Source organism: Salipiger sp., assembly GCF_048261495.1.
In the GTDB taxonomy this organism is placed as follows: Bacteria; Pseudomonadota; Alphaproteobacteria; order Rhodobacterales; family Rhodobacteraceae; genus Salipiger.
Genome location: NZ_JBLXFX010000004.1, coordinates 110438 through 165884, shown reverse-complemented (window position 1 = coordinate 165884; position 55447 = coordinate 110438). Strand labels below are relative to the sequence as shown.

Sequence of the window (55447 nt, the reverse complement as noted above, 5' to 3'; positions counted from 1 at the left end):
GAGAGGGGTGCCAGAAGATCCCGCAGCCGTGCAATCTCGCTGCGCGCGGTCAGGGCCGAGCCGAGCTGGTGGCAGGACAGGATCAGCGTTTCGGGCCGGGCAAGCGCCATCTCCTCGAGCAGCTTGCGGGCCACATCCTCGCGCAGGACCGCCTGCTTGTCCGGCGCGATGTAGCCCCGGTTGAAGCGCAGCACATCCACCGCGTCGGGATCGCTCACCGCCATGAACAGGCGGGTGTGGTTCCGGGCGCCGGGCGAACGGGCGAACAGAACCCCCTTGCCGCGCAACTGGTCGCGCCTGGCATCCAGCACCCGCTGCATCCGGTCCGAGGTCGGGCCGTCCGGGCCGATGTGCACGACAATCCTCATGCCGCACCCCGCGCGCGCAGGTGCCTGTTCTCGTTGGCCTTTCCCCACCAGGGCAGGGTCAGTTCCAGGTGTGCGGCGATCTGTCGTGGGGCCTCGGGCGCGGCGGTGTCATAGCGCAGGAACCGCGCATCCCCGGCAAAGATCGTGTCGAGGAAGTCATAGTGCCCGGCGATCCAGCGCGCCCGCTCGAGCCGGGTTTCGCCGTAGCCCGCGGGCAGGCCGGGCACGCCGCCCTGCGGCAGGCGCGCGCTGCCCAGATCGCTCCAGCGCAGCATGGAATGGGCCAGCGCCCCCGGTTCGCGCCAGGAGGCGACGAAGCGCACTTCGGGATGCTGGCGCCGGATCGCCTCTATCAGGCCGAAATCCGTTTGCGGCCAAAGGCATAGCGTCGCGTTCAATACACTGATCTCGCTCAGCGCGTCAAAGCCGGTCAGCCGCTCAAGCGGGTCGCCCGAGCCGAAATACCCGTCGTAGAGCTGGCGCGCGACATAGCTTCCCGCGATCTCCGGCGCGGGACACTCGGCGCCCCGGCGGATCTTGTGATCGGCCACCCGCAAACCGGCGCATTCCAGGGCGCGGGCCAGGGTGGTGGTGCCGGATTTCGGCAGCCCGAGGTTGACGACGCGCAGGCTCATGCCTCGATCCCCAGTTCGGCCATCATCTCCGCCTCGCCGGGCGGCAACGGGGGCAGGGCGCGCAGGTGGTCCCGCATCGCGGCATAGGACGGCTGGCTCAGAAGCGCGTCCAGCCGCGCGCGGTGACGCTCGACGCAGGTCCGGTGCAGATCGCCGAGCGGTCCCGCCTTCATCTCCGCCAGCAGCGCCTCGAGCGCGGGGAGATGGCGGCGGATCGACAGATCCTCCCATCCGCCGTCGTTGCGTTCCTTCCAGTAGGCATCGTCAAAGACCCGCCCCTCGCGGTTCACGTCGCCGCGGTCGTTCTTGACCAGGTAGCTGTCGAGCGAGCGCAGCGCGTAATGGTTCAGCGTCGCATGGTCGCGCGCCCCGGAGGCGGGAAACTTGCGGATGCGGCGCGGGTTGGCGGCGACGAGAAACTTGTGCGGCACCGCGCGCCCGGCTCCGTCCGTCCAGCGCGGCCGTTGTCCGCGCTCGAGCTTGTCACGAAAGAACGGCCGGTGCGCCCCGAAGTAATGCAGAGGAAAGTCCTTTCGGACCAGCGTCTTGACCTCGATCGCGCTTTCCGCGCACCAGAGGTCGGGATTGTGCGTCCGGCCGAATTGTCCGATCACCGGACGATCCTCGAACCGCTCGACACCGCCATTGGCGAAGAACTGGAAGCTGAGCGAAATCGCCTGCGGATCGCCGCAGGCCGCGATCAGCGCCGGGATCGTGTGATCGGCGACGTGGATGTTCAGGAACTCGTCCACATCCGCCACCCAGACCCAGTCGGCCGCGCGCACCACCTCCTGCCGGGCGGCATCCTTCAGCGCCTCCATCTGGTAGTTGCGGCCCTTGGCGGGATTGGGCAGATGCACCACGCCGTATGCCCCGAGCGCATCGAGCAGGGTGTCGGTGCCGTCGTCGCAATCGTTGGAATAGATCAGGAAATCGGTGACCCCGATCAGGCGGTTGAAGGCGATCCATTCCAACAGGAAGGGTCCCTCGTTCTTCACGCAGGTGATGGCGGTCACGCGCATTGCTGCGCCCCCGCGATGCCGTGTCCCATGAGCCTGCCCGCCCGCTGTCTGCCCGAAAGTTGCGCCTTTCGTGGCCTTGCTACCGGGAAAGCATCGCATCTCGGTTAACCTGCGTCAATTGCGCAGGCCGCTTGCAGCACCGGCTGTTGCCGCAGGGTGCCGCCCATGCGACCTATGCGCTATTGACGCCCCGGCGGCCGGCAGGCAGCAACGGGGGCAGGAGGATCCCCATGTCGAACCCCGCATCCATCGACGACGTCCAGAGCCTGCTGTCCGGGACCGGTTATGTCTGCGGCCGCGCCCTGGCCACCGTCGTCTTCCTGTCGCTGAAACTCGGCCGGCCCCTGTTCCTCGAAGGCGAGGCGGGCGTCGGCAAGACCGAGATCGCCAAGGCGCTCTCCAGGGCGCTCGGCCGCCGCCTGATCCGGCTGCAGTGCTACGAGGGGCTGGATGCCTCCAGCGCGGTCTACGAATGGAACTTCCCGGCGCAGATGATCGCGATCCGCACCGCCGAGGCAGGCGGCGGCGCCGACCGCAGCGCGCTGCAGAAGGAACTCTTCGGCCCCGACTACCTGGTCGAACGGCCGCTGCTCCAGGCCATGCGCCCGGACGGCAACGGCGCGCCGATCCTGCTGATCGACGAACTCGACCGCACGGACGAACCCTTCGAGGCCTTCCTGCTCGAAGCCCTGTCGGATTTCCAGGTCACCATCCCGGAACTCGGCACCATCACCGCGCCGGAACCGCCCATCGTCATCCTGACCTCGAACCGCACCCGCGAAGTGCATGACGCGCTCAAGCGCCGCTGCCTCTACCACTGGGTCGACTACCCCGATTTCACCCGCGAGCTGGAGATCCTGCACGCCCGCGCCCCCGAGGTCGCCGAAGCCCTCAGCCGCGAGATCGTGGCCTTCGTCCAGGCGCTGCGCACCGAGGACCTGTTCAAGAAACCCGGCGTCGCCGAAACCATCGACTGGGCGAAATGCCTGCTCGCCCTCGATGTCGTGGACCTCTCGCCCGAGGTCATCTCGGACACCCTCGGCGCGATCCTGAAATACCAGGACGACATCGCCAAGATCCAGGGCAGCGAGGCCGCCCGCCTCCTCAAGGAAGCCAAAGCCGCCGCCGAGGCCGCATGACCCGGCTCCCGGCCGCCCGGTTTCTTCCGGCCCGAAATATCCCGGGGGTCCGGGGGCAGAGCCCCCGGTCGGCCATGTAATGGCCGAATACATCCCCCTCGAGATCCCCGACGAGCCCAAACTCGCGCGCAACATCCTGCACTTCGCCCGTGCCCTGCGCCGGGCCGGGCTGCCGGTGGGGCCGGGACGGGTGATCGACGCGATCCGCGCCGTCGAGGCGGCGGGCTTCACCGACCGGATGGATTTCTACTGGACGCTGCACGCCTGTTTCGTGAACCGCCCCGAACACCGCATCGTCTTTGCGCAGATCTTCCGCCTCTACTGGCGCGACCCGCGCTATCTCGAACACATGATGTCGATGATGCTGCCCGCGGTGCGCGGCGTGCAGGAGGAAAAGCCGGCCCTCAGCGCCGAAAAACGCGCGGCCCAGGCGCTGCTCGGCGACAGCATGCCGGAACTGCCCGAGACGGAGGAGAGCGAGGAGGCGACCCGGATCGAGGTCGACGCCTCCTTCACCCTCTCGCACGAGGAAAAGCTGAAGTCGCTCGATTTCGAACAGATGTCGCTGGCCGAGATCGCCGAGGCCAAGCGCATGATCGCCCGGCTCTCCCTGCCGGTCCGGCCCATCCCGTCGCGGCGCGGGATTGCCGCGCACACCGGACGGCGCATCGACTGGCGGCGCACCCTGCGGGCCTCGATGCGGCAAGGCGGGGAAATCCGCGACATCGCGCTGCTGAAACCGCGCCCGCGCTGGCCCAACCTCGTGGTGCTCTGCGACATCTCCGGTTCGATGAGCCAGTATTCCCGCATGGTGCTGCACTTCCTTCATGCGGTGGCCAATGAAAAGGGCGCGGGCTGGGCAAAGGTGCATGCCTTCACCTTCGGCACGCGGCTCACCAACATCACCCGCCACCTGGCCAACCGCGACGTCGATGCCGCCCTGCGCGCCGCCGGCGCCGAGGCGCAGGACTGGGAAGGCGGCACCCGCATCGGCCAAAGCCTGCACGCCTTCAACCGCGACTGGTCGCGCCGGGTGATGGGGCAGGGTGCGGTGGTGCTGCTGATCACGGACGGGCTCGACCGGGACGACGCCGGCGCGCTCGGCACCGAGATGCAGCGCCTGCACCTCTCCGCCCGCCGGCTGATCTGGCTCAATCCGCTGCTGCGCTGGGACGGTTTCGCACCGAAGGCGCAGGGGATACGGGCGATGCTGCCCCATGTGGACAGCTTCCGGGCCAGCCATTCCATCCGCTCGCTCGAGGATCTGGCCGAGGCGATTTCCCGCCCCGACGACTGCGGCGAAAAGCTGCGCCTCATGCGGATGATGGAACCCTGACACAAATCCGTCCGGCGGTTCCTTGCCGCCCGGGTGAACCCGAACGGGGGGATCGGCGTTGTCCGGTGAACCCCGAACACGGGGCCCGAGGAGGAAAGGATACCCAATGCGTACAGGCATCTTCAAATCGACCACCAGTCTCGTGCTTGCGGCCAGCCTCGTGCTGCCCGGGCTTGCGAGCGCCCAGAATTACGGCTTCAACACCGACGGTCTGAAGCCCGGCGAGATCCGCCAGCAGCTCAACAAGCTGAAGAAACTCTGCGAAGCGCGCGGCGGCAACGCGCCCCTGCCGGGCGTGGATTGTGCCGTGATCGCCACTGCCGAGGTCCCGAACGGCAAGGCCAAGAAGGAAGAGGCAGCCGCCGCCGCCGACAAGGCGGCCGAGGCGCCCGCCGCGCCCGCGAACGACCCCGGCGCGCTGATCAAGCCCAAGAACCAGCAGGCCGCGAAGGACGAGGCGGCCACGCCCAAGCCCAAGCCCGCCCCCGCCGCGGACAAGGCGGCAGAGGCGCCGAAGCCGAAACCCAAGCCCGAGCCCGAGGCCGCAGCCGAGGCGCCCAGGGCCGAACCGGCCCCCGAAGCCGCCGAAGCGCCCAAGGCCGAACCCGCACCCAAGGCCGCCGATGCGACCGACCCCGGTCAGTTGATCAAGCCGAAGCCGCAGCAGCAGGCCGCGCAGGAGCCCGCCCCGAAGGCGGAGGAACCGGCACGGCAGGCGCAACCGACCCCCGAACCCAAGCCCAAGCCCAAGCCGAAGGCGCAGCAGCAGGCCGCCGAGGCCCCCGCGACCACGCCGAAGGCGCGCGACGATTCCGGCTCTCAGGCCGCCGCGCCGCAGGCAGCACCCGAACCCGCGCAGCAGAACGGCGTCGTCACCCCCGGCGACATCGCTCAGCGCCTGCGGGGTCAGGAACAGGGTGACCAGGCCGCAACGCCGCGTCCGGACTCGCAGGCTCAGGCCGATGCCGTGGCCCGCAATCGTGGCGAGCCCAGTGCCGCCGCCGCCGCCGCGAACAGCGACGATCCGGGCGAGGCCGAAGTGCAGGAAGAAGAGGTCACGGCAGACGACGTGCGCCGTTCGGATCAGGATTTCGGCACCCGCATCGGCGCCACCCCGCCCGCCCAGCAGCAGCAGGCGCGGGATGACGACGACGACGACAAGGGTCTGAGCAACTTCGAGAAAGCCGCCATCGTCGGTCTCGGCGCCGTTGCGCTGAGCCAGATCCTCGGCCGCAATGCGAATGTCGTGGAAAACACCGGCGACCGCGTGGTGATCGAGGAGGACGGCCAGTACCGCGTTCTGCGCAATGACGACGTGCTGCTTCGCCGTCCCGGTTCCGACGTCAAGACCTACCGCTACGACGACGGGTCGACCCGCAGCGTCGTGACCTATGACGACGGCAACGTGGTGGAGACGATCAAGGCCGCCGACGGGCGCGTGCTGCGCCGCACCCGGACGCTGCCGAACGGCGAAACCGTGGTCCTGTTCGACGACACCCAGCAGGTCGAGGACGTCGCCGTCAACGAATTGCCGCAGGTGACGAACGACCGTCAGCGCGTCAACTTCCAGCAGGTCGACGAATACGACCTTGCCGCCGCGCTTGCCGCCCAGCAGGTCGAGGGGGTCAACCGGACGTTCTCGCTGAACCAGATCCGCAACATCGACGCGGTGCGCCACCTCGTGCCCGAAGTCTCGGTGAGCGCGATCAACTTCGAAACCGGCTCCGCCGCCATTCGCCCGGAAGAGGCGCAGGCGCTTGCCGCGCTCGGCAATGCGATGACGCAGATCATCACCGAAAGCCCGGGTGAGGTCTTCCTGATCGAAGGTCACACCGACGCGGTCGGCAAGGAAAGCTACAATCTCGCCCTGTCCGACCGGCGTGCGGAATCCGTCGCGCTTGCCCTGACCGAGTATTTCAACGTGCCGCCCGAGAACATGGTGCTTCAGGGCTACGGAGAAGGCGATCTGGCCGTGCCGACGGAAAGCGCCGAACGGGCCAACCGCCGTGCCGCCGTGCGCCGCATCACGCCGCTGCTTCAGGGCAACAGCTGACCGTACCGGCCGGAATTGACACGACAAAAGGGGCGCCTTCGGGCGCCCCTTTCCATGCGTCTCGCGTGCCGGGGCGTCTCAGGCCCTGCGACGACGGCGCAGGCCCGCGATGCCGCCCAGACCGGCCAGCAGAAGCCAGCCCGCCGCCGGCAGCGGCACGGTCGAGGTCTCGCCGATGCCGCCCGAACCGCTGGTCGTGGTCGATTGCAGCCCGGTGATGAACAGCGCGCTGTCATAGCCGGAGTCCGAGGTATCCGCGACCGCGAAGGTGATGTTGTTGATCGCGTTGCCGCCATTGGCCAGCGCCGTGAAGGTGAAGACGTCCGTCAGACCGTCCCACTCGATGCTGAAGGCGTTGGCGGTGTTGTCGTTGAAGAAGTCGTTCGGATTGCCCGACTGGTTCGACACGAGGTCGCCGTTCGGGAAGAAGGCATAGTTCACCCCGTTGACGAAGATCGCCATGATATCGGTGACTGACTGGTCCGGGAATTCATCCGTCGCGAACAGGAACTGGCCCGTCACCGCGTTTGCCAGCGCATTGTCGAGGATGAAGTCGAAGCTGAGAACGTTGGTGTCGTTCTGCACGGTGCTCAGGGCGTTCGCCGCCGCCAGGTCGACCATCGGCTGATAGGCCGCCGTGCCGGTCGTGTTGCTGATGCTGGACGAGGTGTTGTCGGTCCCGAAGGCCGCCGACCCGGTGGTGAGGACGACGCCGTCGGACATGGTCAGCCCGTTCTGGTCGAACCCGGCATAGGTCCCCTGCTGCGTCGCGACGCCGCCCAGGGTCTCGGACCCGGACTGGATGGTGATGCCGCTCGACGCGCCGAGGGTGGCGGCCGCCAGGTTGGCGGCGACGTTGTCGGTCGTCACCGTCGCGGCAAAGGCCGACGACGAGACCAGTGCGGCCGCGATGGCCACACCGAAACTGGATGTCTTCATTGAGAGATGCTCTGTATCGTTGCTCGTGACGGGCATTCACGTTTTTTTGTTTGCCCGCGAGCGAAGTAGCACCGGCCCGACACTCCGTAAATGAATTTCGAATTGTCGAATGTACGTCGGGTAAATTTGACGGCGTCGCGTCCTGTCTCAGCCCGGAAAACGGGCGAAATACACGCAAAGGTTATGCAAGATCAAATGGCTGCATCCGTGTGGTGTGGCACCCGGCACGGCCCACCTCGCATCGCGGTTTTCGGCCATCATCGAAAAACCCGAAATCGCGGCGCCGCGCCCGACCGGGCGCGGCACTTCTCAGACCATCATTTCCTTCGTCGCGCTCAGCGTCACGTCCGGGTAGTCGCGCACGACGCGGTCGATGTCCCATTGCAGGCGCGTCAGGAAGACGATGTCGCCGTCGTTGTCATGGGCGATGTGCTGCTTGTTGGCGTTGACGAACTTGTCCACCGCCACCTTGCCGCCGGACACCCAGCGGGCCGAGGTGAACTGCGAGGGTTCGAACCGCACGGGCAGGGAATATTCCTGCTCGATCCGCGCCCCCAGCACCTCGAATTGCAGCGCGCCGACCACGCCCACGATGTAGCCCGAACCGATGTTCGGCTTGAAGACCTTCGCGGCGCCTTCCTCGGCAAACTGGAACAGCGCCTTTTCCAGGTGCTTCGCCTTCATCGGATCGCCCGCCCGCACGGTCTGGAGCAATTCCGGCGCAAAGGACGGAATGCCGGTCACCTTCAGCGTCTCGCCCTCGGTCAGCGTGTCGCCGATGCGCAGCTGTCCGTGGTTCGGAATGCCGATGATGTCGCCGGCCCAGGCCTCCTCCGCCAGCTCGCGGTCGGCGGCAAGGAACAGCACCGGGTTCGAGATCGCCATCGGCTTCTTCGAGCGGACATGCGTCAGCTTCATCCCCCGTTCGAAATGCCCCGAGGCGAGGCGGACGAATGCCACGCGGTCGCGGTGCTTGGGGTCCATGTTGGCCTGCACCTTGAAGACGAAGCCGGACACCTTCGGTTCCTCCGGCGAGATCTCGCGCGGCTCGGCACGGGTCGGCTGCGGCTCGGGGGCCAGCTTGCTGATGCCGTCCATCAACTCCTTCACCCCGAAGGAATTGATTGCGGAGCCGAACCAGATCGGCGTCATGTGCCCCTCGAGCACCGATTGCGGGTCGAGCGCGGGCAGCAGTTCGCGCGCCATCTCGATCTCGTCCCGCAGGGTCTGCAGCAGCGCGGCGGGAACGTGCTTTTCCAGCAGCGGATCGTCCAGCCCCTCGATGGCGATGCTCTCGGCCACCTTGTTGCGGTCGGCCCGGTCCATCAGCTCCAGCCGGTCGCGGATCAGGTCGTAGCAGCCGATGAAATCGCGCCCCATGCCGATCGGCCAGCTTACCGGCGTGACGTCGATCGCCAGGTTCTCCTGGATCTCGTCGATGATCTCGAACGTGTCGCGCGCCTCGCGGTCCATCTTGTTGCAGAAGGTCAGGATCGGCAGATCCCGCAGCCGGCAGACCTCGAACAGCTTGCGGGTCTGGCTCTCGACCCCCTTCGCGCCGTCGATCACCATCACCGCCGCATCCACCGCCGTCAGCGTGCGATAGGTGTCTTCCGAGAAATCCGAGTGTCCGGGCGTGTCCACCAGGTTGAACCGGAAGTCCCCGTAGTCGAAGGACATCGCCGAGGCCGAGACCGAAATCCCGCGCTCCTGCTCCATCTTCATGAAGTCCGAACGCGTGCGCCTAGCCTCGCCCTTGGCCCGCACCTGGCCGGCCATCTGGATGGCGCCCCCGTACAGAAGGAACTTCTCCGTCAGCGTGGTCTTGCCCGCATCGGGGTGCGAAATGATCGCAAAGGTACGGCGCCGGGCGATTTCCGGCGGAAGGGGCGGGCGGTTTGTGGCGGTGTCCAGCATGGCGCGCATATAGCCGCGCCGCTGCCCCCCTGCAATGGCCTCGCGGAACCCCGGCCGCGCCCGCGTCGTTTCCCCGCGAAAGGAGAGCGCCATGCCGACCCCGAGCCTCAAGGACGAAGACCTCTACGAAACCCTGCGCGACAAGGGCATGTCGAAGGAAAAGGCCGCCCGCATCTCGAATGCCGCCGCCAATCCCGACATGCATCCCTCCGAGAAGGGCGGCAAGGCAACCGCCTACGAGGAGCGCGCGAAACAGGCGCTCTACAAGCGCGCGCAGGAGATCGGCATCGAGGGCCGCTCGACCATGACCAAGGCGCAGCTCATCGACGCCCTGCGCCATCACTAGCGCCCCGGATTTCTTCTGGCCCGAAATATCCCGGGGGGACAGGGGGCAGCGCCCCCGACGCGCGCCGAAGGCGCGCCACGGCGACGCCGTCAGGCGGCGCTATCCCTCAACTGGTCGAGGATCTGCGCAGCACCTCCGCCGCGTCCGGGCGGTGCAACAGGGCCTCCTGCACCTCCAGCGCGCCATGATCGCTGCGCCGGTGCAGGGGCAGAAGATGCGCCAGCGCGCTGTCGACCTCGCCCGGCAGGGCGGCCCGGGTCCGGGTGTCCACCAGCAGCGATTCCGCCGCGATTCCCTCGGCATAGATGATCTGATGTGCGTCGAGAAGCATCTGGTAGTAATCCACGAAGCCGCCGCTCACCCGTACGACCGAGTTCCCGTTGACCAGGTGGCGCGCCCGCACCAGCAACTCCGCGCGCCCCGCGCCCAGGTGATCGCGGCGCTGGTAGATGAACAGCCGGTGATCCGGGCTGACCAGCAGATCGCGGGCGTTGTTGAGGGTCCCCGCCCGGATGAGGATCGGCGCAAAGGCCCCGACCGCGCGCACCGTGTGATGGCCGATCCAGCGCACCTCGCGCGCCCCGTCGTCGCGCGTCAAGACCCGGTCGCCGATGCGCAGCCGCTCCACGGGTTGCTGCGCGCCCGAGGCCATGGTGATCAAGGTGCCACGGGTGAAGGACACGCAGGCCACCCGCGCGAATTTCTGCAGCGCCACCTCGCGGTTGATGCCCACCAGCGCAAGATCCTGCCCGGCCGCCAGCAGGCCGAGCGGCAGGAACATCACCCGCGCGGCGTCGCCCCGTGCATCGGTCTCGACCAGCACGAGCCCCTCGGTCGTGCGCCCGTCGCCGGACATGAAGGTAAGGCAGCAATCCAGATGCAGATCCGCGCCCGGCGTGCCGATCCCGGTGCCGGGGATAATGGTGAAAGGCAGGCGGCTCGACGGGGCAAGGCCCAGCCGCTGCGGGGCGGCCGCGGGGGACAGCCGGTAGATGTCGTCGAGCAGCAGTTCGTCCGCAAATCCCAGCGCATCCCCGAGATTGGCGCCGCCCACCACCCGCAACTGCTCTGCCGGGTAGACGCTGACGCTGTGCGCCGGGCGCGCGCTGTCGAACTCGGTCATGGTCGGCCTGTCCCCGCTTGAGGCCGCAACCGGCCCCGGCCGGGGCCGCGCCCGGCTCGCAATGCAGGCATTGTATGCCAGGTGATTGTGGCATCAAATAGCCTTGCGACCGGCACCATGCCGCAAGAACGGGAAGGAAGACGCAATGGATCTGGGAATATCGGGCAAGAGGGCGCTGGTCTGCGCCTCGTCCAAGGGGTTGGGACGCGGCTGCGCCGAGGCGCTGGCCGAAGCGGGCTGCGCGCTGGTGATGAATGCGCGCGGCTCCGAGGCGCTCGAATCCGCCGCGGCCGACATCCGCGCCGCCCACGGGGTCGAGGTGGTCACGGTCGCCGCCGATATCGTCGATCCCGACGGCCGCGCCCGCGTGCTCGAAGCCGCGGGGCAGGTCGACATCCTCGTCACCAACGCCGGCGGCCCGCCGCCGGGGATCTGGTCAGACTGGGACCGGCAGGATTTCCTCGACGCGCTCGACGGCTCGATGCTGACGCCGATCGCGCTGATGCAGGCGCTGATGCCGGCGATGATCTCGCGCGGGTGGGGGCGGGTGGTCAACATCACCTCGCGCTCGGTCAAGTCGCCGCTGCTCAACCTCGGGTTGTCCAATTCGGCGCGCGCCGGTCTGACCGGCTTTGTCGCGGGCACCTCGCGGCAGGTGGCCGACAAGGGCGTCATCATCAACAACCTGCTGCCGGGCGTGCACGACACCGACCGCATCGGCCAGCTCGACCGCGTCACCTCGGAGCGGGAGGGGATCTCCATGGAAGAGGCGCGCCGCCGGGGCGAGGCGCGCATTCCCGCCGGGCGTTACGGGCGTGCCGACGAGTTCGGCAAGATGTGCGCCTTCCTGTGCTCGGCCCATGCGGGCTATATCGTCGGCCAGAACATCGTGCTCGACGGCGGCGAAACCTTCGCGACGATCTGATGGCGCGGGGTCCGGACGGGCAGGGCGGCGGCGCGGGATTTTCCCTTGCCGACCAGCTCTTCAACCGCGCTTCGCTCAGCGATCTTGCGGCTGACTTCGCCGTGCTGCCCGGCTTCGACGCAGGGCGGTTCGTCGATGAGACCGTACCCCGGCTGGACGGGCTCGGCGTGCATGCCCGGCTCGAGGTTATGGCCGACGGCCTCGCCGCGCAGCTTCCTTCGGCATTTCCCGAAATGGCGAATTCGCTCGAGGCCGCGCTGCCGCCGCCGCTCGACCCGGCGCTGCGGGACGACGATTTCGGGCGTTTCATCCATGCGGTGCACGGCGTTCTCGCCGCGCGCCACGGGCTCGACCATCCCGAGCGGGCGCTGGACCTGATCCACGCCGCCACGCAGCGGTTTTCGATGGAATACGCGATCCGCCCCTTCCTCGACCGCTGGCCCGAGGAGGTGCTGGCGCGCATGGCGCTCTGGGCCGACGATCCCAACTACCACGTCCGGCGGCTGGTCAGCGAAGGCACCCGCCCGCGTCTGCCCTGGGGGGCGGGGATCACGCTTGACCCCTTGCGGGCGCTGCCGCTGCTCGACCGGCTGCACGCCGACCCGACCCGCTTTGTCACGCGCTCGGTGGCCAACCATCTCAACGACCTGTCGCGGCTTCATCCCGAGGCGCTGCTCGACCGTCTCGACCGGTGGCGGGCGGCGGGCGCGCAGACCCCGGCAGAGTTCGACTGGATGGCGCGCCATGCGCTGAGGACGGCGGTGAAACGGGGCGAGCCCGGAGCGCTCGGCTTTCTCGGCTATCGTGCCGACCTTCCGGTGCGCGCCGAGCTCGGCCTTGCCTCGGACCGGCTGCGGGTGGGGGAGGAACTGTCGTTCACCGTCACGCTGGAAGCCGAAAGCGCGGGGGCCGCGCTGGTGGATTACCGGCTCCGCTTTCATCGCCCGCGCGGGAGCGCCGAAAAGGTGTTCAAGCTCGGCGCGGGCGACCTGACCCCGGGAGTGCCCCTGCACCTCGGGAAACGCCACCGGCTCAAGGGCAATGCGACCACCTTCACCCTGCATCCGGGGCCGCATGCCGTCATCGTCCAGGTCAACGGGCGCGACGTCGCCGAGGCGGGGTTCGAGCTGCTTCCGGCCTAGGCGCGGCGGCGCGCCTCAGCCCGGCACCGAGGTCCAGCGCGCCTCGAGCTTTTCCAGCGCCGCGACCCGTTCGTGGGTCATCGGGTGCGACAGCAGCCAGGCAGGGGCGCCCCCCGCGCCGCCGCTGAGCTTTTCAAGCTTGCGGAACAGCGATTTCTGCGGCCCGATTCCGATCCCCGCCTTGTGTAGCAGGGCGGCGGCATAGGCGTCGGCCTCGTATTCGTCCGAACGCGACAGCCGCGCCGCCAGCAGCGAGGCCACGAGGTTGGCGAGCAGGGTCCCGAGGCCCGGCAGCAACCGTCCGAGCACCATGTTGAGCGCGACCCGCACGGCGTTCTGTCCGGAAAAGTCGATCATCCGGCGCCGCGAATGCCCCAGCGCCACGTGCCCCAGTTCATGCGCGATGACCGAGGCCAGCTCCTCGGCCGTGACCTCGCCCGCGCGGTAGCGGTCGTGGAATCCCCGCGTGATGAAGATCCGCCCGTCCGGCGCGGCCAGCCCGTTCACCTGCGGAATCTCGTAGATGTGCACCTGGATGCGCGGCAGATCCAGCGACTCGGCCATGCGCCGGGTCAGGTCGTGCAGGCGCTTGTCGGCCAGCACGGTCGAGCGGGCGTCAAGCTCCCGCGCCATGCGCCAGGCCGAGAACCGGTACATCACCACCGCATAAAGCATGGCCAGAAGGATGGGTGTCAGCTTGAACATTTGCAAAATATGGTCAACGCATGGACATACGCCAAGGGGAATTGGTTTTAATTCCATTTATTGACTAGACTTGACCATCATGATCCGGGCGCCGCGCCATGCATGAACTGCAACTTTCCTGCTATATCTGCCAGCACGTGCGGCGTGCTCTGGTTTCGGCGCGGCTGATCGTCAATCTCGGCAGCGGCCACTGGGCGGCGGCCTGTTCGACGCAATGCCTCGATCAGAGCGATTCCGACGATCTGTTCACCATCCGGCTCGCCTACCTGTCGCATCTGCGCGGATTGCCGCTGCCGCTGCAGAGCCTGCCGGTGGGAAGCGCGCTCCGGCGCAACGAAATCGGCTGGTCGCTGTCCTATTTCGACATGGAATTCCGCCCCAGCGAGGATGAGACCCACGCCGTTCCGCCCGATCACCCGGTGCGGGGCTACGATGCGAGGGAGATCGTGCAGGCCTTCCGGTCCGGACCGCACCGCTTTGCCACGGCGACGCTGCAGGGCGGCGCGCTGTGCATTCCGATCTGGACGCGGGACGGGGCGGAGAGCGCCTTTCGCGACACGCTGACCGGGCCGGAAACCCTGGTCAGCGTCACGCTGGGCGAGGTGATGGACACCGCCGCCGACAACGGGATCGCGCTGGTCGCGGTCGACTACCTTTCGTCTCCCGGCGGCGCGATGACCCTGATGGTCCGGCGAGGTTACTCGCCGGACGGCTCTTCCTCGACCTCGTCGCCCTGATCGGCGATCCACGCGACCGAGACCACGATCTCGCCCTCGCGGGTGTTGAAGACCTTCACCCCGCCGGCGCTGCGCGAGCGGAACGAGATTCCGTCGACCGGCACGCGGATCGACTGGCCCGTCGAGGTGGCAAGCATGATCTGGTCGTCCATCTCGACCGGGAAGGAGGCGACGATCTCGCCACCGCGCATGGATTTCTCCCATGCGGTGACGCCGAGACCGCCCCGGCCCCGCACCGGATAATCGTGCGAGGAGCTGAGCTTGCCCAACCCGCGCGCGGTGATGGTGAGGATCAGGTTCTCGGCCGCCGACATCTCGGCATAACGCTCCGGCGGCAGCGGGCTGTTGGCATTGCCCTCTTCCTCCTCGGGGGCATCCGTCGCCTCGGTATCGTCGGCAAGGCCCGCCATGGCGCGGCGCATCTTGAGATAGGAGGCACGTTCGTCCGCTTCGGCGTCGAAATGCCGGATGATCGACATCGACACGACCTCGTCGCCGTTGGTCAGCTTGACGCCGCGCACGCCGGTGGAGCTGCGCGAGTTGAACACCCGCACCTCCGGCACCGGGAAGCGGATGGCGCGGCCGGAATTGGTGACCAGCATCACGTCGTCATCCTCGGAGCAGATGCGCGCGTTGATGAGCCGGGTCTCGGCATCCTCGCCCTCGAACTTCATCGCGATCTTGCCGTTGCGCATGACGTTGGTGAAATCCGAAAGCCGGTTGCGGCGCACGGAGCCCTTGGAGGTCGCAAAGACGATCTGCAGGTCGTCCCAATCCTCCTCGTCCCGGTCCACCGGCATGATGGCCGCGATCGAGACCCCCGCCGGGATCGGCAGGATGTTGACGATCGCCTTGCCCTTGGAGGTGCGCCCGCCCTGCGGCAGACGCCAGCACTTCAGCTTGTAGACCATGCCGTCGGTGGTGAAGAACAGCAGCTGCGTATGGGTGTTGGCGACGAATAGCTGGGTGACGACATCGTCATCCTTGGTCGCCATGCCCGACAGCCCCTTGCCGCCGCGCCGCTGCGAGCGGAACTCGGTCAGCGGGGTGCGCTTGATCCAGCCGGACTGGGTGACGGTCACCACCATGTCCTCGCGCTCGATCAGGTCCTCGTCCTCGAGATCCCCGGCCCAGTCGACGATCTCGGTACGGCGGGGCACGGCGAACTGGTCGCGCACGGCGATCAGCTCGTTGCTGATGATCTCCATGATCCGCTCGCGCGAGCCGAGAATGTCGAGGTATTCCTTGATCTTCTTCGCCAGTTCCTCGAGCTCGTCGGTGACTTCCTTCACGCCGATCTGGGTCAGGCGCTGAAGCCGCAGGTCGAGGATCGCGCGGGCCTGCAGTTCGGACAGGTTGTAGGTGCCGTCCTCGTTGATCGTGTGGGTCGGATCGTCGATCAGCCGGATGTAGGCCGCGATCTCGTGCGCCGGCCAGCGCCGCGCCATCAGCGCCTCGCGCGCCTCGGAGGCATCGGCCGAGCGGCGGATCGTGGCGACGACCTCGTCCACGTTCGACACCGCCACGGCGAGGCCGCAGAGGATATGGCTGCGCTCGCGCGCCTTGCGCAGAAGGTGGGCGGTGCGCCGCGCGATCACCTCCTCGCGGAAGTCGAGGAAGGCGGTCAGGAAGGTGCGCAGGGTCAGCTGCTCGGGCTTGCCGCCGTTCAGCGCCAGCATGTTGCAGCCGAAGCTGACCTGCATCGGCGTGAAGCGGAAGAGCTGGTTCAGCACCACCTCGGCGGTCGCGTCGCGCTTGAGCTCGACCACGACGCGGACGCCGTTGCGGTCGGATTCGTCCTGGACGTGGGCGATGCCCTCGATCTTCTTGTCGCGCACGCATTCGGCGATGCGCTCGATCATCGTGGCCTTGTTCACCTGGTAGGGGATCTCGTCCACGACGATGGCGTAGCGATCCTTGCGCAGCTCCTCGATCCGCGTCTTGGCGCGGATGATGACGCTGCCGCGCCCCTCGAGGTAGGCCTTGCGCGCCCCGGAGCGCCCGAGGATGATGCCGCCGGTGGGGAAATCCGGGGCCGGGATGTACTCGATCAGCTGTTCCGAGGTGAGATCCGGCTCGGCGATGAGCGCCAGCGTGGCATCGGCCACCTCGCCGAGGTTGTGCGGCGGAATGCGTGTGGCCATGCCGACCGCGATGCCCTCGGCCCCGTTCACCAGGACGTTGGGATAGCGCGCCGGCAGCACCGTGGGTTCGAGCCGTTCGTTGGCGTAGTTGGGGACGAAATCGACGGTTTCCTTGTCGATATCCTCCAGCAGCGCCTCGGCCGTGCGCTCCAGCCGGGATTCGGTGTAGCGGTAGGCGGCGGGCGGATCGCCGTCCATGGAGCCGAAATTGCCCTGACCGTCGATCAGCGGCAGCGACATGGAGAAATCCTGCGCCATGCGGACCAGCGCATCGTAGACGGCCGAGTCGCCATGGGGGTGATAGCGCCCCATGACGTCGCCGACGGCGGTCGCGCACTTGCGATAGGATTTGGACTTGGTCTGACCGTTCTCCCAGAGCGTATAAAGGATGCGTCGGTGCACGGGTTTCAGGCCGTCCCGCAGGTCGGGGATGGCCCGGCTCACGATCACGCTCATCGCGTAATCGAGATAGCTCGACTTCATCTCGTCGATGATCGAAATCGCCGGACCGCTGTGCACCGCACGTTCCGGTCTGGGCGTTTCGTCTTCGTTTTCAGGGGGTTCCGGCGTGTCGTTCACGTGTATCGCCTGTCCGTCTTTGTGCTATATTTTGTTATCGCGGACTATATCAGAGACAGGATGTAGGGCGCAAGGATGCGTGGCACGGAATCCTGTCAGCCAGGGGCATCGGTGGCTAACACGCTGTTTTCATTGAAAATGAACGACTCACCCGGCAGGCTGTTTGACAGGATGACTTACAGGGGTCAACGATGCAGGAAAGTGAAACCGAACTGATGCTCAAGGGCTACGGCCTGACGACCGCGGAAATCTTCTACCGCATGCCGGATTTCCGGTCCGTCCTGAACACCTTCGTGTGGCAGGACTACGACCTGGCCCCGGATCACCCGCGCTTGTTCAAGTTCATCGAATTCTGGCAGGACTCGATCGAGGGTCCGCTGCATTCGATCCGCTTCACCCACCGCAAGATGCTCGGCGCGGGGGAATGGCGCCAGGTGGTGGGGGAATTCCGCTACCACTGAGCCTGCCCGGGGCGCTGCCCCGTCGCGCCTTCGCGCGACTCCCCGGGATATTTTGCGCCAGAAGAAACCGGGACCGATCCCCCGGCATCTTCTGGCCGGAATTATCCCGGGGGAAAGCAAGCCCCGGCTTGCGAGGGGGCGGAGCCCCCGCCGTGTTCAGGGAATGATGCGCGTGTACTTGGTGCCCTCGAGCGTGGCGCCGAGGCGCAGGCCCGACTGGCCGAAGATCACCGCGATCACCGGCGCCATGGAGGTCGTGGTTTCCGCCGCCAGCGTCTCGCCCTTTTCCGGGGTGGCGTATTCGATGTTCGCGGCCGCCGCCCAGCCCGGCGAGCGCCGGAAATCGAGCATCGCCTCTTCGGTCATGAAGAACAGCACATGCGCATATTGCTGTGCGCCGATCTGCAGGCCGCCCGAGCCGCGCACCATGGAGTAGTAATCCACCGTCGCGCCGCCCACGCGGAGCGCGCCGCGCCCGTAGGCGCCGCCGAGCCCGAGCCCGGCCTCGGTCACAAGCGGCATGACCAGCAGGCCCGCCGCCTTCTGCGACAGGCTCACCGTGCCGGGAAATTGCGAATACATCTGGCTGAGCGTCGTGTCGACGCGCGCGTCGATCGTTGCGCTGCCGGTGCTGCCGATGCCGTTGCCGCAAGCAGCCAGAAGGCCCGTGGCCCCCAATCCAAGGGTGAGCCCGCGTCGGGAAATCATCATTGCTCGTGTCCTGTCTCGTGTGCCTGTGAACGTCTCTTGTGCTCCGGCCGTACCGCCGGTTGAGCCGGAGTATACGCGCGGGGACCCGTCCTGTCACCATATCGCGCCCCGATGCGCGGCAACCCGCTAGGAATTGAGCAGCCGCGCGGCCTTCGGCGCGAAATAGCTCAGCACGCCGTCGCATCCGGCGCGTTTGAAGCCGGTGAGGCTTTCGATCATCACGCGGTCGTGGTCGAGCCAGCCGCGTTCCGCCGCGCCGGCGAGCATCGCGTATTCGCCCGAGACCTGGTAGGCGAAGGTCGGCGCGCCGAACATGTCCTTGGCGCGGCGGCAGATGTCGAGATAGGGCATGCCCGGTTTCACCATCACCATGTCGGCGCCCTCCGAGAGATCGCGCTCGATCAGGCGCATCGCCTCGTCGGAATTGCCGGGCTGCATCTGGTAGGTGGTCTTGTCGCCCTTGAGCGCGCCGGAGGCCCCGACCGCATCGCGGAACGGCCCGTAGAAGGCGCTGGCGAATTTCGCGGCGTAGCTCAGCAGCAGGGTGTTGCGGAAGCCTTCGCGCTCCAGTTCGGAGCGGATCGCGCCGATGCGTCCGTCCATCATGTCCGACGGGCCGATGATGTCGGCGCCGGCACGGGCCTGGCTCAGCGCCTGTTTGACCAGTGCCTCGACGGTTTCGTCGTTGACGATCTCGCCGCCGACCACGAAGCCGTCATGCCCGGTGCTGCTGTAGGGATCGAGCGCCACGTCGGTCATCACCGCGATGTCCGGCACCGCGTCCTTGATCGCGCGCGTCGCGCGGTTCGACAGGTTCTCGGGGTTCCAGGCCTCGGCGCAGTCTTCGGTCTTCAAGGCGGGGTCGGTGTAGGGAAAGAGGCAGATCGCGGGAATGCCGAGCGCGCTTGCCTCGTGCGCCGCCTCGACCACCTTGTCGACCGACAGCCGGTTCACGCCGGGCATCGAGGCCACCGGTTCGCAGACGCCGTCACCGTCCCGCACGAAGACGGGCCAGATGAAATCCGACGGCGACAGCGTCGATTGCGCCACGAGCGACCGGATGGCGGGGGATTTCCGCAGCCGGCGGAGGCGTGTGGCGGGAAAAGCGGCAACCACGGGTTTCATCGGGCAACTCCCTTGTAAAGGCCGGTCTTGGGTGGCATGGAAAGGCGGCTGTCACAAGGCCCCATTCCGAGGGCCGATGCCATAGGAAGATACAGGCCCTTGGACTGGTACCGCATCGTTCTAGAGACCATCGACATGCGTTCCTTCTCGAACCTCTGGTTCTGGATCGCCCTGGCCGTCACCTGGTCTTCCACGAGCCACTGGGTGCTCGGCGTTCCCTTCGACATGGTGGCCCGCGCGCGCCGTCTCGGCGGGCAGGCGCACGAGGATCTCGAGGACATGACCCGCATCAACGTGAACCGCATCCTGTTCATCGCCCACGAGGCGGGGCTCTGGCTGGTGGGCATCGGCTGCGCGGTGATGACGGGGCTGGTGCTGCTGGGCTTCCTCTACCGGGTCGAGCTGGCGCAGGCGCTGTTCCTGCTGGGCTTCCCGATGATGATGGTCGGCGTGATGAGCGTTTTCACCGCCTCCAGCATCCAGCGCAACGCGCTGAGCGGGCCGGATCTGTGGAAGAAGCTCACCCGGCACCGCCTCTATACGCAGATGATCGGCATGCTGGCGATCTTCGTCACCGCGCTCTGGGGAATGTACCAGAACATGTCGATCGCCGTCCTCGGCGGTTGACGCGGCCGCCGCGTCACGCCATTTGCGCTGTCATGTCCCGAAACACCATCATCATGGGCGGCGCGCCCGAAGGGTTCGACGCGCGCCTCGTGCTGGCCGAGGTCGAAAAGACCTCCGGCCCCGTCATCCACATCTCGCGCGATGACAAGCGCATGGCCGCGATGCGCGAGGCGCTGGCGTTCTTCGCGCCGGACATGCCCGTGGTGGCCTTTCCCGGCTGGGATTGCCTGCCCTATGACCGGGTGTCGCCGAATCCCGATATTTCCTCCGCGCGCATGGCCACGCTGGCCGGGCTGGTTCATGCCATGCCCGCGCGCTTCGTGCTGCTGACCACGCTTTCCGCCGCGACCCAGCGACTGCCCGCGCGCGAGGTGCTGCGCGAGGCGGCCTTCACCGCGCGGGTCGGCCACCGGGTCGACGAAAGCGCGCTGCGGCATTTCCTGGTGCGCATGGGTTTCAGCCAGGCGCCCACCGTGACCGAGCCCGGCGATTACGCCGTGCGCGGCGGCATCATCGACATCTTTCCGCCGGGCGAGGGGGGGCCGGTGCGGCTCGACCTGTTCGGCGACGTGCTGGACGGGGCGCGCCGCTTCGATCCGGTGACCCAGCGCACCACCGAAAAGCTGGAGGTGGTGGAGCTGGCCCCGGTTTCCGAAGTGATCCTGGACGAGGCCGCGATCACCCGCTTCCGCCAGAACTACCGGGTGGAGTTCGGCGCCGGCGGCTCGGACGATCCGCTCTACGAGGCGGTCAGCGCCGGGCGCAAGCAGCAGGGGATAGAGCATTGGCTGCCCTTCTTCCACGACCGGCTTGAGACGCTCTTCGACTATCTGCCCGACACGCCGGTGCTGATGGACGACCAGTCGACCCCGGCGCGCCTCGCGCGGTGGGACAGCATCAAGGACCAGTACGACACGCGCCGTCATGCCATGGCGCAGAAGAAGCGTGTGGATTCGGTCTACAAGCCGGTGCCGCCGGGCGAGCTCTACCTTGACGACGCCGCCTGGGAAGCCGCGATCGGCGCCCGCCGGGTGGTGCAGTTCCACCCGCTGCCGCAGGCCTCCGGCCCCGGCGTGGTGGATGCGGGCGGCCGCATCGGGCGCAATTTCGCACCCGAACGCCAGCAGGAATCCCTGAGCCTTTTCGGGGCCCTGGCGGATCACGTCACGGCACGGATGCAGGCCGGTCCGGTGCTCATCGCCTCCTGGTCCGAGGGCGCGCGCGAACGTCTCACCGGCCTGATCGAGGACGAGGGACTGGCCGAGGCCATCCCGGTGATGAACGGCACCCGCATCGGCAAGCGCGGGCTGCATCTTGCGGTCTGGGCGCTGGAGCAGGGCTTCGAGGCGCCGCTGCCCGACGGCAGCCGGTTGACGGTGATCTCGGAACAGGACGTGCTGGGCGACCGGCTGATCCGCGCGCCGAAGAAGCGCCGCAAGGCCGAGAACTTCCTGACCGAGGCGCAATCGCTCTCGCCGGGCGACCTCGTCGTGCACGTGGACCACGGCATCGGCCGCTACCAGGGGCTCGAGGTGATCACGGCCGCGGGCGCGGCACACGAATGCCTGCTGCTGGAATATGCCGAAGCGGCAAGGCTCTACCTGCCGGTCGAGAACATCGAACTGCTGTCGCGCTACGGGCACGAGGAGGGTCTGCTCGACAAGCTCGGCGGCGGCGCCTGGCAGGCCAAGAAGGCCCGTCTCAAGGAGCGCATCCGCGAGATTGCCGACAAGCTGATCCGCGTCGCGGCGGAACGCGCGCTGCGCAAGGCGCCGGTGATCGACCCGCCGCCGGGGGCCTGGGAAAGCTTCTGCGCGCGCTTTCCCTACAATGAAACCGACGACCAGCTCGGGGCCATCGAGGATGTGCTGGCCGACATGACCAGCGGCCAGCCGATGGACCGGCTGATCTGCGGCGACGTGGGCTTCGGCAAAACCGAAGTGGCGATGCGCGCGGCTTTCGTCGCGGCGATGTCGGGGGTGCAGGTCGCGGTGATCGCGCCGACCACGCTGCTTGCCCGCCAGCATTACAAGAGCTTTGCCGAACGGTTCCGCGGCTTTCCGATCAATGTCGCGCCGCTGTCGCGCTTCGTCTCGGCGGGGGATGCCGCCCGGACCCGCGAGGGTATCTCGCGCGGGACGGTCGACATTGCCGTCGGCACCCATGCGCTGCTTGCCAAGGGCATCCGGTTCAACAATCTCGGCCTGCTCGTCATCGACGAGGAGCAGCATTTCGGCGTCAACCACAAGGAACGGCTGAAGCAGCTGCGCACCGACATCCATGTGCTGACGCTGACCGCGACGCCGATCCCGCGCACGCTGCAGCTGTCGCTGTCGGGGGTGCGGGACCTGTCGATCATCGGCACGCCGCCGGTCGACCGCCTGGCCATCCGCACCTATGTCAGCGAATTCGACGGCATCACCATCCGCGAGGCGCTCCTGCGCGAGCATTATCGCGGCGGGCAGTCCTTCTACGTGGTGCCGCGCATTTCGGACCTTCCCGAAATAGAGGAATTCCTGCGCGAACAGGTGCCCGAGGTGTCCTTCGTGGTGGCGCACGGGCAGATGGCGGCGGGCGAGCTCGACGAGCGGATGAATGCCTTCTACGACGGCAAGTACGACGTGCTGCTGGCGACGACCATCGTGGAAAGCGGGCTCGACATTCCCACGGCGAACACCATGGTCGTGCACCGCGCCGACATGTTCGGCCTGTCGCAACTCTACCAGATCCGCGGACGGGTGGGGCGCTCCAAGACCCGGGCCTATGCCTACCTGACCACCAAGCCCCGCGCGAAACTGACCGATACCGCCGAAAAGCGCCTGCGGGTGCTCGGATCGCTCGATACGCTCGGGGCGGGGTTCACGCTGGCGTCGCAGGATCTCGACATTCGCGGGGCGGGAAACCTCCTCGGCGAGGAACAGTCCGGACAGATGCGCGACGTGGGCTACGAGTTGTACCAGCAGATGCTGGAGGAGGCGATCTCCAAGATCCGCTCCGGCGAGTTGGAAGGGCTGACCGACGACGACGGCCAGTGGGCGCCGCAGATCAATCTCGGCGTGCCGGTGATGATCCCCGAGGATTACGTGCCCGACCTCGACGTGCGCCTCGGCCTCTACCGCCGCCTTTCCGAACTCACCACCAAGGTCGAGCTCGAAGGCTTCGCCGCCGAACTCATCGACCGCTTCGGAAAGCTCCCGCGCGAGGTCAACACGCTGATGCTGGTGGTGCGGATCAAGGCGATGTGCAAGCACGCGGGCATCGCCAAGCTGGACGCCGGCCCGAAGGGCGCGACCGTCCAGTTCCACAACGACAAATTCGCCCGCCCCGAGGGCCTGGTCGCTTTCATCAACGAACAGAATGGCTTGGCCAAGGTCAAGGACAACAGGATCGTGATCCGGCGGGACTGGAAGACCGATGCCGACAAGATCAAGGGTGCCTTCGCCATCGCCCGCGACCTGGCGGAAAAGTCCGGAGCGATCAAGCCGCGCAAGGAAAAGGCCTGAGGCGGGAAGAGTCGGGGCTTCGCCCCCTGCGCCTTCGGCGCATTCCCCCTTTGCGTATTTGAAACAAGAAGAAGGACGGGGCGTGCCCTTGCCGGTCTTCCGCTTCTTCGGCGCGGCGAAACGACAGTCCGGCACATGCCGTGCCGGACTGTCGGGACGGGTGGGTCAGGTTCCGGCGATGCGCGGAATCATCCGCGCCGGCGGCGTCCGCCGCCACGACGTCCGCCACCTTCGCCGCCGGAATCCGCGGGCTTGTTGAAGGCGATCCAGCCGCCGCCGTGCGGGTCCTGGTTGACCAGCAGGTTCGCGGCGCGGATGGCCGTCATCTCGGAACCGGGGCGGACCTTGGTCGAGCCGAGGCCGAAGAGCGTCACGAAGGTTTCGTCGTCGATATCGGCGGGCAGCACGATGCCCGCGGCCTCGACCGCCGCCTTCTTCTCGGCGATCGCCTTTTGCGTCACCGGCATCGCCACCGGGTTCATGATGGCCGAGGTCATGCCAGCCCCCATGGCCATCGGCAGGAAGGCGTTGTTGATGCCGTGGCGGTTCGGCAGGCCGAAGCTGACGTTGGAGGCGCCGCAGGTGGTGTTCACGCCCAGCTCGTCGCGCAGCTTGCGCACCAGGGCAAAGACCTGCTGGCCCGCCGTCGCCATGGCGCCGATGGGCATGACCAGCGGATCGACCACGATGTCATGGGCGGGAATGCCGAAATCGGCGGCCCGCTCGACGATCTTCTTCGCCACGGCGAAGCGCACTTCGGGATCTTCCGAAATGCCGGTGTCGTCGTTGGAAATCGCCACCACCGGCACGTTGTATTTCTTCACCAGTGGCAGGACCAGTTCCATCCGGTCTTCCTCGCCGGTGACCGAGTTGAGCAGGGGGCGGCCTTCGGCGGCCTGCAGCCCGGCCTCGAGCGCGCCGGGCACCGAGCTGTCGATGCAGAGCGGCACGTCCACCAGTCCCTGCACCAGCTCGATCATCCTGCGCATCAGGGGCGGTTCGGTCTCGTTCGGGTTGGGGTTTGAGTTGTAGACGACCCCCGCGTTGATATCGAGCACGTTGGCCCCGGCCAGCACCTGCGCCAGCGCGTCCTTTTCCACGGTCGAGAAATCGCCCGCTTCCAGTTCCGCCGCCAGCTTCTTGCGGCCGGTCGGGTTGATGCGTTCGCCGATCACGCAGAACGGCTGGTCGAAGCCGATGATCGCGGTCTTGGTCTTGGACTCGACAACGGTCCTGGTCATTGGGTGGTCTCTCCTGCAAGGCGCGCCAGCACATCCGGCAGCGCGTCATCATTGAAATCCTGTATGGTGATCGCGGCCCCCGCGGCGCGCAGCCGCGCGTCGTCCAGCCCCGACCGGATGCCGACCGCATGGGCGCCCGAAGCCGCCGCCGCGGCCATGCCGCTTTCGCTGTCCTCGAAGGCGATGCAATCCTGCGGGCGCAGGCCGAGGGCGCGCATCGCGACGAGATAGGGTTCGGGGTCGGGCTTGGCGCGGGTGCATTCGTCACCGATCACCACCGGGTCGAAGCGCGCGCGCAGACCGATGGCGTCGAGCATGTGAAGAGCGTTGGGGCGGGGGGCATTGGTCACCACCGCCGTCGCCCAGCCCCGCGTCGCGGCAAGGTCCAGCAGTGCCACGAGGCCCGGCATCGGCGCGGCGCCATCGCCCAGACGGTCGCGGAACATCGCTTCCTTGGCGTCCGAGAGGCCCTGCGCGTCCTCGCCGGGAAACAGTTTCGGAAAGCTGTCGAGATTGTGGGTGCCGTGGATGTCGGAGGCGTAGATCGCCGGGGTCAGAACGCGCCCGCGCGCCGCGAACATCTCGGCGAAGACCGCGTAGTGCAGCGGATCGGACATGAGCAGGGTGCCGTCGAGATCGAAAAGAAGTGCCTTGCTCATGCCGTTCCGATTTTACCTTATACCGCGCGGGCGGCGGGCAGGGCGGAGGCCCCGCCATGCGCGGCCGCCCACTCTGCGGATTGCGTGATCCCGCCGAGCGGGAAAAGATGGACCTGTGCCACCGGGAAGGCGGGATCGGCCGCCTTCAGCGCGGCAAGCTCGGCCACCAGTCCGGTCGGTTCGTATGGCATGACAAGCTTGGTCACGTCCATGGCGCGTTTCTGCAGCACCCGCAACGAGGGGCCGACGCCGCAGGCCACCGCGTACTTGATGAGGGTCTGGAGACGGGCCGGGCCGGCGATGCCGACGTGGACCGGCAGGCCGACACCCGCCGCATGCAGGCGGCGGGTCCAGTCGACGACGGGCGCCGCTTCGAAGGCGAACTGGGTGACCAGCGCCATCGCCGCATCGGTGCGCTCGGCGAAATCCTGCTTCCAGCGCGCGGCCTGCATGACCTGCGCCTCGCCCTCGGGGTCGATGTCGCGATTGCCCTCGGGGTGGCCGGCCACGTGCAGGCGGTCGAAACCCGCCCCGTCGAACAGCCCGGTTTCGAGAAGCTGCATGGAGGAGTGGAAATCGCCCCGGGGCTCTGCCACGCCCCCGGCGAGGATCAGCCCGCCGCGCACGTCCGCCTCGCCCTGGTAGCGGGCGATCCAGTCGGCGAGCATGGCCTTGTCGCGGATGATGCGGGCGGGGAAATGCGGCATCACCTCGAACCCGTCCGCCGCAAGACGGCGTGCGGTGCCCACCATGTCGTCGATCGGGGTGCCGTCGATATGGGCGATGTAGACACGGGTGCCTTCGGGCAGCAGGGCGCGGAAATCTTCCACCTTCGCGGCGGTGCGGGGCATCACCTCGATGGAATAGCCGGCGAGGAAACCCTCGATCCCGCCTTTGACGGAGGCCGGTTCAGCGCGCTTGCGGAAAGTCAAAAGGCCCATAAGGCTCTCCCATGTCATCGGGCGTCATGCCCAGCCATCGCTCGCGATCAGCGCCTTCAGGCGGTCCTGATCGTACTCAGCGTCGATCCGCGCCGCTTCGGCTTTCGCCACCGCGTCGGGATCGCCGTCCACCGGATAGGGAGGGGCCTTGCGCCATTCCGCGAGGTAGGCGTCGGTTTCCGCCGCCCCCACCTTCATGGCCGCGCGGTCGATCGCCTGCTCGAAGCGTTCCGGCAGCACCGCCTTGGCGCCGCGGCGACCCTTGCCCACGATGATCTGGGCCGGGATGTCGCGCCAGTAGACGATGGTGACGTCGGGCATGCTCTTGATTCCCCTTGTCCGGTAGGACCTGTTTAGCCGGGCCGCCGAAGGCGCCGGGGTCGGATTTCGACTTGTGGCGCGCGATGAGCGACGCCGCCACCCTATGCGGGATGGCCGGGGGCCGCCATGCCGCGGGGCGTGAAATATTCCAATGTAAATAATGAATGAAATTCAATCCTGCCCGGCGTTGTGCCGTTCCGCGCGGTCATGTAGCCTTGCGACATCCGGAAGCTACGGGGCGGAAACGGGCAGCGCATGGTCATCGCGGTAGACGCGCACAGGATCGCCTACATGGCGTTGCCCAAGGCGGGCTGTTCCACGGTCAAGGCGGCACTGGCGCAGATCGACCCGTCGGTGACGCTTCCCCCCGAGGACGAGCGCGACGTGATGACCTGGCACGGTCTTTATCCCACCGTCCGATTCCGCCCGCACCGCTGGGCGCAATACGGTGGCTACTGGCGCTTCTGCGTCGTGCGCGATCCGCTCAGGCGGCTGCTGTCGGTCTACACCAACCGCGTGGTGGAACGGCGCGACCTGCACAACTGCCGCAACATCCTGCGCGGGCGGGTCGATCTGCCGAAGGACCCTGACCCGGATTTCTTCTTCTGCAATCTCAAGGCCTACGTGGCCGCGTCTTCGGTCATCAAGCATCATGTGCTGCCGGCCTGGCTGTTCCTGGGGCCCGATCTCGGGGCCTACGACCGGGTGCTGAAGACCACCGAGCTTGCCTCGCTCGGCGAGGAACTGAGTGCGCGCAGCGGCCGGCCGGTGGAAATCCTGCGCGAGAACCGCAGCAGCCTGCAGTTGTCCTTCGACGATCTTGGCCCAGAGGCGCAGCGGGCGATCCGCGATCATCTTGCCGAAGAATATCGCTATCTGCGCGATTTCTACGCAAACCCCCTGGCCGAACCGGCGGCTGTCCCTTGCACGGGACCGTTGCGCCGCGTATCCTGATCCCAACTTCACATTCGGAAAGGCGCTCTGACCATGGCGCCAAGGCGTCCCAAAGGTGCGGGCGCGTTCCCGAGACCGGTAGAGAGCCCCGCGCCGCAACCGCCCGATCTTCATGCGCTCTATGCCGCGCTGGATCTGGGTACAAATTCTTGCCGCATGCTGATTGCCCAGCCCAAGGGCAGTCAGTTCCATGTCGTTGATTCCTTTTCCAAATCCGTCCAGCTCGGGCAGGGTCTGGAACACAGCGGCCGGTTGAGCCGCGCCTCGATGATGCGCACCATCGGGGCGATGCGGGTATGCCAGCAGAAGATCGCGCGTCACGAGGTGACGCGGATGCGTCTGGTGGCGACCGAGGCCTGCCGCCGCGCGCAGAACGCCCGCGATTTCATCCGCCAGGTCAAGCGCGAGACCGGGCTCGAACTGGAGATCATCCAGCCCGAGGAGGAGGCCCGCCTGGCGGTGATCTCCTGCGCGCCGCTGGTGTCGACCAAGACCGAACAGCTTCTGGTGGTGGATATCGGCGGCGGTTCGACGGAGCTGGTCTGGATCGACCTCTCCTCGGTGCCGCATCGCGACCGACCCCGCGCCATCATGCGGCTGCATGCCGGGTTCCATCCGCCCGAGAGCCCGTTTCCGGCGGCCAAGGTGGTCGACTGGATCTCGGTCCCGCTCGGCGTGGCGACGCTGCGCGACCAGTTTTCCGACGTGGACGACGATTCCGCGCGCTATGCGCTGATGAGCTGGTTCTTCGAGGAACATCTGTCGGAATTCGCGCCCTACAAGGATGTGCAGGCCCGCGAGGGGTTCCAGATCGTGGGGACCTCGGGCACGGTGACGACGGTCGCGGCCTCGCACCTCGGGCTGCGGCGCTACGACCGGACCAAGGTGGACGGGCTGCGCATGACCTCGGACCAGATCGACGCGGTGATCCAGCGCTACCTCGAGATGGGTCCGGCCGGGCGGCGGCGCGATCCGCGCATCGGACAGGATCGCCAGGCGCTGATCATGTCCGGGGCGGCGATCCTGCAGGCGCTGCTGCGGCTCTGGCCGACCGACAGGTTGTCGGTGGCGGATCGGGGATTGCGCGAGGGCCTGCTCTACGCGCAAATGTCGGCGGATGGCGTTCTCGAGGACGGGCCGCTATAGGGGAGACGATTTTTCGTCGGAAAATCGGGGGCTCTGCCCCGTCCGCGTGCCGCGGACTCCCCGGGATATTTGGGGCCAGAAGAAACACGGGGGCCTTGGAATGGCGAAGACACCTTCGGGAAAGAACACGTCGGGACGCGGTCAGCGCGATCTGAAGATCAAGGTCAAGACCGCGCGGGGGCGGACGCTGTCGTCGACCCGCTGGCTTCAGCGGCAGTTGAACGATCCCTATGTCAAGCGCGCCAAGGACGAGGGTTATCGCGGGCGCGCGGCGTTCAAGATACTGGAACTGGACGAGAAATTCGGATTTCTGAAGCCGGGCGCGCGGGTGGTCGACCTCGGCTGCGCGCCGGGGGGCTGGTGCCAGGTTGCGGTGCCGCGGGTCAATGCCCTGGGCGAGCGGTCGGGCAAGGCGCAGGGCTTCGTGCTGGGGGTCGATCTGCAGGAGGTGCTGCCGATCGCGGGGGCCGAGATCCATCAGCTCGATTTCATGGAGGACGGCGCCGACGACAAGGTAAAGGCCTGGCTCGGCGGGCGGGCCGACGTGGTGATGTCGGACATGGCGGCCTCGTCCTCGGGGCACAAGCAGACCGACCATTTGCGCATCATCGCGCTCTGCGAGGCGGCGGCGGAGCTGGCATTCGACGTGCTGGAGCCGGGCGGCACCTTTGTGGCCAAGGTTCTGGCGGGCGGGGCGGAGCAGGGGCTCCAGGCGCTTCTGAAGCAGCGTTTCGAGAAGGTGTCCAACGTGAAGCCGGCCGCGAGCCGGGCGGATTCCTCGGAGAAATTCGTGGTCGCGACCGGGTTTCGCGGCTGAGGCTCAGGGCTGCGGCGGGCGCCGGAACGACGCGGCGGCGGCTTCCTTGAACTGTTGCGCGAACCAGGGCGAGACCACCCGCTCCTGGTGGAAGGGCTGGCTGTCCCGTTGCACCATGTGCTGACGGTGCAGTTCGAACAGCCTGCTGCGCGCCTCTGCCGGCGCGGGCCTTGGCTGTAGGGTCGGCAGGATCTGCGGCACGGGTGTCTCCATCCTCACAGGGTGATCGGAAAATGGTTTCTAATCTGTGAATGCGGCGTCCCTGCAGCGAAATTCGGGCGGTTCCGGGCCCTCTTGCGTGCGGCCTCCGACTGCCGCAGTCTGGGCGCGGAAAGATCGGGGGGGACCATGCCGCTGAACATGCGCCGGGAGGTGTTCGTCACCTGCGCCGTCACCGGGTCCGGGGCGACCCAGGATCGCTCTCCCCATGTGCCGCGTTCGCCCCGGGAGATCGCCGGGAGCGCCATCGACGCGGCGAAGGCGGGGGCCGCCATCGTCCATTGCCACGTGCGCGACCCGGAGACCGGCGCGCCGTCGCGCGATCCGGCGCTGTACCGGGAACTGACCGAACGCATCCGCGATTCCGAGATCGACGTGGTGCTGAACCTCACCACCGGCATGGGCGGGGACCTGGTCTTCGGGCCTCCCGACGCGCCCCTGCCGTTGACTGCCGGCACCGACATGGCCCCGGCCGCGGAGCGGGTGGCGCCGATTGCCTCCTGTCTGCCGGAGATCTGCACGCTCGATTGCGGCACGATGAATTTCGCCGAGGCGGATTACGTGATGACCAACACGCCGGGGATGCTGCGCGCGATGGCGAGCGCGATCACCGCGCTCGGCGTGACGCCGGAGATCGAGTGTTTCGACACCGGGCATCTCTGGCTGGCGCGGAGACTGGCGGAGGAGGGCGTGCTGACCTCGCCGGCGCTGGTGCAGCTCTGCATGGGGGTGCCCTGGGGCGCGCCGGACGATCTGTCCACCTTCCTCGCCATGGCGCAGGCGGTGCCCCCGGACTGGACGTTTTCGGCATTTTCGCTGGGCCGGCACCAGATGCCCTACGTGGCCGCCTCGGTCCTGGCGGGGGGGCATGTGCGGGTCGGGCTTGAGGACAACCTGCATCTCGACCGCGGGGTGCTGGCCACCAATGCGCAACTGGTCGAGCGGGCCGTCGGCATCGTCGAGGCGCTCGGCGCGCGGATCATGGGGCCCGCGGAGGTGCGCGCCGCGCTCGGCCTGACCAAGCGCGCGCCGGTGGCGGCATGAGCGTGATCCTCTGCTACGGCGACAGCAACACCCACGGCACCATGCCGATGCGCGTGGCGGGCGTGTCGGAGCGGCATCCGCGCGGGGCGCGCTGGCCCGACGCGATGGCGCGGGCGCTGGGGCGCGACCATCAGGTTCTGTCCGAAGGCCTGCCGGGGCGGACCACCGTGCACGATGATCCCGTCGAGGGGGGAGAGCGCAATGGTCTCAAGCTCTTGTCGCCCGTTCTTCATTCTCACAAGCCGCTGGATCTGATGATCGTGATGCTGGGCACCAATGATCTGAAGAGCCGCTTTTCGGTGACCTCCTGGGAGATCGCGCGCTCGGTCGAGCGCATCGTCCTGGCCGCGCGCATCGAGGCGGTCTGCCGGGCCGAGATCATCGTCTGCCCCGCGCCGGTGCGGGAAACGGGAACGCTGGTCGATGTCTTCGCCGGGGCCGAGGCGCGTCAGGCCGGGCTGTCGCGGCACCTGCGGGCGGTGGCCGGGCGGCTCGGCTGCGCCTTCGTCGATGCGGGCGAGGTGGTAACGGTGTCGGAGCGGGATGGCGTCCATTGGGAGGCGGAGGATCATCTGCGCTTCGGCGAGGTCATGGCAGAGGCCGTCACGCGCAGCCTCGGAGCCCTGACATGAGGCGGGTCGCGGCACTGATCCTGCTGCTCGGGGCCTGTTCGGCAAAGCCTGTCGCACTGCCGCGCACCGAGATCCCCCTGCGCAACCCGACCGCGCAGGTCGCAAGCCAGGCGGATGCCGCGCTGTCGCGGCTTGCGGGCGGCTGGGTCGTGGTATCCGGCGCCGGTCTTGCGCCGGGGGACAGGCTGACATTCAGTCGCGATTTCATCGTTCTGGACGGCGTTTCTCTTCCTCTGCGCGAGGTGACGCCGGGGCGTCTGATGGTCGGTGAGGATGCACTGTGGGTTCACTGGCTCGACGCCGACAACCGCACCGCCGCGATGGGCGATCCCGCCGGAAGCCGGGTCTGGATCATGGACCGCACCGGCCGCCCCGGGGAGCGCCTCCGCGCCGCACGCGAGATCCTCGACTGGTACGGCTACGACCTCGCGCGGATGGAGGGCGGCTGATGCGGGCGGCGATCGTCGGCGGCGGGGTGATCGGCGGCGGATGGGCCGCGCGCTTTGCGGTGATGGGATGGGAGGTCAGGGTGTTCGACCCCGCGCCGGATGCCGAGGCGCGGCTTTCCCCGATCATGGAGGCCGCCGCGCGCGCGCTCCCCATGCTCTACGAAGCGCCGATGCCCGAACCGGGCGCGGTCAGCTATCACGCCGACCTTGCCGAGGCGGTGGAAGGGGCGGACTGGGTTCAGGAAAGCGTCCCGGAACGGCTCGACCTCAAACAGGCGGTCTGGCGCGAGATCCTCGATGCGGCGCCGCGCGGCGCGATGCTGGGGTCTTCGACGTCCGGGTTCCGGCCGGGCGAACTGCAGGAGGGGATGGGCTCCGAGGGCCGTATTCTCGTCGCGCATCCGTTCAATCCGGTCTATCTGCTGCCGCTGGTCGAACTGGTCGGATCCGCGAAGACCGACGCGGGACTCCTTGAAAAAGCATCGGAAATCCTGACCGGGATCGGCATGTACCCGCTACGGGTCCGGGCCGAGATCGACGCCCACATCGCCGACCGCCTGCTTGAAGCGGTCTGGCGCGAGGCGCTCTGGCTGGTGCGGGACGGGATCGCGACGACGGCAGAGATCGACGACGCGATCCGCATGGGCTTCGGTCTTCGGTGGGCGCAGATGGGCCTGTTCGAGACCTATCGCCTTGGCGGCGGAGAGGCAGGAATGCGCCATTTTCTCAAGCAGTTCGGTCCCTGTCTTCAACTGCCCTGGACGCGCCTGACCGAAGTGCCGGACTTTGATGACGCCCTCGTGGAAACCATTGCCGCGCAATCGGATGCCCAGTCCGGCGGTGTGACGATCCCGCAATTGGCACGCAGGCGCGACGACAACCTCGTCGCGATCCTGCGCGCGTTGAAGATGCAGGGCAACGCTGCCGGAGCGGTTCTGCGCGACCACGATGCCACGCTGCGCGGCAGGCTCGACGAGACCCTTCCGATGGTCACGGTCCGGCGCGTCGTGCCCGCCGACTGGACGGACACCAACGGCCACATGAACGAGGGGCGCTACGGGCAGATCTTCTCCGATGCGGCGGAGGAATTCATGCATCATGTCGGGGCGGATGCGGCCTATATCGCCGCCGGGCACAGCTATTTCACCGCCGAGACCACCATCCGCTACCTCGCCGAGACCCTGGCCGGAGAGCGGGTGCGCGTCGAAACGCGCGTGACGCTCGGAGAGGGGCGAAAGCTGCGCCTGGTCCACGAGATGCGCGGCGAAGCGGACGGCACGCTGCGCGCCGGTTGCGATCAGTTCCTGCTGCATGTCTCGCTCGACACGCGGCGATCCTGCCCGCCGCTGCCTGCCGTCGCAGCCGAGGTGGAGCGCATCGCGCGACTTCACGCAGGGGAAACACCCGTTCAGGGATAAAATTCCCGCTGCGGATGAAAATTCCGGCAATGACGCCGGTTTTTTTCGCGTCCGCGGCGGAAAACGCTCGCATGTCTCCGCGGAATGTTATGCAATTCAAATACTTGGGGGAATCTATCGAAATGGGGGGCTGATCCGGCCATGGCGCGCGATCTTTCACGTCTTCTCGGTCCGCGATCCGTGGCGATCTTCGGCTCCGGCGCCTGGTGCCGTTCGGTCATCGCCAACCTGCGCGCAATGGGGTTCGTCTGGGACATCTGGCCGGTCTCGGAGACGCAGCGCACGGTCGAGGGGATGCGCTGCTATCCGTCCGTCACCGCGCTTCCGGCGGCCCCCGATGCCGCGATGATCGGCCCGGATGTGCCGGGCACCGAGACGATCCTGATACAGCTTCGGGCACGCAACGCGGGCGGGGCCATCCTCGCCGGCGGGCCGGGCTCGGAGGCGCGCGGCGCGGCGGGCGACATGCCGGTTCTCGGGCCGGACAGCCTCGGGCTGCTCAACGCGCTGGACCGCACGGCGCTCTGGCCCGATGCGCACGGCCTTGCGCCGGTCAAGCGCGGGGTGGCGATCGTCGCGCAAGGTCCGGGGCTTGCTCGGGTTTTCTCCAGGCAACGCCGTGGCCTGCCGCTGGCCTGCCTGCTGTCGCCCGGCAGCGCCGCGGACTGGCACAAATGGGCCGAAGCGCTGCTGGCCGACGACCGGGTTTCGGCGCTCGGCCTCCAGATCGAGGCGGCGGGATCGGCCCGTGCGCTGCTGGCGCTCGGGGAGGTGGCACAGCGGCTGGGCAAGCCCGTGGTCGTGTTGCGCCCCGGTCGGGACGCGGGCGCCGTGGCGCAGATCGAGCGCGCCGGTTTCGCCTGCGTCACCACGCCGGAGTCCTTTGTCGAGACGCTCAAGATCCTGCACATGGCCGGTCCCTTGCCCGCCAATGCGCTGGCCGTTGCCTCGGTCTGCGAAGGGGCGACGACGACCGTTGCCGGCAGCGCCGCCGCGCGCGGGCTGACCTTTGCCCCCGTGGGAGAAACCCAGGCCGCGCGGCTCTCGAAAGTATTGGGAACCAGAGCTGCGGCCAGCAACCCTTTGGATTGCCGGTTTCTTTCCGATCTCCCGGTCGAGGAATCCGCCCGCGTCCTGTCGGAACTGATGACCGGCGGGGCGGTCTGCACGCTGGTGGTCGCGGATGCCCGCGGGAAGTCCGACCGTGCGCCCGACGTGGTGGTCGAGGCTGCGGTGGCGGCGCGCGAGAGGGTCGGCATGCCGATCGCGCTGGTGGCGCCGCTGTCCGACTCCCTGTCCGGGGAGGATTGCGCGGCGCTGATGGCGCGGGGGGTGATTCCGCTCATGGGTCTCGGCCCGGCGCTGGATGCGGTGCAGGCGGCAATCACCATCGGGGTCTCGTCCTGCCGGACCGGGCCGGTGATGATGCCGGTGCCCGAAGCGGCGCAGGGCGGCGTGCGGCTGTCGACCTCGGAGGCGCGCCTGGCGCTGGGATTGCCGGTCCACCGGCGCGACGGCGCGGTACATGGCGCGGTGGCGCTGGACGTCAGGGTGCTGGCCGATCCCGAATACGGCTACGTGCTGAGCCTGCGCGAACGCCGCCAGGATCCCCGCGGCACCGCCGGACCCGAGGTATGTGCCTTGCTTCCTCTCGCCGACCGGGAGATAGAGACCCTGCTGGCGCGGCTGGGGCTGCCGTCGGGAGGGAATGCGGTTGTCCAGGCCGTGCGTGCGGTGCAGGATTACCTCGAGGCGCAGCTCGGCCGGGTTGCGGAACTCGAGATATCGCCCCTGTTCCTCACGGCAGAGCGTGCGGCGGCTGGCGAAGTGCGCATTCACGTGGCCCCTGCAGTCAGCGGGGGCTGACCACGCAAGGGGACACGACATGAACGAAAAAGCCTTTCTCACCAGCCTGTTCCGGGCCGCAGTCGATGCGGCCGACCCGGAGCTTGCGCTGCGCGCGGCGCTGCCCGCGAAGCCGCGGGGCCGCACGGTGGTGATCGGGCTCGGCAAGGGGGCCGCGCAGCTTGCCGCCGCGTTCGAGCGTCTCTGGGACGGCCCCGTCGAAGGGCTTGTGGTGACGCGCTACGGCTACGCGACGCCCTGCAAGCACCTGCGCGTGATGGAGGCATCGCACCCGGTTCCCGACGCGGCGGGGCTGGAGGCCTCCGAAGCGCTGTTCGACGTGGTGCGCGACCTGACCGAGGATGACCTCGTGGTGGCGCTGGTCTGCGGCGGCGGCTCGGCCCTGCTGCCGTCGCCGCCCGAGGGGCTGACGCTGGCGGATGAGCAGGCGCTGAACCGCGCGCTGCTGGCCTCGGGCGCGCCCATCGGGGTGATGAACGCCATCCGCAAACATGCCAGCCGCATCAAGGGCGGCCGGCTTGCGGCGGCCTGCGCGCCTGCGCGGGTGGTCAGCCTCGTGGTTTCGGACGTGCCGGGCGACGATCCGGCGCAGGTCGCCTCGGGTCCGACGGTGCCCGACGCGGTCGACGCAGAGGCGGCGCTGGCGCTGATAAAGGCCTGGAAGATCACGCTTCCCCAGAACATCCTCGACCATATCGCGAGCGAGGCTTCGGCCGCGCCGCATCCCTCGGACGCCTGTTTCGCGCGCAACGAGGTGCGGGTCGTGGCCTCGGCCCGGCTGTCGCTCGAAGCGGCGGCGGCCGCGGCCGAGGCGGCGGGCACCCCGGCGGTGATCCTGTCCGACGCGATCGAGGGCGAGGCCCGCGACGTGGGTCTGGTCCATGCGGCGATGGCGCGCGAGGTGGTGTCGCGCGGCCGGCCCTTCACGCCGCCGCTGGTCATGCTCTCGGGCGGCGAGACGACCGTGACCCTGCGGGGCGACGGCGGGCGCGGCGGGCGCAACACCGAATTCCTGCTGGCCTTTGCCCATGCCATCGACGGGGTCGGCGGCATCCACGCCATCGCGGCGGATACCGACGGCATCGACGGGACCGAGGACAACGCCGGTGCCTTTGCCGACGGCACCAGCGCGGCGCGGCTGCGTGCGGCCGGGGGTGACACGATGGAGGCGCTGTCCCGCAATGACGCCTGGGGCGCCTTCGACATGCTGGGCGATCTGTTCGTTCCGGGGCCCACCGGGACGAATGTCAACGATTTCAGGGCGGTGCTGATCGACGCCTGAGCCCTCGGGGCAGGGCGCCGGCGCAATCCCGTCACCTGTCGCACCCTCCTGCCTGCCGTATCCCGGCAGGCAGGAGGGTGCGATGGCGATGGTCCGTCGACCGGGACGCGGTCAGCGCCGCCGCATCAGCAGGCCCGCCGCAACGATCACGGCCAGCGCGGCGAGCATCGGCAGCGTTTCGCCGCCGTGGGGATGCAGGTGCACGGCGCCCGCCTCATGGGCGGCGGCGGGGGCGGCGGCGATCAGGCCGGGCAGAAGGGTGAGGCGTTTCATAGGTCGATCTCCTGTTTGCGTTTCGCGAGAAAGTCGCGGATGTCGAGAAGGGATTTCTCCTCCATCGAGACGTAGACCAGCGCCATGTTGGTGCGCTCGGTCACCATCTCTCCGGGGAAAGGCAGGTAGCTGAGTTCGCGCGACCCGAAGGAGGGCGAGGCGGTCCCGACCTGCCATTCGGTCCTGAGTTCCACATCCACCAGCTTCAGCGCCTTGGCGCCGCCGGTTCCGGGACGCTCGAAGGGGACACCGGCCAGCTTGAGATAGCTGGTCTTGTCCCTTGCGGTGACGAACCCGTCGATGAACTGCGCGGCGAGGACCTGAAGGTCCGCCGCCTCGTCATGGTCGTGCATGTGCGAATGCAGGTGGTCGGCGTCGTGGCTGTGGTTGTGGTCGTGCGGGTGGTGATGGTGGTGGTGGCCCTGCGGGCCGTGGTGGTGGTGATCATGCGGCATGCTCATGCTCCGAACTCAGAGAGGAGGGGCGGGCGGAGAGATGGCGCCCTGCATCCGGCCTCAGAAATGCGGCTTGGGGTTGGACCAGCGCTTGCCCTCGAACTCTCCGTGCGGAATGCTCACCGGCTTGTCGATATGGGCCTTGTGCGCCCCGAGCTTGCCCGCCGCCGTCATCGAGCCGAGCACGTCCACGATCACCCGCGTTCCCATCAGCGCCGTGATGTCGGAGGTGTCGTAGGGCGGCGAGACCTCGACCAGTTCCATGCCGCAGAGCCCCTCGGCCGCGACCTTGGAGGCCAGCGCCAGCGCCTCGCGCGGGAGGAAACCGCCGGGTTCGGGCCAGCCGGTGCCGGGCACGAAGCCGCAGTCGATGCTGTCGATGTCGAAGGACATGTAGACCATGTCGACCCCGTCCCAGGCCATCTCCAGCGCCATCTCTGCGGTCTTGTCGATGCCCATCTTCTCCATGTCGGACATGGTGATGATGTTGGTCTCGCGCTCGCGCGCGACCTTCACCGCCTCGCGCGGAACCTGCCAGCCGCCGATGCCGACCTGCACGAGGTTCTTGGCGGGCACGTTGGGCAGCAGGGTCGAATGGAACCACGGGGTGGTGTGCATCCGCTCGTCGAGATCCTTTTCCTGGATGTCGGCGTGGCGGTCGAAATGCACGATGCCGATCTTTTTCGAGGTGCATTCCGCGATGCCGCGCACGCAGGGAAAGCCGATGGAATGATCGCCGCCGATCATGATCGGGAAGCTTCCCGAGGAAAACACATGCGACACGGCGCGGCTGATCTGGTCGAAGCTCTTTTCCAGATTGGCCGGGATGGTGAACACGTCGCCCGCGTCGCACAGCGTCATCTGTTCGCGCAGGTCCACGCCCATCTCGTAGTTGTAGGGCGTGTAGAGCGCCGAGATCTTGCGCACCCCCTGCGGACCGAAGCGGGTGCCCGGCCGGTAGGTCGTGCCGCCGTCGAAGGGAATGCCGAGCACGGTGGCGTCGTAATGCGCCACCTCCAGCACGTCCTCGGCATATGGCGCCTTGAGAAAGGTGTTGATGCCGGAATAATGCGGCAGCTCGCCGCGCGCGAAGGTCGGGATCGACTTGTCGTCGATGCTTTCCGCCCCGGTCAGGCCCATGCGCAGCGCCCAGCGGCGTTCCTCGTCCCAGCGGCCTTCGGGAAGGCCGGCCTCGGCCTGCATGGCCTTCCAGCCGCGCAGCTTGGTCAGGTCCGGATGGTGCAGCCGGGCCTCCTCGCGGCAATGATCCGCAGGGTGGTGCGACCGGGAGCGGTCACGCGGGATCGGGAACATGGGTATCCTCCGTCATTGTCTTCATGGTCTGGTAGGGGAAGCCGCCGTTGCGGGCGTCGAAGTCGTAGGTGATGGTGGCGCCGTAGGCCTCGGGCTGGATCGGGTCCCAGCGCGGCTTGTCGAAGACGATGACCCGGTCGCCCAGCTTGAACCCCTCGTGCAGGTCGTGGGTGACCATGAACACGGTCATCGCGGTCTCGCGCCGCAGCTCCATCAGGAAATCGTGCATCGACAGCCGCGTGCCGGGATCGAGCGCGCCGAAGGGTTCGTCGAGCAGCAGGATGCGCGGCTTGGCGGTCAGCGCCTGCCCGATGGCGAGGCGCTGCTGCATCCCCCCCGACAGGGCGGCGGGATAGGCGTCGGCCACATGCGACAGGCCGATGCGTTCGAGCGTGGCATCGGCGCGCTTGCGGGCGGCGCGCGACTCGGCCCCGCGCAACCGGCCCCATGTGCGGCGAAAGGTTTCGCCCGCCACGATGTTCTCGCGCACGGTCATGTGCGGAAAGACCGAGTATTTCTGGAACACCACGCCGCGCTCCAGCCCCGGTTCGACCGCGGGCGGGTTGCCGTCGATCGAGATGGTGCCGCGCGTCGGCACCTCCTGCGCCAGCAGCAGCCGCAGAAAGGTGGACTTGCCGCAGCCCGAGGCGCCGACGATGGAGATGAACTCTCCCTCGTCGACCGACAGCGAGACACGTTCGAGGATGGGCCGGGGGCCGTAGCTCTGGAAGATGTTGTCGACGGTGACGAAGCTCATGTCACAGCCCCTTTCCGGCCCAGGGAAAGAGCCTGTGGGTCAGGTGCTTCAGCGCGAGGTCGATGATGAAGGCGAGGAAGGTGATCCAGAGCACGTAGGTCAGGATGACGTCCATCGCGAGGTAGCGGCGCACGAGAAAGATCCGGTAGCCGAGCCCGAGATCCGAGGCGATGGCCTCGGCCGCGATCAGGAACAGCCAGGCCGGGCCCAGCGACAGGCGGATCGCCTGCAGCAGGCGGGGCAGGATCTGGGGCAGGGCGACGCGCAGCGCGATGACCCCGGTCGAGGCACCGAGGGTTTCGGCCTTGACGATCATCTCGCGCGGGATGTCGAGCACCCGTTGCGACAGGTCGCGGATCAGGAAGGGCGTGATGCCGATGACGATCAGCACGACCTTGGACAATTCCCCGAGGCCGAAGACGATGAACAGGATCGGCAGCAGCGCCAGCGGCGGCACCATCGAGATCACCGCGACCACCCCGGCGAACCCGGCCCGCATGTGCGGCAGCAGCCCGATCAGCAGCCCGAAGACGAGGCCGATCAGCGACGACACCCCGACCCCCAGCGCCAGCCGCCTGAGGCTCACGGCGGTGTCGTACCAGAGCAGCACCCGCCCAGACCGCTTGTCGGGTTCGGTGAACAGCCGCGCGGCGGTGTCGGCGATGGTGCCGGGGGCGGGCAGCAGCTTGTCCGCGGGATTGGCGGACAGGCGGATGTCGGACCCGATCATGTAGGCCACCACGATCAGCGCGAAGGGCAGCAGCGCGAGAAAGGCGGCAAGCGTGCGGGGCGGGGTGCGGTTGACGAGGCGCATGGCGTCTCCGGGCATGGGACGGAAGGCGGTGCCGGCGCGGAGGGGGGCCCTCCGCGACCGGGATCAGAGGGCGCCGTCGGCGGCCATCTGCATGTAGGTGGTGTCGAAGCGGAAGGTGACGTTGCCGGCATCCCCCGTCGTCACCTCGCCGGGATAGGCGATGCCGACGAAATCGGCCGAGGGCGCGCCTTCGCCGAGGATGCCCTTGTCGAACAGGAATTCCGCGACGTTGGTCATGGTCCCGGGCAGTTCCGCGCCCGAGGCGAAGGCCACGGCGGCGGCGGGGTCGTAGAACATCGCCGTCGCGGCGAGCTGCGCCTTGTAGCCGTCCAGATCGGTGCCCGAGGCTTCGGCCATGGCGGTCAGCGCCGCCTCGTCGCCCGCGGCCATGAGGCCCATGACCTCGTACCAGGCCCCGGTGAGCGCCTTGCCGAAGGCGGGGTTGTCGGCCAGCGTTTCGGTGTTCACCACCATCAGGTCGATGATCTCGCCGGGGATGTCGGCGCTGTCGAACAGCTTCTTCGCGTCCGGATCCTCGAGGATCGCGGCCACCAGCGGGTTCCAGGTCACCACCGCCTGCACGTCGTCGGTCTGGAAGGCGGCGATCATGTCGGCATCCGAGGTGTTGATGACCCCGCCGAGATCGCTCTCGGACAGGCCCTTGGAATCGAGCGCGCGGGCCAGCAGGTAATGCGACACCGAAAGCTCGACCAGGTTCACCGGCTGTCCGACGAGCGAGGAAAGGCTGCCGTCGCCCTTCACGATCACCGCGTCGTTGCCGTTGGAATAATCCCCGACGATCAGCGCCGTGGTGTCGACGCCGCCGCCCGCGGGGATCGACAGCGTGTCCATGTTGGTCGCCGACACGCCGTCGAAGGCGCCGGCGGTGTACTGGTTGATCGATTCCACGTAGTCGTTGATCTGCACGATCTCGACGTCGATGCCGTATTTCTCGGCCCATTTGTCCATGATGCCGGAGGTTTCGAGATAGCCCCAGGGCATCCAGCCCACGTAGATCGACCAGGCGACCTTGAAGTCGGTCTTCTCCTCGGCGGTTGCGGGTGAAAGTCCGGCGGCAAGCACCCCGAGCGAGAGGGCGGTGGCATTCAGAAATCTGGTCATGGTCGTCCCCGTTGGTCAGCGTCCCGCCGTCTTCTTCGTCGAAAAAGGTCAGAATTCGGCCCGCTGGCGGAACAAGGAAACAAGGGCGCGGGTCTGACCTGCGCAGTGTGTCTCCCGGGATTTTGGCCCGCCGTGTGCCCGCACGGAATTTGCCGCGCGGGTGGCGTTTCTCGGACCAGACCCGGCCCATCGGCCGGCGGAACCCTAAACGCCCTGCAAGGTCAGGAAAGGCGACTCGGCCCCCATCGGTCAACGCCGCGTTGCGTCTCGGCGCTGTGTCGGGGGTGTCCCGCGGCCCGGATGCATCAATTTTGTGCAGCCGGGCCGCAGCGGGCGGTCAGAGCGCGTCCAGAAAGGCGCGGGTCGCGGCACCGAGCTCGGCCAGAACTGCCGGCGCGCCGATCTCGGCGGTGCGCGCGGTCATCGGCACTTCGACCCCCAGCGCCGTTTCCGGCGGCAGGGCGGCGACAAAGGCGGCAAGGTCGATTTCGCCCGTGCCGGGGACAAGCCGCTCGACGCGGGCGGTGTGGAACAGCTCGTCCGTGGTGTAGGGCGGATGCACCGGCGCATCGCAGAGATGGGCAAAGGGCAGCCGGTTTGCCGGGATCTGTCCCAGCAGGTCGAGCGAGGAACCCGAGCGGTCGGCATGCAGGCTGTCGGCGAGGATGCCCACGCGCGGCCCGGCCTGCTGCACCATCCGCCAGCAGGCGGCAAGGTCGGGCACCACGGCCCAGGGAAAGAACTCAAGAACCGCCGACATGCCGCGCTCGGCGGCGGCCTCGTCCACCCGTCCGAGGGTTTCGGCAAGGCGGGCGAGGTCGTCGTCATAGGGCGCGGTGATGAGATGCGACGCGCCGAGCTCCGCCCCGCAGTCGAACAGGGCGCCGAGCGAGGCGATATCGGTCTCTGGCGTGATGCGCAGGAATTCGATGTCGTTGACCGCGAGGCCCGTGTCCCGGAGCGCGGCCAGCGTCTCGCGCAGGGCGGCGGGGTCGTCCATCAGCGGATGGCCGGGGGTCTCGGGGGTCACGCGCAGCAGGCGCAGGCCGACCGCATCGAACCCGGCGCGGGCCGCGGCCTCGACGAATTGCGCCGGCGGCAGGTCGACGGCCGAAAGGTGGGCAACGGAGAGGCGGCGGGTCATGGGGTCTGTCCTGATGCGTGGCACCCCGCGATGTAACCGAAGGTCATCGCCGGGCCAAGGTTGATGCCCCCGGCGGGGTAGTATCCGCCGAAGACGCTCGCCGCGTCGGTGCCCGCGGCATAGAGGCCGGGGATCGGCGCACCCGCCTCGTCCAGCACCCGGGCGCTGCCGTCGGTGGCCAGGCCGGCAAAGGTTCCGAAGCTGCCCGGCACCACCTTCACCGCGTGGAAGGGCGGGCGCAGGATCGGCGCGACATTGGGGTTGGGATGCTGCTCGGGGTCGCCCTGAAGCCGCATGTAGGGCGTGGTGCCGCGATGGAACGCCGGGTCCTCGCCGCGCGCCGCGCCGGCGTTCCACGCCTCCACGGTGCGGGTCAGCCCCTCGGGGTCGATGCCGCATTGCCGTGCGAGATCGCCGACCGTCCGGGCGGTCACGAGGTAGCCGCGCCGCGTCCACTGGCGCCAGGGCAGGGGCTGCGGGCGCACCACGCCCAGCCCGAAGCGGCGCAGGAAGCGGTGATCGCAGACCAGCCAGCTTTCGGCGGGGGCGTCGTCGGGCAGGGCGCGCAGCATGGCCTCGACGTAGTCGTGATAGCCGAGCCCCTCGTTGCAGAACCGCCGCCCGTCGGCGAGGACGCCGATCACGCCGGGTTTGCCGCGCTCGATGATGTGGGGGAACTGCGCGACGCGGCCATCGGGCCAGCGCACCGTCGACACCGGGCAGAAGGCGGCGGGGCGGGCCTGCCCGGTGGCGGTCGCGGCCCCTGCCGCCTCGGCCAGGGCCAGCCCGTCGCCGGTCGCTTCGGGCACGGCGAGGGTCAGGTGTTCGCGATCGCGCGGGAACAGCCCGGCGCGGCGCGCGGCATCGTGCGGAAAGCCGCCGCAGGCCAGCACCACGCCCCGCGCCGCGCGCAGCACCGTGCCATCCGCCAGCACCACGCCCCGCACCCCGTCCTCGCGCAGCAGGGAGGCGACGTCGGCGCCGGTGCGCAGATCCACCCCGAGGTCGAGCGCCGAACGCAACAACCGGCCCGCCAGCGCATTGCCGTTGCGCAGGTCCATGCCGCGCCGATGCAGCGCCAGGTCGCGCGCATGGCGCAGCACGCGCTTCGTGGCATGAAGGAAGGCGCGGGGCGAGCGGGTCAGCGTCATGAAGGCGCGCAGATCCGGGCCCGACTGGATCGTCATGCCGAAGAACGTCGTCTCGCGCACCGGTTTGCGCAGCAAGGCCAGCGCCGGGCCGAGGCCGCGCGCGTCAAAGGGCGCGGCGATGACGGAACGGCCGCCGGTGCCCGCACCGGGTATGTCGCCATAGGTGTCGGGGATCGCGAGGCCGCCCTCGAACTGCAGGGCCGTGTGGTCTTCGAAGAAGCGCACCATCGCGGGCGCGGCGTCGAGAAAGGCGTCCACCCGTTCGGGATCGAAGCGGTTGCCGAGCACCCCGCGAAGATAGCGGCGCGGCTCTGCCGGGTCTTCGACGATGCCCGCGCGCTGCGCCACCGGGTTGCGCGGCGACCAGATCCAGCCGCCCGACCAGGCGGTCGTGCCGCCGATCACCTCGGCCTTTTCCAGCACCACCACGCGCAGCCCGTGAAAGGCCGCCGTCACCGCCGCGGACAAACCCGCCGCGCCGGAACCGATCACGATCAGATCGCAGGTCTCTTCGGCCATGCGCCTCCCCCCCTTGCTGGCGAAAACCTGATCCCCGGCTGATGTAACGTCAATGACATGTTTTGCCGTGCGCGTAACATCATGTTAAAGGTCCGGAACAAGGAGGGGCCATGCGCGAAATCACCCTGCGCCAGATCGAGGTCATCCGGGCGGTGATGCTGCGCGGCACGATCAGCGGCGCGGCCGAGCATCTGGGCGTCTCGGCCCCCGGCATCAGCCGTCTCATCAAGCATACCGAGGAGTCGCTCGGGATGCGGCTCTTCGAACGGCGCGCCGGGCTGTTCGTCCCGGCGATCGAGGCGGGCGCGGTCTTCGACCAGGTGCGCGAGGTCTACAAGGGCGTCGAGAACCTGCAGAACGCGCTGGAATCGCTGCACAAGGGCGAGGACGTGCGGCTTGCCTTCGCCTCCGCGCCGTCGGTGGCGCAGTTCATCGCGACGCGGGCCATCCGAACCGTGCGCAAGCGCTACCCGGACCTGTTCATCGACCTCAACATCCTCAAGATCGAGGAGACCATCGACTACGTCCTGCTGGAACGCGGCGAATTCGTCATCATGTCCTCGGCCGTGCGCAATCCCGGGGTCGACAACGACCTGCTGGCCGAGGGGCGCCTCGTGGCGATCCTGCCCGAGGGGCATCCGCTGGAGGAACGGGAGGTGGTCTCGGTCCACGATCTTGCCAACGAGGATTTCATCGGCGTCGATCCCGCCGATCCCTACGGCGCCATTCTGGCCCAGCCTTTCCGCGAGGCCGGGCTGGAGATGCGCCAGACCATTCGGGGCCGCTTTGCGCAGACGGTGGTGAGCCTCGTGCGGCACGGGCTGGGGGTGGCGCTGATCGACGAATTCTCGGTTGCCGAGGTCTACATGCCCGGCGTCGTGCGCCGTCCGCTGAAGGAACAGATCCCGCTGCGAATCTACGTGGCGACGAAAAAGGGCCGGGTGCTGTCGACCTTTGCCGATTACGCGATCCAGCAGTTCCGCAAGGAGTTGGCCGGCGCGAGGCTTCACTGGACAGGTCAACTGGAGCGTGATTAACTTCAGGTTAATGCGGGCGCATTCTTGGTATTTGACGTTACGTGGTGTCACGATGCATGCTGCCCGAGGACGGTAGGGTCATGCCCTGCCGCAGGAGATCCAGGGAGGACTACCATGAAACGCTTCATTCTGGGCGCGGCTTCCGCGCTCGTTCTCGGTGCAACCGGCGCTCTGGCGCAGGATTACCCGACCAAGGAAATTCAGGGCATCATCCAGTGGGGGGCCGGCGGCTCCACCGACACGGTGATGCGCTCGGTCACGCCCCATGCCGAAGAGGTCCTGGGCGGCACGGTCGTTCTGCAGAACATGACCGGCGCGGTGGGCGCCATCGCGCTCAACTACGTGGCCGATGCGGATGCCGACGGCTACACCCTTCTCATGGGTGCCGAAAACCCGCTGCTCTACAAGGTGATGGGCCTCGGAGACAAGGATTACTCGGAATTCACCCCGATCAGCATCCTCGCCCGCGGCACGCCGATCCTCGTCGCCCGCGCCGATGCGCCCTTCGACGACTATGCCGGCATGATGGACTACATCAAGGCCAACCCCGGCGAACTGCGCCTCGGCGCGACCGGCCCCGGCGGCCTGCCGTCTGTGATCACCGGCATGATGAACACCGTCGAGGGCACGCTCGACGTGATCTCCGTGCCCTATGACGGCGACGGCCCCGCGCTTACCGCGCTTCAGGGTGGCGCCATCGACGTGATGCCCGCCGTTCTGGGGGCCGCCATCGAAGGCGTGCGCGCCGGCAAGATGAAGCCGCTGGCGATCTTCGACGTGGAAACCAACGACAAGCTGCCCGAGGCACCCATCGTCACCGCCTTCAACGAGGGCTACAACGACTTCCTGCCCTGGGGCCCGTTCTTCGGCGTCTTCGTCAAGAACGGCACGCCGGACGATGTCGTCGCCAAGCTCTCGGAGGCCTATTCCAAGGGTGCGATGAACGAGGACTTCATCAAGCTGATGGACGACCGCGGCTTCACCATGATGGCGATCAGCGGCGACGAGGCGCAGGAGTTCCTGACCACGTGGCAGCAGAACACCTCCTGGCTGCTTCAGGACGCGGGTCTGACCAAGAACTCTCCCGAAGACTTCGGCATCGCCCGTCCGGGCAAGTGATCCGACCCTTCCGGGCGGCGCCGTAACGGCGCTGCCCGACCCTGTGGCGCCGCGCGATGATGCGCGGCCCCCGGCGTTCCCGGTGAGCGGAACGCACCCCCTCACAGACACAAGGAGCGCGTCATGGACCCCGAGTTTCGCGGCGACAGCGACCATCACGACGGCACCTCCGATGCCACGCCCGGCGGTTACGACCACAAGCGGCGTCCCGGAGAGCTGGGTTTTGCCATTCTCATGCTGCTGGGCAGCCTCTACCTGCTGAAGGAAGCCTACGGGATTTCCGGGTTCGAGGCGCTGTCCGCGCCCGGCTCGGTGCCGATGGCGACGGCGGCGGTGCTGGTGATCTCGGCCGCCGTCATCGTCCTGCGCACCCTGCCGCTGCCCCGCGTGTCGGGCGAAACCCTGGCGCGGGACATCCTGCCCTGGGTCGTGGTGATCTTTGCCGTGCTGCTGGTGGGCTACGGCCTGCTGCTGAAGCCGCTCGGCTTCCTGCCGACCTCGGCGCTGTTCCTCGTCATCACCATCAAGATGCTGTCCCGGCGCAGCTGGGCCTTCACGCTCACCGTCTCGGTCGGCGCGCTCTTCATCATCTGGCTGGTCTTCCGCATCGTCTTTTCGGTGCTGATGCCCGCGGGCATCGTGCCCGAGGCCGAAGTCATCCAGATGTTCCGCAACCTGTTCTCCGGGGGGGCCTCGTGATGGATGCGGTACTTGCCTTCCTGACGGTCATCACCCAGCCCGAGCTGCTGCTTCTCGTCGGCGTGGGAACCTTTGCCGGGGTCTACATCGGCGCCATTCCGGGTCTCTCGGTCACAATGGCGGTGTCGATCCTGATCTCCTTCACCTTCTCCTGGGACGTCTATCCGGCGATCTCGCTGATGGTTGGGATCTACATGGGCGGGGTCTACGGCGGCTCGCGCACGGCGATCCTGCTCAACATCCCCGGCGCGCCCTCGGCCATCGCCACGGCGCTCGACGGCTACCCGATGGCGCAGCGCGGCGAGGCCGGGCAGGCGATCGGCGTGACCACGGTCATGTCCTTCTTCGGCGGTCTCATCGGCATCCTGGTGCTGGCGCTCGCCGCGCCCTTCGTGTCGGATTTCGCGCTGGGGTTCCAGCCGCGCGACTACATGCTGCTGGCGGTGCTCGGCATCCTGCTGGTCGGCTCGCTCTCCACCGGGAGCCTGGTCAAGGGCATCTTCGCCGGGGCGCTCGGCATCGCCATCGGCGCGGTCGGCCGCGACCCGCTGACCTTCACCGAACGCTTCACCTTCGATCTGAACTTCATGCAGTCGGGGATCAGCTTCATCGCGGTGATGATCGGCATGTTCGGCGTCTCCGAGGCGCTGCAACAGCTCCACCACGTCGATACCCCCGCCATCAAGCAGAAGATCAGCCGCATCGTGCCCTCCTTCGGCACCGTCAAGAAGTACCTGCCGCTGTCGCTGCAGACCTCGACCATCGGGGTCATCATCGGCGCGCTGCCGGGCACCGGCGGGGACATCGCGGCGCTCATGGCCTACGACCACGCCAAGCGCGTGACCAAAAAGCCCTCGCGGCCCTTCGGTCAGGGCGCGATGGAGGGTCTCGTCGCCCCCGAGACGGCGAACAACGCCGCCGTGGGCGGGGCCTTCATCCCGATGATGACGCTCGGCATTCCGGGTGACGCGGTGACCGCCATCATGATCGGCGCGCTGTTCATCCACGGCCTGAACCCCGGTCCGATGCTGATGATCGACCAGCCGGACATGTTCTGGTTCATCGTCGGCGCTCTGGTCATGGCGAACTTCTTCATGCTGATCTTCGGCCTGACGGGCATCAAGCTCTTCACCAAGATCGTCGAAATGCCGCGCGCCGTGCTGATCCCGCTCATCATGTTGCTGTCCATCGTCGGCGCCTACGCGGTCAACAACTCGATCTCGGATGTCTACTGGATGCTCGGTTTCGGTGTCTTCGGCTACTTCCTGCGCCACTACGGCTACCCGCTGGGGCCGGTGATCCTGGGCGTGATCCTGTCGCGGCTGCTGGACGACAACTGGCGCCGGGCGATCATCTCGGAACGCGAGGACCTCGGCCGGTTCTTCTGGGGCATCGTGACCTCGCCGCTGTCGCTGGTGCTCTTCGTGGCCGTGATCCTGATCTTCGCGTCCCAGACGCCGCTCTGGGGCAGGATCTTTCACCGCCGCGCGTCCGATCCGGACGGCGTCACCAACGAGGCAGGCAAATGAGCACACTGAAACTGGGGCTGATCGGGGACAACATCGCGCGCTCGCGCTCCCCTCTGCTGCACACCCTTGCGGGGCGGCAGAACGGCATCGCGGTCAGCTACGACCGCCTCGTGCCGCCCGCGCTGGCCTCGGATTTCGACACCGTCTTCGCCGGCTGTGCCGAGGGCGGATACCGGGGGATCAACATCACCTATCCCTACAAGGAAAAGGTGTTCCCCAAGCTGACCGTCACCGACCCGCTGGTCCGCGCCATCGGCGCCATCAACACGGTGATCTTCGAGGCCGACGGCCCCAAGGGTCACAACACCGACCACTCCGGCTTCATGGCGGCCTATCGCGGGGTGCGCGGCGACACCGCGCCGGGCACGGTGCTGATGATCGGCACCGGTGGGGTCGGGCGGGCGGTGGCCTTCGGGCTGCTCGGGCTCGGCGCGTCGGAACTGCGGCTGGTCGACCGTGACCGCGCCAAGGCCGAGGCGCTGGCCGAGGAACTGCGCGCCGCCGGCACCGCGCGCGTCGTCGTGATGGACGATGCCGAAGCGGCGGCCGAGGGCGCCCACGGGCTCATCAACTGCACGCCGGTCGGTATGGTCGGCTACGAGGGCACGCCGCTTGCCGCCGGGGCCATGCACGGGGCGCAATGGGTCTTCGACGCGGTCTATACCCCGGCGGACACGCAGTTCCTCAAGGATGCCGCGGCGGCGGGCCTCGCCGTCATCTCCGGCTGGGAGCTGTTCTACTGGCAGGGCGTGCATGCCTGGAAGCATTTCTCGGGCACCCCGCTCGACGAGGGGCAGCTTCGCGAGGCGCTGCTGAGCTCGGACGAGGTGGTCTGACACCGGCGCGGGCGGCGCGACGATTCAGCCTGGCTGAATCAGAACGCAGCCCGCCTGATGTTCCCGCCTGGCTGCATCGCGGGCAAACTGCACCGCAGCGCAGCACAGGGAGAGCCACATGGCCCGCGACGACAAGCTCAAGCTCGGAACCTTCGTCTATACCTTCGGCTTTCATCCCGCCGCCTGGCTGCATCCCGGCTCGGACGTGAACGGCGCCAACGACATCGCGCATCTCGCGAAGGTGGCGAAGATCTCGGAAGCGGCCAAGCTCGACTTCATGTTCTTCGCCGACAGCCCCGCCGCCGCGGTCGGCCACCCCGAGGCCCTGGCCCGCCAGCCCACCAAGATGAACCGGTTCGAGCCGATCACCGCCATCACCGCGCTGTCGATGGTGACCGAGCGGCTGGGCTTCGTCGCCACCGCCTCGACCTCCTACTACGAACCGTTCAACATCGCGCGGCTCTATGCCTCGGCGGATCACATCTCGGGCGGGCGGATGTGCTGGAACGTGGTCACTTCGGATCACGACGAAACCGGCTACAACTTCAACCGCGAGGGGCTCGACCCCCATGCCGACCGCTACGCGCGGGGCGAGGAGTTCCTCGACGTGGTGTTCGGCCTCTGGGATTCCTGGGAGGACGACGCGCTGCTGCTCGACCGCGAGGCGGGGCTCTACCACGACAAGGACAAGCTGCACACGCTGAACCACGTCGGACCGCATTTCCGCGTGCGCGGGCCGCTCAACATCGCGCGCACACCGCAGGGGCGGCCGGTGATCGCGCAGGCCGGCGGGTCGGAACGCGGCAGGGAACTGGCGGCGCGCACCGCCGAAGTGGTGTTCTCTCTCGCTTCGGACATCAACAAGAACAAGGCCTTCTATGCCGACGTGAAAGCGCGTATGGCCAAGTACGGCCGCAATCCTTCGGATCTCAAGATCATGCCGGGCATCGTCATCAACGTCGGGGAAACCCGCGCCGAGGCCGAGGCCCGCGCGCAGGAGATGGTCGACGTGATGCACCCCGAGGTCGGGCTGCTGATGCTGCAGGAGTTCCTGGAAACCGATCTGCACGGCGCCGACCTCGACGCGCCGTTCCCGATGGAGCGCATGCCCGCCCGCGCCAAGGGGTCGGTCGCGATGTTCGAGGGGGTGCGCGAATTCGTCGAACAGGGCCACACCCTGCGCGAGCTCATCACGCACTACGCCCGAGCCCATACCGGCAACGGGCTGACCGGGTCCTACATGGAGGTCGCGGATTACATGCAGGAATGGTTCGAGGCCGAGGCCGCCGACGGCTTCATCCTGATGTGTCCGACCCTGCCGTCGAGCCTCGAGGATTTCACCCGGCTGGTGGTGCCGGAACTGCGCCGCCGCGGCCTGTTCCGCGAGGAATACGAAGGGACGACGCTGCGCGAGAACCTGGGGCTGGCCTTTCCGGTCAACCGCCACGCCGCGGCGCGCGAGGCCGAGGCGGCGGAATGAGGCGCCCCGCGCCCCGGTTGTGAGCGGCGCAAAGGGCGTTAAAAGGATCTCGTGCCCCGCAAGGAAGGTAGCCCGATGACCCATCCCGCGCTCGACGCGCTCCGCAGCCGGTTCGGCGACCGCCTCGACACCGGCGCGACCCAGCGCGCGCAGCACGGCGCGGGCGACAGCTGGCATCCCGCCGCGCCGCCGGATGCGGTGCTGTTCGCCGACACCACGCAGGAGGTGTCCGAGGCGCTCGCGATCTGCAACGCCCGGGGCTTCCCGGTGATCGCCTTCGGCCACGGCTCCTCGCTCGAAGGGCAGATCCAGGCGGTGCGGGGCGGGCTCTGCATCGACCTGTCGCGGATGAACCGCATCCTGCGGGTTTCGGCGGGCGACATGGATTGCACGGTGGAATGCGGCGTCACGCGGCAGCAGCTCAACGCGGATCTGCGCGACAGCGGCCTGTTCCTGCCGGTCGACATCGGCGCCCATGCCACGATGGGGGGGCTTGCCTCGACCCGGGCCTCGGGGACGATGACGGTGCGCCACGGCACGATGCGGGACCGGGTCATCGGGCTGACCGTGGTGCTGCCGGATGGCGAGATCATCGAAACCGGGGGCAGGGCGCGCAAGTCCTCCGCCGGGTACGACCTGACCGGGCTGTTCGTCGGGGCCGAGGGCACGCTCGGCATCATCACCGAGCTGACGCTGCGTCTTTCGGGTATTCCCGAAATGGCGACGGCGGGTCTGTACAGCTTTCCCGATATTGCCGGAGCCACCGAAACGGTGATCGAGGCGCTGCAATGCGGGCTCTGCCTGAACCGGATCGAACTGCTGGACGCGCTGCAGATGCGGGCGATCAACGCCTGGAACGGCACCGCGCATCCCGAAACCGCGACGCTGATGGTCGATCTCGCCGGAAGCGCGGCGCAGGTGGCGGGCGACCTCGACACCTTCGGCGATCTCGCGGCGGCGCACGGGGCCGATGCCGTGCCCTGCGCGACGGCCGAGGACTACACCGCGCTCTGGGCGCTGCGGCACTCGGCGCTGCATGCCGCGCGCGGGCTGCGGCCGGGCTGCAAGAGCCTGTCGACCGACGTCTGTGTCCCGGTCACCGAACTGCCCGCGATCATCGCCGCCATCCAGGCCGAGATCGCCGCCGAAGGGGTGGTCGCCCCGCTGCACGGCCACGTCGGGGACGGCAATTTCCACCTTGTCATGCTGTTCGACCCGGATGACGCCGACGAGCAGGACAGGGTGCGCCGCCTCAACCACCGGCTTGTCGACATGGCGCTGGCCCATGGCGGCACCGCCACCGGCGAACACGGGGTCGGCCTCGGCAAGAAGGTCTTCATGGAGGCGCAGCACGGCCCGGCGCTGGGGCTGATGAGGCGGCTGAAGCGGGCCGTCGATCCCGGCAACATCCTCAACCCCGGCAAGATCTTCGACCTCTAGGGCGCCGCCACCCGCACGCGCGAAGCGCAGGATCGCCCCGACACGGCACCCCGGCTGCATAATTCTTGTGCAGCGGATCCGCCTTGCCGCCGGATCGTGCAGAATTCTGCGACCTCGCTCCGCAACGGCACTGACTCTTGCCCGCGGGATCATTTGTATACACAATTAGAATCGTGGACCACCGAACGCGTCCACGATCGCAAGACCACAAACGGGCCCTCAACGGGCCGCACAGGGAGATTGTCCATGCGCAAGCATTTTCTTGCCGCCCTCGCCGGGGCGGCCGTGACCCTCGGGTCCAGCCAGACCGCCCTTGCCGATGCCCTCGAGGACGTGATGGCCGCAGGCGTGCTGAAGGTCGGCACCGAGACCGCCTTTGCCCCGTTCGACTACATCGACGCGGGCACCCACACCGGCCTGAACACCGAGATCTATGCCGAGATCGGCAAGGAGATGGGCGTCGAGATCGAATGGATCACGCTCGACTGGACCGGCGTTCTGCCCGGTCTCGAAGCGGGCCGCTTCGACGTGGTCGCCGGTCCCGCCACCATCACCAAGGCGCGGATGGAACGCTACCGCTTCTCCTCGCCCATCGCCGAGGCGACGGTTGCCCTGCTGGTCGGCGCCAACAGCGACATCGCCGCGCCCGAAGAGATCGCGGGCAAGCCCGTCGGCTCCGGCACCGGCACCGCGCAGCTTGCCCAGCTTCAGGCCTACGGCGCGACGCTCGACCCGGCGCCGACCGAGTATCGCGAATACGTCTCGTTCAACGAAAGCTATGCCGACCTCGCCGCCGGCCGGATCGAGGCGGTGGCCAACTCGCTGCCCAACATCGCCTTCGTGGCCTCCCAGCGCCCCGACACCTTCAAGGTGGTGAAGCCCGCCTTCGGCACGCCGACCTATTTCGGCTTCCCCGGCCGGATCGAGCCGGAATACGCCTCGCTGATGGACCGGATCGACGAGATCCTGCTGGCGATGAAGGCCGACGGCCGCATGGCGGCGCTGCAGGAAAAGTGGTTCGGCACCACCTTCGACATGCCCGACTACATCACCGAACCCAACATCTGACGACACCGGACGGCGCGGGGGATGACCCGCGCCGCTTCCCCCGACGGGCGACCGCATGACCTGGAAGCTGTTCTCTCTGCTGCTCGAAGCCTCGCTGATGACGATCTTCGTCAGCACCATCTCGATCCTCGTGGGCCTCGGCTGCGCCATCGTCCTGTCCGGAATGCGGATGTCGGGCAACCGCTGGCTGTTCGGCGGGGCGGGGGTGTTCATCTCGTTCTTCCGGGGCGTGCCGCTGCTGGTGCAACTGCTGCTGATCTTCAACCTGCTGCCGGCCATCGGCATCACCCTGCCGAGCCTCGCCACGGCGATCATCGGGCTGTCGCTCTGCACCGCCGCCTACCAGGCCGAGAACCTGCGCGGCGGTTTCGAGGGCGTGCCCCCCGGTCTGGTCGAAAGCGCCGAGATGGCGGGCTTTTCCCGAACCCAGACCTTCATCTGGATCCGCACCCCCATCGCGCTGCGCATGACCTTTCCGGCGCTGGTGAACGAGGCGATCCTGATCCTCAAGGCGTCCTCGCTGGTCTCGGTCGTGGGGCTGATCGAGCTGACCAAGATGGCGCAGAATCTCTCGGCCTCGACCTACCAGCCGCTGCCGATCTTCGCCTCCGCCGGGGTGATCTACCTCGCGATCAATCTCGTGGTGGCCTTCGTCGGGCGGCGCGCCGAAGCGGCGCTGCCGGGACTGCCCGCCCGATGAGTTTCGATTTCGCCGTCATCCTCGCCAAGGCCCCGCAGATCCTGATGGGGCTGGGCGTCACCATCCTGATCTGGGTCGCGGGCACGCTCGCCTCGGCCGTGCTGGGGTTCCTGATCGCCACCGCGCGCCGCTTCGGCGGCCGCCCGGTCGACCTGCTGCTGCAGGTGCCGATCGAGGTGCTGCGCGGCACGCCCTTCCTCGTCCAGATCTTCCTGCTCTATTTCGGCGGGCCCTACATCGGCCTGCGGCTCGACCCGATCACCGCCGGCCTGCTCGGCATCTCGATCTACGGCGCCGCCTATTATGCCGAGATCTTCCGCGCGGGGTATCAATCCGTGCCCGTCGGCCACGTCGAGGCCGCCGAATGCGTCGGCTTCAGCCGCCAGCAGATCATCCTCCACGTGCTGCTGCCCGAGATGGCGCTGCTTGTGCTGCCGCCCTCGATCAACATGGCGGTGATCCTGCTCAAGGAAACCGCGCTGCTGTCGCTCATCACCGTGCCCGAGATGACCATGACGGTGAGCGCCATCGGCTCCCAGCAATATGCCTTCGTGGAATCCCTGGTGATCCTCGCGCTGGTCTACTGGGGGCTGGTGGAGCTGTCGAACTGGCTGGGCCGCATCGCCGAACGCAAACTCTCGAAATTGAGTGCCTGACATGACCGATCCCGCCATCCGCGTGCAACACGTCTCCAAGCAGTTCGGCGACACGGTCGTGTTGCGCGACATCTCGCTGGAGGTGCCAAAGGGCGAGGTCACCTGCCTGATCGGCCCCTCCGGGTCGGGGAAATCGACCCTTCTGCGCTGCATGGCCTTTCTCGAGGAGGCGACCAGCGGCACCATCCTGATCGAGGGCGAACCGCTCGGCTTCGTCGACGGGCCGGGCGGGCGCAAGCGCCAGACCCCGGCCGACCTGCGCCGGACGCGTTCGCGGATCGGCATGGTGTTCCAGCAGTTCAACCTGTGGCCCCACATGACCGCGCTCGGCAATGTCTCCGCCGCGCTGCGCCGGGTGCGCGGCATGGCCAAGGCGGCGGCCGAGGAACGCGCCATGGTCCAGTTGCGCAAGGTCGGGCTCGAAGAGCGCGCGCATCACTACCCCAGCCAGCTCTCGGGCGGCCAGCAGCAGCGCGTCGCCATCGCCCGGGCTCTGGCGCTGGACCCGACCATCATGCTTTTCGACGAGCCGACATCGGCGCTCGACCCGGAACTGACCGGCGAGGTGCTGAACGTCATGCGGGCGCTGGCGGACGAGGGCATGACCATGGTCGTGGTGACGCACGAGATCGGGTTCGCCGCCTCGGTCGGCAATCGGGTCGCCTTTCTGGATCACGGACGGCTGCTGTTCCACGACACGCCGGAAAAGGTCTTTGCCGCCCCGCGCGAGCCGCGTCTCGAACAGTTTCTCGACACCTATCTTGACCGCGGCGCCGCCATGCTGAAGTAACCGGGCATGAGCGGGGAG

The 55447-nt window shown here is 67.9% G+C and carries 54 protein-coding genes and 1 riboswitch (2 of these 55 cut by a window edge); of the genes, 31 read left to right on the top strand and 23 right to left on the bottom strand.

Annotation, left to right across the window (positions count from 1 at the left end):
* The 3 genes in view from ACN0RJ_RS09990 to ACN0RJ_RS09980 are tightly spaced (each overlapping or abutting the next) and all read right to left on the bottom strand, a layout consistent with a single transcriptional unit that may run on beyond the window.
* Window positions 1-368, bottom strand: the beginning of a protein-coding gene (locus ACN0RJ_RS09990) for a glycosyltransferase family 2 protein (protein WP_417724164.1). It extends 2038 nt beyond the left edge of the window; 368 of the gene's 2406 nt are visible here — the first part of the coding sequence; it begins with the start codon at window positions 366-368; its stop codon lies off the left edge, out of view.
* A complete protein-coding gene (locus ACN0RJ_RS09985; protein WP_417724163.1) occupies window positions 365-1003 on the bottom strand; it encodes a hypothetical protein in 639 nt (212 codons plus the stop codon). The genes ACN0RJ_RS09990 and ACN0RJ_RS09985 overlap by 4 nt, the downstream gene beginning before the upstream one ends.
* On the bottom strand, window positions 1000-2025 hold the full coding sequence (locus ACN0RJ_RS09980; RefSeq protein WP_417724162.1) for a glycosyltransferase family 2 protein: 1026 nt from the start codon (window positions 2023-2025) through the stop codon (window positions 1000-1002). The genes ACN0RJ_RS09985 and ACN0RJ_RS09980 overlap by 4 nt, the downstream gene beginning before the upstream one ends.
* A gap of 230 nt (window positions 2026-2255) precedes the next feature.
* Here ACN0RJ_RS09980 and ACN0RJ_RS09975 point away from each other — a divergent pair, with 230 nt between their 5' ends.
* The 3 genes from ACN0RJ_RS09975 (at window position 2256) to ACN0RJ_RS09965 (ending at window position 6553) form a co-directional block, all read left to right on the top strand.
* The gene (locus tag ACN0RJ_RS09975; protein WP_417719078.1) at window positions 2256-3164 is read left to right on the top strand and encodes an AAA family ATPase; all 909 of its coding nucleotides are present in this window, start codon (window positions 2256-2258) and stop codon (window positions 3162-3164) included.
* A 79-nt stretch (window positions 3165-3243) separates the two neighbouring features.
* Entirely contained in the window at window positions 3244-4500 is a 1257-nt protein-coding gene (locus ACN0RJ_RS09970; RefSeq protein ID WP_417724161.1) for a vWA domain-containing protein, read from the top strand.
* Window positions 4501-4606: 106 nt separating this feature from the next.
* Complete coding sequence (locus ACN0RJ_RS09965) at window positions 4607-6553, top strand: OmpA family protein (RefSeq protein WP_417724160.1); 1947 nt, start codon at window positions 4607-4609, stop codon at window positions 6551-6553.
* A gap of 78 nt (window positions 6554-6631) precedes the next feature.
* On the opposite strand, the gene ACN0RJ_RS09960 is transcribed toward ACN0RJ_RS09965, so the two are convergent.
* Together ACN0RJ_RS09960 and ACN0RJ_RS09955 are read right to left on the bottom strand one after the other, a co-directional pair.
* Window positions 6632-7492, bottom strand: coding sequence for a choice-of-anchor L domain-containing protein (locus ACN0RJ_RS09960; RefSeq protein WP_417724159.1), 861 nt, complete (start codon window positions 7490-7492; stop codon window positions 6632-6634).
* A 309-nt stretch (window positions 7493-7801) separates the two neighbouring features.
* A complete protein-coding gene (locus ACN0RJ_RS09955; RefSeq protein WP_417724158.1) occupies window positions 7802-9409 on the bottom strand; it encodes a peptide chain release factor 3 in 1608 nt (535 codons plus the stop codon).
* Between the two features lie 91 nt (window positions 9410-9500).
* Between ACN0RJ_RS09955 and ACN0RJ_RS09950 the strand changes: the two genes are divergently transcribed.
* On the top strand, window positions 9501-9755 hold the full coding sequence (locus tag ACN0RJ_RS09950) for a Rho termination factor (protein ID WP_417724157.1): 255 nt from the start codon (window positions 9501-9503) through the stop codon (window positions 9753-9755).
* Window positions 9756-9861: 106 nt separating this feature from the next.
* Here the strand turns inward: ACN0RJ_RS09950 and ACN0RJ_RS09945 are convergent, their stop codons facing one another.
* Window positions 9862-10878 (bottom strand): Hint domain-containing protein, encoded by a 1017-nt coding sequence (locus tag ACN0RJ_RS09945; protein WP_417724156.1) that lies wholly within the window; start codon window positions 10876-10878, stop codon window positions 9862-9864.
* 145 nt (window positions 10879-11023) lie between these two features.
* On the opposite strand from ACN0RJ_RS09945, the gene ACN0RJ_RS09940 reads away from it, so the two are divergent.
* Window positions 11024-11803, top strand: coding sequence for an SDR family oxidoreductase (locus ACN0RJ_RS09940; protein WP_417724155.1), 780 nt, complete (start codon window positions 11024-11026; stop codon window positions 11801-11803).
* Window positions 11803-12945, top strand: coding sequence for a hypothetical protein (locus ACN0RJ_RS09935; RefSeq protein ID WP_417724154.1), 1143 nt, complete (start codon window positions 11803-11805; stop codon window positions 12943-12945). Before ACN0RJ_RS09940 ends, ACN0RJ_RS09935 begins: the two co-directional genes overlap by 1 nt.
* Before the next feature lie 15 nt (window positions 12946-12960).
* On the opposite strand, the gene ACN0RJ_RS09930 is transcribed toward ACN0RJ_RS09935, so the two are convergent.
* A complete protein-coding gene (locus tag ACN0RJ_RS09930) occupies window positions 12961-13650 on the bottom strand; it encodes a M48 family metalloprotease (protein WP_417724153.1) in 690 nt (229 codons plus the stop codon).
* A gap of 98 nt (window positions 13651-13748) precedes the next feature.
* Between ACN0RJ_RS09930 and ACN0RJ_RS09925 the strand changes: the two genes are divergently transcribed.
* On the top strand, window positions 13749-14387 hold the full coding sequence (locus ACN0RJ_RS09925; protein WP_417719087.1) for a hypothetical protein: 639 nt from the start codon (window positions 13749-13751) through the stop codon (window positions 14385-14387).
* Here ACN0RJ_RS09925 and gyrA read toward each other — a convergent pair.
* Complete coding sequence (gene gyrA, locus ACN0RJ_RS09920; protein ID WP_417724152.1) at window positions 14348-17110, bottom strand: DNA gyrase subunit A; 2763 nt, start codon at window positions 17108-17110, stop codon at window positions 14348-14350. The genes ACN0RJ_RS09925 and gyrA overlap by 40 nt on opposite strands.
* Before the next feature lie 191 nt (window positions 17111-17301).
* Here gyrA and ACN0RJ_RS09915 point away from each other — a divergent pair, with 191 nt between their 5' ends.
* Window positions 17302-17571 carry an usg protein gene (locus ACN0RJ_RS09915; RefSeq protein WP_417724151.1) on the top strand — a complete coding sequence of 90 codons (270 nt, stop codon included), beginning with the start codon at window positions 17302-17304 and terminating at the stop codon, window positions 17569-17571.
* A gap of 156 nt (window positions 17572-17727) precedes the next feature.
* Here ACN0RJ_RS09915 and ACN0RJ_RS09910 read toward each other — a convergent pair whose 3' ends face one another.
* Together ACN0RJ_RS09910 and hemB are read right to left on the bottom strand one after the other, a co-directional pair.
* A complete protein-coding gene (locus ACN0RJ_RS09910; RefSeq protein WP_417719090.1) occupies window positions 17728-18282 on the bottom strand; it encodes a YSC84-related protein in 555 nt (184 codons plus the stop codon).
* 126 nt (window positions 18283-18408) lie between these two features.
* Entirely contained in the window at window positions 18409-19407 is a 999-nt protein-coding gene (hemB, locus tag ACN0RJ_RS09905) for a porphobilinogen synthase (protein ID WP_417724150.1), read from the bottom strand.
* A gap of 99 nt (window positions 19408-19506) precedes the next feature.
* On the opposite strand from hemB, the gene ACN0RJ_RS09900 reads away from it, so the two are divergent.
* Both ACN0RJ_RS09900 and mfd read left to right on the top strand, forming a co-directional pair.
* Window positions 19507-20034, top strand: a complete 528-nt coding sequence (locus tag ACN0RJ_RS09900; RefSeq protein WP_417724149.1) for a component of SufBCD complex — start codon at window positions 19507-19509, stop codon at window positions 20032-20034.
* Window positions 20035-20066: 32 nt separating this feature from the next.
* Window positions 20067-23537, top strand: coding sequence for a transcription-repair coupling factor (mfd, locus tag ACN0RJ_RS09895; protein ID WP_417724148.1), 3471 nt, complete (start codon window positions 20067-20069; stop codon window positions 23535-23537).
* A gap of 188 nt (window positions 23538-23725) precedes the next feature.
* On the opposite strand, the gene ACN0RJ_RS09890 is transcribed toward mfd, so the two are convergent.
* Genes ACN0RJ_RS09890 through ACN0RJ_RS09875 form a run of 4 tightly spaced genes read right to left on the bottom strand, consistent with a single transcriptional unit; the run spans window position 23726 to window position 26699 of the window.
* Complete coding sequence (locus ACN0RJ_RS09890; RefSeq protein WP_417724147.1) at window positions 23726-24778, bottom strand: methyltetrahydrofolate cobalamin methyltransferase; 1053 nt, start codon at window positions 24776-24778, stop codon at window positions 23726-23728.
* Window positions 24775-25437 carry an HAD family hydrolase gene (locus ACN0RJ_RS09885; protein ID WP_417724146.1) on the bottom strand — a complete coding sequence of 221 codons (663 nt, stop codon included), beginning with the start codon at window positions 25435-25437 and terminating at the stop codon, window positions 24775-24777. Before ACN0RJ_RS09885 ends, ACN0RJ_RS09890 begins: the two co-directional genes overlap by 4 nt.
* A 17-nt stretch (window positions 25438-25454) precedes the next feature.
* Window positions 25455-26378 carry a methylenetetrahydrofolate reductase gene (locus ACN0RJ_RS09880; RefSeq protein WP_417724145.1) on the bottom strand — a complete coding sequence of 308 codons (924 nt, stop codon included), beginning with the start codon at window positions 26376-26378 and terminating at the stop codon, window positions 25455-25457.
* A gap of 24 nt (window positions 26379-26402) precedes the next feature.
* Complete coding sequence (locus tag ACN0RJ_RS09875; protein ID WP_417719097.1) at window positions 26403-26699, bottom strand: virulence factor; 297 nt, start codon at window positions 26697-26699, stop codon at window positions 26403-26405.
* 255 nt (window positions 26700-26954) lie between these two features.
* Between ACN0RJ_RS09875 and ACN0RJ_RS09870 the strand changes: the two genes are divergently transcribed.
* The 3 genes from ACN0RJ_RS09870 to ACN0RJ_RS09860 all read left to right on the top strand — a co-directional run bounded on the left by ACN0RJ_RS09870 (window position 26955) and on the right by ACN0RJ_RS09860 (window position 29616).
* Complete coding sequence (locus tag ACN0RJ_RS09870) at window positions 26955-27653, top strand: sulfotransferase family 2 domain-containing protein (RefSeq protein ID WP_417719098.1); 699 nt, start codon at window positions 26955-26957, stop codon at window positions 27651-27653.
* A 33-nt stretch (window positions 27654-27686) separates the two neighbouring features.
* Window positions 27687-28799 (top strand): Ppx/GppA phosphatase family protein, encoded by a 1113-nt coding sequence (locus ACN0RJ_RS09865; RefSeq protein WP_417719099.1) that lies wholly within the window; start codon window positions 27687-27689, stop codon window positions 28797-28799.
* Between the two features lie 100 nt (window positions 28800-28899).
* Window positions 28900-29616: an RlmE family RNA methyltransferase gene (locus ACN0RJ_RS09860; RefSeq protein WP_417724144.1), complete on the top strand. Its 717-nt coding sequence runs from the start codon at window positions 28900-28902 to the stop codon at window positions 29614-29616.
* Between the two features lie 3 nt (window positions 29617-29619).
* Here ACN0RJ_RS09860 and ACN0RJ_RS09855 read toward each other — a convergent pair whose 3' ends face one another.
* Window positions 29620-29829 (bottom strand): hypothetical protein, encoded by a 210-nt coding sequence (locus tag ACN0RJ_RS09855; protein WP_417719101.1) that lies wholly within the window; start codon window positions 29827-29829, stop codon window positions 29620-29622.
* Window positions 29830-29964: 135 nt separating this feature from the next.
* Between ACN0RJ_RS09855 and ACN0RJ_RS09850 the strand changes: the two genes are divergently transcribed.
* From ACN0RJ_RS09850 to ACN0RJ_RS09825, 6 genes are all read left to right on the top strand, one after another.
* A complete protein-coding gene (locus ACN0RJ_RS09850; protein ID WP_417724143.1) occupies window positions 29965-30879 on the top strand; it encodes a 3-keto-5-aminohexanoate cleavage protein in 915 nt (304 codons plus the stop codon).
* Complete coding sequence (locus ACN0RJ_RS09845; protein ID WP_417724142.1) at window positions 30876-31511, top strand: SGNH/GDSL hydrolase family protein; 636 nt, start codon at window positions 30876-30878, stop codon at window positions 31509-31511. The genes ACN0RJ_RS09850 and ACN0RJ_RS09845 overlap by 4 nt, the downstream gene beginning before the upstream one ends.
* Window positions 31508-31960, top strand: coding sequence for a lipocalin (locus ACN0RJ_RS09840; RefSeq protein WP_417719104.1), 453 nt, complete (start codon window positions 31508-31510; stop codon window positions 31958-31960). Before ACN0RJ_RS09845 ends, ACN0RJ_RS09840 begins: the two co-directional genes overlap by 4 nt.
* Window positions 31960-33378: a carnitine 3-dehydrogenase gene (locus tag ACN0RJ_RS09835; protein WP_417724141.1), complete on the top strand. Its 1419-nt coding sequence runs from the start codon at window positions 31960-31962 to the stop codon at window positions 33376-33378. The genes ACN0RJ_RS09840 and ACN0RJ_RS09835 overlap by 1 nt, the downstream gene beginning before the upstream one ends.
* A gap of 141 nt (window positions 33379-33519) precedes the next feature.
* On the top strand, window positions 33520-35244 hold the full coding sequence (locus tag ACN0RJ_RS09830; RefSeq protein WP_417724140.1) for a CoA-binding protein: 1725 nt from the start codon (window positions 33520-33522) through the stop codon (window positions 35242-35244).
* Window positions 35245-35263: 19 nt separating this feature from the next.
* Window positions 35264-36526, top strand: coding sequence for a glycerate kinase type-2 family protein (locus ACN0RJ_RS09825; RefSeq protein WP_417724139.1), 1263 nt, complete (start codon window positions 35264-35266; stop codon window positions 36524-36526).
* A 111-nt stretch (window positions 36527-36637) separates the two neighbouring features.
* On the opposite strand, the gene ACN0RJ_RS09820 is transcribed toward ACN0RJ_RS09825, so the two are convergent.
* The 8 genes from ACN0RJ_RS09820 to ACN0RJ_RS09785 all read right to left on the bottom strand — a co-directional run bounded on the left by ACN0RJ_RS09820 (window position 36638) and on the right by ACN0RJ_RS09785 (window position 44075).
* On the bottom strand, window positions 36638-36799 hold the full coding sequence (locus ACN0RJ_RS09820; RefSeq protein ID WP_417719108.1) for a peptidase M23: 162 nt from the start codon (window positions 36797-36799) through the stop codon (window positions 36638-36640).
* The gene (locus ACN0RJ_RS09815) at window positions 36796-37260 is read right to left on the bottom strand and encodes a hypothetical protein (RefSeq protein WP_417724138.1); all 465 of its coding nucleotides are present in this window, start codon (window positions 37258-37260) and stop codon (window positions 36796-36798) included. Before ACN0RJ_RS09815 ends, ACN0RJ_RS09820 begins: the two co-directional genes overlap by 4 nt.
* 54 nt (window positions 37261-37314) lie before the next feature.
* Complete coding sequence (locus tag ACN0RJ_RS09810) at window positions 37315-38568, bottom strand: agmatinase family protein (RefSeq protein ID WP_417719110.1); 1254 nt, start codon at window positions 38566-38568, stop codon at window positions 37315-37317.
* A complete protein-coding gene (locus ACN0RJ_RS09805) occupies window positions 38549-39325 on the bottom strand; it encodes an ABC transporter ATP-binding protein (RefSeq protein WP_417724137.1) in 777 nt (258 codons plus the stop codon). The genes ACN0RJ_RS09810 and ACN0RJ_RS09805 overlap by 20 nt, the downstream gene beginning before the upstream one ends.
* 1 nt (window position 39326) lies before the next feature.
* Window positions 39327-40139, bottom strand: a complete 813-nt coding sequence (locus ACN0RJ_RS09800; RefSeq protein WP_417719112.1) for an ABC transporter permease — start codon at window positions 40137-40139, stop codon at window positions 39327-39329.
* A gap of 63 nt (window positions 40140-40202) precedes the next feature.
* On the bottom strand, window positions 40203-41261 hold the full coding sequence (locus ACN0RJ_RS09795; protein WP_417724136.1) for a putative urea ABC transporter substrate-binding protein: 1059 nt from the start codon (window positions 41259-41261) through the stop codon (window positions 40203-40205).
* Between the two features lie 109 nt (window positions 41262-41370).
* A riboswitch (guanidine-I (ykkC/yxkD leader) is annotated at window positions 41371-41480 on the bottom strand.
* 118 nt (window positions 41481-41598) lie between these two features.
* Complete coding sequence (locus ACN0RJ_RS09790; RefSeq protein WP_417724135.1) at window positions 41599-42405, bottom strand: sugar phosphate isomerase/epimerase family protein; 807 nt, start codon at window positions 42403-42405, stop codon at window positions 41599-41601.
* A complete protein-coding gene (locus tag ACN0RJ_RS09785) occupies window positions 42402-44075 on the bottom strand; it encodes an FAD-dependent oxidoreductase (RefSeq protein WP_417719115.1) in 1674 nt (557 codons plus the stop codon). The genes ACN0RJ_RS09790 and ACN0RJ_RS09785 overlap by 4 nt, the downstream gene beginning before the upstream one ends.
* 110 nt (window positions 44076-44185) lie before the next feature.
* Here ACN0RJ_RS09785 and ACN0RJ_RS09780 point away from each other — a divergent pair, with 110 nt between their 5' ends.
* From ACN0RJ_RS09780 to ACN0RJ_RS09725, 12 genes are all read left to right on the top strand, one after another.
* Window positions 44186-45112 (top strand): LysR family transcriptional regulator, encoded by a 927-nt coding sequence (locus tag ACN0RJ_RS09780; RefSeq protein ID WP_417719116.1) that lies wholly within the window; start codon window positions 44186-44188, stop codon window positions 45110-45112.
* A gap of 114 nt (window positions 45113-45226) precedes the next feature.
* Complete coding sequence (locus ACN0RJ_RS09775) at window positions 45227-46231, top strand: Bug family tripartite tricarboxylate transporter substrate binding protein (RefSeq protein ID WP_417719117.1); 1005 nt, start codon at window positions 45227-45229, stop codon at window positions 46229-46231.
* A gap of 123 nt (window positions 46232-46354) precedes the next feature.
* Window positions 46355-46930, top strand: coding sequence for a tripartite tricarboxylate transporter TctB family protein (locus tag ACN0RJ_RS09770; RefSeq protein WP_417719118.1), 576 nt, complete (start codon window positions 46355-46357; stop codon window positions 46928-46930).
* A complete protein-coding gene (locus ACN0RJ_RS09765) occupies window positions 46930-48459 on the top strand; it encodes a tripartite tricarboxylate transporter permease (RefSeq protein WP_417719119.1) in 1530 nt (509 codons plus the stop codon). Before ACN0RJ_RS09770 ends, ACN0RJ_RS09765 begins: the two co-directional genes overlap by 1 nt.
* A complete protein-coding gene (locus ACN0RJ_RS09760) occupies window positions 48456-49295 on the top strand; it encodes a shikimate dehydrogenase family protein (RefSeq protein WP_417724134.1) in 840 nt (279 codons plus the stop codon). Before ACN0RJ_RS09765 ends, ACN0RJ_RS09760 begins: the two co-directional genes overlap by 4 nt.
* Window positions 49296-49413: 118 nt before the next feature.
* Window positions 49414-50775, top strand: coding sequence for an LLM class flavin-dependent oxidoreductase (locus ACN0RJ_RS09755; RefSeq protein WP_417724133.1), 1362 nt, complete (start codon window positions 49414-49416; stop codon window positions 50773-50775).
* A gap of 75 nt (window positions 50776-50850) precedes the next feature.
* Window positions 50851-52215: an FAD-binding oxidoreductase gene (locus ACN0RJ_RS09750; protein WP_417724132.1), complete on the top strand. Its 1365-nt coding sequence runs from the start codon at window positions 50851-50853 to the stop codon at window positions 52213-52215.
* A gap of 246 nt (window positions 52216-52461) precedes the next feature.
* Window positions 52462-53283: a transporter substrate-binding domain-containing protein gene (locus ACN0RJ_RS09745; protein WP_417719123.1), complete on the top strand. Its 822-nt coding sequence runs from the start codon at window positions 52462-52464 to the stop codon at window positions 53281-53283.
* A 55-nt stretch (window positions 53284-53338) separates the two neighbouring features.
* Entirely contained in the window at window positions 53339-53983 is a 645-nt protein-coding gene (locus tag ACN0RJ_RS09740; protein ID WP_417719124.1) for an amino acid ABC transporter permease, read from the top strand.
* Complete coding sequence (locus tag ACN0RJ_RS09735; protein WP_417719125.1) at window positions 53980-54639, top strand: amino acid ABC transporter permease; 660 nt, start codon at window positions 53980-53982, stop codon at window positions 54637-54639. Before ACN0RJ_RS09740 ends, ACN0RJ_RS09735 begins: the two co-directional genes overlap by 4 nt.
* Window position 54640: 1 nt before the next feature.
* Window positions 54641-55429: an amino acid ABC transporter ATP-binding protein gene (locus ACN0RJ_RS09730; RefSeq protein WP_417719126.1), complete on the top strand. Its 789-nt coding sequence runs from the start codon at window positions 54641-54643 to the stop codon at window positions 55427-55429.
* 6 nt (window positions 55430-55435) lie between these two features.
* A protein-coding gene (locus ACN0RJ_RS09725; protein WP_417719127.1) for a UTRA domain-containing protein crosses the window boundary here: on the top strand, window positions 55436-55447 show its beginning. The gene runs 723 nt beyond the window's last position; only the first 12 of its 735 coding nucleotides appear in the window; the start codon lies at window positions 55436-55438; its stop codon lies off the right edge, out of view.

Coding starts and splice junctions, on each gene's coding strand:
- ACN0RJ_RS09820 (WP_417719108.1), bottom strand. CDS start 36,799: ATGAAACGCCTCACCCTTCTGCCCGGCCTGATCGCCGCCGCCCCCGCC.
- ACN0RJ_RS09805 (WP_417724137.1), bottom strand. CDS start 39,325: ATGAGCTTCGTCACCGTCGACAACATCTTCCAGAGCTACGGCCCCCGG.
- ACN0RJ_RS09865 (WP_417719099.1), top strand. CDS start 27,687: ATGGCGCCAAGGCGTCCCAAAGGTGCGGGCGCGTTCCCGAGACCGGTA.
- ACN0RJ_RS09985 (WP_417724163.1), bottom strand. CDS start 1,003: ATGAGCCTGCGCGTCGTCAACCTCGGGCTGCCGAAATCCGGCACCACC.
- ACN0RJ_RS09745 (WP_417719123.1), top strand. CDS start 52,462: ATGCGCAAGCATTTTCTTGCCGCCCTCGCCGGGGCGGCCGTGACCCTC.
- ACN0RJ_RS09855 (WP_417719101.1), bottom strand. CDS start 29,829: ATGGAGACACCCGTGCCGCAGATCCTGCCGACCCTACAGCCAAGGCCC.
- ACN0RJ_RS09835 (WP_417724141.1), top strand. CDS start 31,960: ATGCGGGCGGCGATCGTCGGCGGCGGGGTGATCGGCGGCGGATGGGCC.
- mfd (WP_417724148.1), top strand. CDS start 20,067: ATGTCCCGAAACACCATCATCATGGGCGGCGCGCCCGAAGGGTTCGAC.
- ACN0RJ_RS09930 (WP_417724153.1), bottom strand. CDS start 13,650: ATGTTCAAGCTGACACCCATCCTTCTGGCCATGCTTTATGCGGTGGTG.
- ACN0RJ_RS09915 (WP_417724151.1), top strand. CDS start 17,302: ATGCAGGAAAGTGAAACCGAACTGATGCTCAAGGGCTACGGCCTGACG.
- ACN0RJ_RS09840 (WP_417719104.1), top strand. CDS start 31,508: ATGAGGCGGGTCGCGGCACTGATCCTGCTGCTCGGGGCCTGTTCGGCA.
- ACN0RJ_RS09980 (WP_417724162.1), bottom strand. CDS start 2,025: ATGCGCGTGACCGCCATCACCTGCGTGAAGAACGAGGGACCCTTCCTG.
- ACN0RJ_RS09790 (WP_417724135.1), bottom strand. CDS start 42,405: ATGACCCGCCGCCTCTCCGTTGCCCACCTTTCGGCCGTCGACCTGCCG.
- ACN0RJ_RS09770 (WP_417719118.1), top strand. CDS start 46,355: ATGGACCCCGAGTTTCGCGGCGACAGCGACCATCACGACGGCACCTCC.
- ACN0RJ_RS09780 (WP_417719116.1), top strand. CDS start 44,186: ATGCGCGAAATCACCCTGCGCCAGATCGAGGTCATCCGGGCGGTGATG.
- ACN0RJ_RS09890 (WP_417724147.1), bottom strand. CDS start 24,778: ATGACCAGGACCGTTGTCGAGTCCAAGACCAAGACCGCGATCATCGGC.
- ACN0RJ_RS09910 (WP_417719090.1), bottom strand. CDS start 18,282: ATGATGATTTCCCGACGCGGGCTCACCCTTGGATTGGGGGCCACGGGC.
- ACN0RJ_RS09935 (WP_417724154.1), top strand. CDS start 11,803: ATGGCGCGGGGTCCGGACGGGCAGGGCGGCGGCGCGGGATTTTCCCTT.
- ACN0RJ_RS09845 (WP_417724142.1), top strand. CDS start 30,876: ATGAGCGTGATCCTCTGCTACGGCGACAGCAACACCCACGGCACCATG.
- ACN0RJ_RS09730 (WP_417719126.1), top strand. CDS start 54,641: ATGACCGATCCCGCCATCCGCGTGCAACACGTCTCCAAGCAGTTCGGC.
- ACN0RJ_RS09960 (WP_417724159.1), bottom strand. CDS start 7,492: ATGAAGACATCCAGTTTCGGTGTGGCCATCGCGGCCGCACTGGTCTCG.
- ACN0RJ_RS09760 (WP_417724134.1), top strand. CDS start 48,456: ATGAGCACACTGAAACTGGGGCTGATCGGGGACAACATCGCGCGCTCG.
- ACN0RJ_RS09775 (WP_417719117.1), top strand. CDS start 45,227: ATGAAACGCTTCATTCTGGGCGCGGCTTCCGCGCTCGTTCTCGGTGCA.
- ACN0RJ_RS09970 (WP_417724161.1), top strand. CDS start 3,244: ATGGCCGAATACATCCCCCTCGAGATCCCCGACGAGCCCAAACTCGCG.
- ACN0RJ_RS09825 (WP_417724139.1), top strand. CDS start 35,264: ATGAACGAAAAAGCCTTTCTCACCAGCCTGTTCCGGGCCGCAGTCGAT.
- ACN0RJ_RS09870 (WP_417719098.1), top strand. CDS start 26,955: ATGGTCATCGCGGTAGACGCGCACAGGATCGCCTACATGGCGTTGCCC.
- ACN0RJ_RS09945 (WP_417724156.1), bottom strand. CDS start 10,878: ATGACCGAGTTCGACAGCGCGCGCCCGGCGCACAGCGTCAGCGTCTAC.
- ACN0RJ_RS09765 (WP_417719119.1), top strand. CDS start 46,930: ATGGATGCGGTACTTGCCTTCCTGACGGTCATCACCCAGCCCGAGCTG.
- ACN0RJ_RS09965 (WP_417724160.1), top strand. CDS start 4,607: ATGCGTACAGGCATCTTCAAATCGACCACCAGTCTCGTGCTTGCGGCC.
- ACN0RJ_RS09785 (WP_417719115.1), bottom strand. CDS start 44,075: ATGGCCGAAGAGACCTGCGATCTGATCGTGATCGGTTCCGGCGCGGCG.
- ACN0RJ_RS09795 (WP_417724136.1), bottom strand. CDS start 41,261: ATGACCAGATTTCTGAATGCCACCGCCCTCTCGCTCGGGGTGCTTGCC.
- ACN0RJ_RS09830 (WP_417724140.1), top strand. CDS start 33,520: ATGGCGCGCGATCTTTCACGTCTTCTCGGTCCGCGATCCGTGGCGATC.
- ACN0RJ_RS09860 (WP_417724144.1), top strand. CDS start 28,900: ATGGCGAAGACACCTTCGGGAAAGAACACGTCGGGACGCGGTCAGCGC.
- ACN0RJ_RS09850 (WP_417724143.1), top strand. CDS start 29,965: ATGCCGCTGAACATGCGCCGGGAGGTGTTCGTCACCTGCGCCGTCACC.
- hemB (WP_417724150.1), bottom strand. CDS start 19,407: ATGAAACCCGTGGTTGCCGCTTTTCCCGCCACACGCCTCCGCCGGCTG.
- ACN0RJ_RS09880 (WP_417724145.1), bottom strand. CDS start 26,378: ATGGGCCTTTTGACTTTCCGCAAGCGCGCTGAACCGGCCTCCGTCAAA.
- ACN0RJ_RS09875 (WP_417719097.1), bottom strand. CDS start 26,699: ATGCCCGACGTCACCATCGTCTACTGGCGCGACATCCCGGCCCAGATC.
- ACN0RJ_RS09940 (WP_417724155.1), top strand. CDS start 11,024: ATGGATCTGGGAATATCGGGCAAGAGGGCGCTGGTCTGCGCCTCGTCC.
- ACN0RJ_RS09740 (WP_417719124.1), top strand. CDS start 53,339: ATGACCTGGAAGCTGTTCTCTCTGCTGCTCGAAGCCTCGCTGATGACG.
- ACN0RJ_RS09750 (WP_417724132.1), top strand. CDS start 50,851: ATGACCCATCCCGCGCTCGACGCGCTCCGCAGCCGGTTCGGCGACCGC.
- ACN0RJ_RS09810 (WP_417719110.1), bottom strand. CDS start 38,568: ATGTTCCCGATCCCGCGTGACCGCTCCCGGTCGCACCACCCTGCGGAT.
- ACN0RJ_RS09955 (WP_417724158.1), bottom strand. CDS start 9,409: ATGCTGGACACCGCCACAAACCGCCCGCCCCTTCCGCCGGAAATCGCC.
- ACN0RJ_RS09950 (WP_417724157.1), top strand. CDS start 9,501: ATGCCGACCCCGAGCCTCAAGGACGAAGACCTCTACGAAACCCTGCGC.
- ACN0RJ_RS09925 (WP_417719087.1), top strand. CDS start 13,749: ATGCATGAACTGCAACTTTCCTGCTATATCTGCCAGCACGTGCGGCGT.
- ACN0RJ_RS09800 (WP_417719112.1), bottom strand. CDS start 40,139: ATGCGCCTCGTCAACCGCACCCCGCCCCGCACGCTTGCCGCCTTTCTC.
- ACN0RJ_RS09885 (WP_417724146.1), bottom strand. CDS start 25,437: ATGAGCAAGGCACTTCTTTTCGATCTCGACGGCACCCTGCTCATGTCC.
- ACN0RJ_RS09815 (WP_417724138.1), bottom strand. CDS start 37,260: ATGAGCATGCCGCATGATCACCACCACCACGGCCCGCAGGGCCACCAC.
- ACN0RJ_RS09755 (WP_417724133.1), top strand. CDS start 49,414: ATGGCCCGCGACGACAAGCTCAAGCTCGGAACCTTCGTCTATACCTTC.
- ACN0RJ_RS09735 (WP_417719125.1), top strand. CDS start 53,980: ATGAGTTTCGATTTCGCCGTCATCCTCGCCAAGGCCCCGCAGATCCTG.
- ACN0RJ_RS09975 (WP_417719078.1), top strand. CDS start 2,256: ATGTCGAACCCCGCATCCATCGACGACGTCCAGAGCCTGCTGTCCGGG.